The 49,402-nt window shown below is 59.6% G+C and carries 46 protein-coding genes and 1 tRNA gene; 20 read left to right on the top strand and 27 right to left on the bottom strand.

From position 1 onward, the window contains the following. Both VK725_RS18110 and VK725_RS18105 read left to right on the top strand, forming a co-directional pair. Positions 1–1,443 (top strand): YadA family autotransporter adhesin (locus VK725_RS18110; protein ID WP_325319460.1); only part of this gene is annotated, 1,443 nt, incomplete at its 5' end. Between the two features lie 141 nt (positions 1,444–1,584). After that, positions 1,585–3,555 (top strand): S8 family serine peptidase, encoded by a 1,971-nt coding sequence (locus tag VK725_RS18105; RefSeq protein ID WP_325319459.1) that lies wholly within the window; start codon positions 1,585–1,587, stop codon positions 3,553–3,555. Positions 3,556–3,629: 74 nt separating this feature from the next. Here VK725_RS18105 and VK725_RS18100 read toward each other — a convergent pair whose 3' ends face one another. After that, the gene (locus tag VK725_RS18100; RefSeq protein ID WP_325319458.1) at positions 3,630–4,169 is read right to left on the bottom strand and encodes a carboxymuconolactone decarboxylase family protein; all 540 of its coding nucleotides are present in this window, start codon (positions 4,167–4,169) and stop codon (positions 3,630–3,632) included. Positions 4,170–4,331: 162 nt separating this feature from the next. After that, positions 4,332–4,871: a peroxiredoxin gene (locus VK725_RS18095; RefSeq protein WP_325319457.1), complete on the bottom strand. Its 540-nt coding sequence runs from the start codon at positions 4,869–4,871 to the stop codon at positions 4,332–4,334. Between the two features lie 146 nt (positions 4,872–5,017). On the opposite strand from VK725_RS18095, the gene oxyR reads away from it, so the two are divergent. Next, on the top strand, positions 5,018–5,965 hold the full coding sequence (oxyR, locus tag VK725_RS18090) for a DNA-binding transcriptional regulator OxyR (RefSeq protein ID WP_325319456.1): 948 nt from the start codon (positions 5,018–5,020) through the stop codon (positions 5,963–5,965). Positions 5,966–5,999: 34 nt separating this feature from the next. On the opposite strand, the gene msrA is transcribed toward oxyR, so the two are convergent. The 9 genes from msrA to VK725_RS18045 all read right to left on the bottom strand — a co-directional run bounded on the left by msrA (position 6,000) and on the right by VK725_RS18045 (position 13,013). Beyond that, on the bottom strand, positions 6,000–6,656 hold the full coding sequence (msrA, locus tag VK725_RS18085) for a peptide-methionine (S)-S-oxide reductase MsrA (RefSeq protein ID WP_325319455.1): 657 nt from the start codon (positions 6,654–6,656) through the stop codon (positions 6,000–6,002). A 33-nt stretch (positions 6,657–6,689) separates the two neighbouring features. Continuing rightward, on the bottom strand, positions 6,690–7,208 hold the full coding sequence (locus VK725_RS18080; protein ID WP_325319454.1) for an adenine phosphoribosyltransferase: 519 nt from the start codon (positions 7,206–7,208) through the stop codon (positions 6,690–6,692). Positions 7,209–7,237: 29 nt separating this feature from the next. Next, positions 7,238–8,161 (bottom strand): DMT family transporter, encoded by a 924-nt coding sequence (locus VK725_RS18075; RefSeq protein ID WP_325319453.1) that lies wholly within the window; start codon positions 8,159–8,161, stop codon positions 7,238–7,240. Positions 8,162–8,168: 7 nt separating this feature from the next. Continuing rightward, positions 8,169–8,447 (bottom strand): DUF2007 domain-containing protein, encoded by a 279-nt coding sequence (locus VK725_RS18070; protein ID WP_325319452.1) that lies wholly within the window; start codon positions 8,445–8,447, stop codon positions 8,169–8,171. Positions 8,448–8,487: 40 nt separating this feature from the next. Then, positions 8,488–9,453: a Nudix family hydrolase gene (locus VK725_RS18065; protein ID WP_325319451.1), complete on the bottom strand. Its 966-nt coding sequence runs from the start codon at positions 9,451–9,453 to the stop codon at positions 8,488–8,490. An 11-nt stretch (positions 9,454–9,464) separates the two neighbouring features. Next, positions 9,465–9,953 carry a dihydrofolate reductase gene (locus VK725_RS18060; protein WP_325319450.1) on the bottom strand — a complete coding sequence of 163 codons (489 nt, stop codon included), beginning with the start codon at positions 9,951–9,953 and terminating at the stop codon, positions 9,465–9,467. A gap of 187 nt (positions 9,954–10,140) precedes the next feature. Beyond that, positions 10,141–10,935: a thymidylate synthase gene (locus tag VK725_RS18055; RefSeq protein ID WP_325319449.1), complete on the bottom strand. Its 795-nt coding sequence runs from the start codon at positions 10,933–10,935 to the stop codon at positions 10,141–10,143. Positions 10,936–10,945: 10 nt separating this feature from the next. Continuing rightward, the gene (lgt, locus tag VK725_RS18050) at positions 10,946–11,848 is read right to left on the bottom strand and encodes a prolipoprotein diacylglyceryl transferase (protein WP_325319448.1); all 903 of its coding nucleotides are present in this window, start codon (positions 11,846–11,848) and stop codon (positions 10,946–10,948) included. A 127-nt stretch (positions 11,849–11,975) separates the two neighbouring features. Then, entirely contained in the window at positions 11,976–13,013 is a 1,038-nt protein-coding gene (locus VK725_RS18045) for a transglycosylase SLT domain-containing protein (protein WP_325319447.1), read from the bottom strand. A 103-nt stretch (positions 13,014–13,116) separates the two neighbouring features. Between VK725_RS18045 and VK725_RS18040 the strand changes: the two genes are divergently transcribed. Continuing rightward, entirely contained in the window at positions 13,117–13,416 is a 300-nt protein-coding gene (locus VK725_RS18040) for a hypothetical protein (RefSeq protein WP_325319446.1), read from the top strand. On the opposite strand, the gene VK725_RS18035 is transcribed toward VK725_RS18040, so the two are convergent. The 7 genes from VK725_RS18035 to grxD form a co-directional block, all read right to left on the bottom strand. Further along, positions 13,379–13,455 (bottom strand) — tRNA-Asn (locus tag VK725_RS18035). The two genes, VK725_RS18040 and VK725_RS18035, sit on opposite strands and share 38 nt — an antisense overlap. Positions 13,456–13,525: 70 nt before the next feature. Further along, positions 13,526–14,926: a nucleotide 5'-monophosphate nucleosidase PpnN gene (ppnN, locus tag VK725_RS18030; protein ID WP_325319445.1), complete on the bottom strand. Its 1,401-nt coding sequence runs from the start codon at positions 14,924–14,926 to the stop codon at positions 13,526–13,528. 223 nt (positions 14,927–15,149) lie between these two features. Next, on the bottom strand, positions 15,150–17,627 hold the full coding sequence (locus tag VK725_RS18025) for a TonB-dependent receptor (RefSeq protein ID WP_325319444.1): 2,478 nt from the start codon (positions 17,625–17,627) through the stop codon (positions 15,150–15,152). 449 nt (positions 17,628–18,076) lie between these two features. Beyond that, the gene (locus VK725_RS18020; RefSeq protein WP_325319443.1) at positions 18,077–19,789 is read right to left on the bottom strand and encodes a lysophospholipid acyltransferase family protein; all 1,713 of its coding nucleotides are present in this window, start codon (positions 19,787–19,789) and stop codon (positions 18,077–18,079) included. A 198-nt stretch (positions 19,790–19,987) separates the two neighbouring features. Next, a complete protein-coding gene (locus VK725_RS18015) occupies positions 19,988–20,587 on the bottom strand; it encodes a YhgN family NAAT transporter (protein WP_325319442.1) in 600 nt (199 codons plus the stop codon). A 55-nt stretch (positions 20,588–20,642) separates the two neighbouring features. Continuing rightward, on the bottom strand, positions 20,643–21,410 hold the full coding sequence (locus VK725_RS18010; RefSeq protein ID WP_325319441.1) for an SDR family NAD(P)-dependent oxidoreductase: 768 nt from the start codon (positions 21,408–21,410) through the stop codon (positions 20,643–20,645). After that, complete coding sequence (grxD, locus tag VK725_RS18005; protein ID WP_325319440.1) at positions 21,407–21,733, bottom strand: Grx4 family monothiol glutaredoxin; 327 nt, start codon at positions 21,731–21,733, stop codon at positions 21,407–21,409. Before grxD ends, VK725_RS18010 begins: the two co-directional genes overlap by 4 nt. 119 nt (positions 21,734–21,852) lie before the next feature. On the opposite strand from grxD, the gene VK725_RS18000 reads away from it, so the two are divergent. Continuing rightward, complete coding sequence (locus VK725_RS18000; RefSeq protein ID WP_325319439.1) at positions 21,853–22,434, top strand: superoxide dismutase; 582 nt, start codon at positions 21,853–21,855, stop codon at positions 22,432–22,434. A 153-nt stretch (positions 22,435–22,587) separates the two neighbouring features. On the opposite strand, the gene VK725_RS17995 is transcribed toward VK725_RS18000, so the two are convergent. Both VK725_RS17995 and purE read right to left on the bottom strand, forming a co-directional pair. After that, positions 22,588–23,742, bottom strand: coding sequence for a 5-(carboxyamino)imidazole ribonucleotide synthase (locus tag VK725_RS17995; RefSeq protein ID WP_325319438.1), 1,155 nt, complete (start codon positions 23,740–23,742; stop codon positions 22,588–22,590). After that, a complete protein-coding gene (purE, locus tag VK725_RS17990; RefSeq protein WP_325319437.1) occupies positions 23,739–24,242 on the bottom strand; it encodes a 5-(carboxyamino)imidazole ribonucleotide mutase in 504 nt (167 codons plus the stop codon). Before purE ends, VK725_RS17995 begins: the two co-directional genes overlap by 4 nt. 67 nt (positions 24,243–24,309) lie before the next feature. Here purE and VK725_RS17985 point away from each other — a divergent pair, with 67 nt between their 5' ends. The 4 genes from VK725_RS17985 (at position 24,310) to VK725_RS17970 (ending at position 28,334) form a co-directional block, all read left to right on the top strand. Further along, positions 24,310–24,582 (top strand): hypothetical protein, encoded by a 273-nt coding sequence (locus tag VK725_RS17985; RefSeq protein WP_325319436.1) that lies wholly within the window; start codon positions 24,310–24,312, stop codon positions 24,580–24,582. 147 nt (positions 24,583–24,729) lie between these two features. After that, a complete protein-coding gene (locus tag VK725_RS17980; protein ID WP_325319435.1) occupies positions 24,730–27,027 on the top strand; it encodes a DUF1631 domain-containing protein in 2,298 nt (765 codons plus the stop codon). Further along, a complete protein-coding gene (nadC, locus tag VK725_RS17975) occupies positions 27,024–27,881 on the top strand; it encodes a carboxylating nicotinate-nucleotide diphosphorylase (RefSeq protein ID WP_325319434.1) in 858 nt (285 codons plus the stop codon). Before VK725_RS17980 ends, nadC begins: the two co-directional genes overlap by 4 nt. Positions 27,882–27,917: 36 nt before the next feature. Next, positions 27,918–28,334: a DUF3301 domain-containing protein gene (locus VK725_RS17970; protein WP_325319433.1), complete on the top strand. Its 417-nt coding sequence runs from the start codon at positions 27,918–27,920 to the stop codon at positions 28,332–28,334. A gap of 52 nt (positions 28,335–28,386) precedes the next feature. Here VK725_RS17970 and VK725_RS17965 read toward each other — a convergent pair whose 3' ends face one another. From VK725_RS17965 to petA, 5 genes are all read right to left on the bottom strand, one after another. After that, positions 28,387–28,821 carry a ClpXP protease specificity-enhancing factor gene (locus VK725_RS17965; RefSeq protein ID WP_325319432.1) on the bottom strand — a complete coding sequence of 145 codons (435 nt, stop codon included), beginning with the start codon at positions 28,819–28,821 and terminating at the stop codon, positions 28,387–28,389. A gap of 169 nt (positions 28,822–28,990) precedes the next feature. Further along, positions 28,991–29,617, bottom strand: a complete 627-nt coding sequence (locus tag VK725_RS17960) for a glutathione S-transferase N-terminal domain-containing protein (protein ID WP_325319431.1) — start codon at positions 29,615–29,617, stop codon at positions 28,991–28,993. 65 nt (positions 29,618–29,682) lie between these two features. Continuing rightward, positions 29,683–30,426 carry a cytochrome c1 gene (locus VK725_RS17955; protein WP_325319430.1) on the bottom strand — a complete coding sequence of 248 codons (744 nt, stop codon included), beginning with the start codon at positions 30,424–30,426 and terminating at the stop codon, positions 29,683–29,685. Next, the gene (locus VK725_RS17950; RefSeq protein ID WP_325319429.1) at positions 30,419–31,723 is read right to left on the bottom strand and encodes a cytochrome bc complex cytochrome b subunit; all 1,305 of its coding nucleotides are present in this window, start codon (positions 31,721–31,723) and stop codon (positions 30,419–30,421) included. Before VK725_RS17950 ends, VK725_RS17955 begins: the two co-directional genes overlap by 8 nt. Next, complete coding sequence (gene petA, locus VK725_RS17945; RefSeq protein WP_325319428.1) at positions 31,723–32,328, bottom strand: ubiquinol-cytochrome c reductase iron-sulfur subunit; 606 nt, start codon at positions 32,326–32,328, stop codon at positions 31,723–31,725. Before petA ends, VK725_RS17950 begins: the two co-directional genes overlap by 1 nt. Positions 32,329–32,561: 233 nt before the next feature. On the opposite strand from petA, the gene VK725_RS17940 reads away from it, so the two are divergent. Beyond that, positions 32,562–33,791, top strand: coding sequence for a trypsin-like peptidase domain-containing protein (locus VK725_RS17940; RefSeq protein WP_325319427.1), 1,230 nt, complete (start codon positions 32,562–32,564; stop codon positions 33,789–33,791). A 6-nt stretch (positions 33,792–33,797) separates the two neighbouring features. On the opposite strand, the gene VK725_RS17935 is transcribed toward VK725_RS17940, so the two are convergent. Further along, positions 33,798–34,862, bottom strand: a complete 1,065-nt coding sequence (locus VK725_RS17935) for a lytic transglycosylase domain-containing protein (RefSeq protein ID WP_325319426.1) — start codon at positions 34,860–34,862, stop codon at positions 33,798–33,800. Between the two features lie 243 nt (positions 34,863–35,105). On the opposite strand from VK725_RS17935, the gene miaB reads away from it, so the two are divergent. The 10 genes from miaB (at position 35,106) to VK725_RS17885 (ending at position 47,367) form a co-directional block, all read left to right on the top strand. Beyond that, complete coding sequence (gene miaB / locus VK725_RS17930) at positions 35,106–36,449, top strand: tRNA (N6-isopentenyl adenosine(37)-C2)-methylthiotransferase MiaB (RefSeq protein WP_325319425.1); 1,344 nt, start codon at positions 35,106–35,108, stop codon at positions 36,447–36,449. Between the two features lie 7 nt (positions 36,450–36,456). Beyond that, positions 36,457–36,981 carry a GNAT family N-acetyltransferase gene (locus tag VK725_RS17925; protein ID WP_325319424.1) on the top strand — a complete coding sequence of 175 codons (525 nt, stop codon included), beginning with the start codon at positions 36,457–36,459 and terminating at the stop codon, positions 36,979–36,981. Positions 36,982–37,048: 67 nt separating this feature from the next. After that, on the top strand, positions 37,049–38,062 hold the full coding sequence (locus VK725_RS17920) for a PhoH family protein (RefSeq protein ID WP_325319423.1): 1,014 nt from the start codon (positions 37,049–37,051) through the stop codon (positions 38,060–38,062). Further along, positions 38,049–38,546, top strand: a complete 498-nt coding sequence (gene ybeY, locus VK725_RS17915) for an rRNA maturation RNase YbeY (RefSeq protein WP_325319422.1) — start codon at positions 38,049–38,051, stop codon at positions 38,544–38,546. The genes VK725_RS17920 and ybeY overlap by 14 nt, the downstream gene beginning before the upstream one ends. A 611-nt stretch (positions 38,547–39,157) precedes the next feature. Further along, the gene (locus VK725_RS17910) at positions 39,158–40,303 is read left to right on the top strand and encodes an HlyD family efflux transporter periplasmic adaptor subunit (RefSeq protein ID WP_325319421.1); all 1,146 of its coding nucleotides are present in this window, start codon (positions 39,158–39,160) and stop codon (positions 40,301–40,303) included. 23 nt (positions 40,304–40,326) lie between these two features. After that, the gene (locus tag VK725_RS17905) at positions 40,327–41,610 is read left to right on the top strand and encodes a hypothetical protein (RefSeq protein ID WP_325319420.1); all 1,284 of its coding nucleotides are present in this window, start codon (positions 40,327–40,329) and stop codon (positions 41,608–41,610) included. Beyond that, positions 41,607–43,580, top strand: a complete 1,974-nt coding sequence (locus VK725_RS17900) for a glycosyltransferase (RefSeq protein WP_325319419.1) — start codon at positions 41,607–41,609, stop codon at positions 43,578–43,580. The genes VK725_RS17905 and VK725_RS17900 overlap by 4 nt, the downstream gene beginning before the upstream one ends. 14 nt (positions 43,581–43,594) lie before the next feature. Next, positions 43,595–45,109 carry an efflux transporter outer membrane subunit gene (locus VK725_RS17895; RefSeq protein WP_325319418.1) on the top strand — a complete coding sequence of 505 codons (1,515 nt, stop codon included), beginning with the start codon at positions 43,595–43,597 and terminating at the stop codon, positions 45,107–45,109. A 128-nt stretch (positions 45,110–45,237) separates the two neighbouring features. After that, positions 45,238–46,077 carry an HlyC/CorC family transporter gene (locus VK725_RS17890; RefSeq protein ID WP_325319417.1) on the top strand — a complete coding sequence of 280 codons (840 nt, stop codon included), beginning with the start codon at positions 45,238–45,240 and terminating at the stop codon, positions 46,075–46,077. Between the two features lie 78 nt (positions 46,078–46,155). Continuing rightward, a complete protein-coding gene (locus tag VK725_RS17885) occupies positions 46,156–47,367 on the top strand; it encodes a DUF4105 domain-containing protein (protein WP_325319416.1) in 1,212 nt (403 codons plus the stop codon). Between the two features lie 28 nt (positions 47,368–47,395). On the opposite strand, the gene VK725_RS17880 is transcribed toward VK725_RS17885, so the two are convergent. Continuing rightward, positions 47,396–49,402, bottom strand: a 2,007-nt coding sequence (locus VK725_RS17880; protein ID WP_325319415.1) for an acyltransferase family protein, incomplete at its 5' end; no start/stop codon positions are given.

Raw genomic sequence — 49,402 nt, 5'->3', positions numbered from 1 at the left:
AACGACGATGGCAGTGACGACGCCAACCCGAGTGGCACGCAGTCGGTTGCCAGCGGCGCCAGCGCCAAAGCAACCGCCGATGGCGCGGTGGCGATGGGCGGATTGAGCACGGCCGTTGGCGTGCAGAGCACTGCGCTTGGCTTTAGCGCCACCGCCACTGGCAATGCCAGCATGGCGCTGGGTGCGTATAGCAAAAGCACAGGCTACAACAGCGTTGCGCTTGGCAATGGCAGCTTTGCCGACCGCGCCAACTCGGTCTCCGTCGGTGACGTGGGTAGCGAACGCCAGATCACCAACGTCGCTGCCGGCACTCAAAACACTGACGCCGTCAACGTTGCTCAGCTCAAGCAGGTGGGGCTAATGGATGCCGGTGGCAACACCATGTCGGCTGTCACCTATGACACAGCCAGCAACCAGGGCTCGGTGACGCTAGGCGGTGCGAACGGCACCACGCTCACCAATATTGCCGCAGGCTTGAAGAGCAGCGACGCGGTGAACGTGCAGCAGTATCAGTCGCTGGCTGACACCATTGGCGGCGGCATGGGCATGAATGCCAGCGGCATGATGAGTGCACCGATGTTCATGATCCAGAACCAGGCCTACTCCAGTGTGGGGACTGCATTCGGAGCATTGGACGGTGCGGTTAGCGCGTTGAATGGTCGCGTCGGCAGCCTGGAAACCCAGGTGAGCTCGCTTAGCACGAGCGCCCCAGCAGCAGGTGCGGCACCAGGGACGACACTGGCTGCAAGCACGACTGACACCAACACCACGTTAGGTGAAAACGCTCAAGTCGGCGGCAGCGCATCCAACGCCACGACAGTGGGTGCCGGCAGCAACGTCTCTGCTGATGCGGGTACCGCTGTCGGTCAAGGCAGCCAAGTCACTGCGTCGAATGCTGTTGCCGTCGGTGCAGGATCGGTCGCCGATCAGGCCAATAGCGTATCGGTGGGCACTGCAGGCAACGAACGCACAATCACCAATGTGGCTACTGGCATCAATGCCACCGATGCGGCCAACGTCGGGCAGTTGACGACCGCAACGCAAACTGCCGTTGACGCTGCAAACGCATACACCGATGCGAGTAGCGCAGAAACGCTGACCAACGCCAATGCGTACACCGACCAGAAGACAGCGGGCTTGGTCACCAGCGACAACTTCAATGCGTTCCGCGATCAAGTGAACAACCAGTTCCACGCCGTCAACACCCGCTTGAACCGCGTGGGTGCCATGGGCACCGCTATGGCTGGCATGGCCGGCGCGATCGCCGCGGCACCGGGCACCGACAATCGCGTCAGTGCGGCGGCCGGTACGTATGCCGGTCAGGCAGCCCTGGCAGTCGGTCTTGCTCACCGTATCTCGGATAACGGCGCCGTGCTGATCGGTGGCTCGATCTCCGGTGGTGGTGAGTCGAGCGGCACGGTTGGCGTCAGCTTCGGCTGGTAATCACTCGCGCCTCTTCTCATGAGGAGGCGTTTTGTACATCGCCATGCCGTTCCCGGCATGGCGAGAACCGGACGATTGCAGATCGTCCGCCATTCCACCCGAGGCGTGGAAAGCCTCGGGCCTCACTTCAAGGACTCATGTATGAAGTCACTTCACTCTTTTCGAATGGGCGCACTCGCTGCTGCTCTGGTGTTGGCCGTTCCGGTCCTTCACGCTGCGAACCTATCCACGTCGTCTCCCCGCTTTATTGGTATGAGCCAGACGGGTGAGCAGAGTTTCGATCGCTTCATCATCACCTACAAAAGCGGCTCGGCCGAGCGCAGCAATAAAGACGCCGTGCTGCAAAACGTGAATGCGGCCGTCGGCCGCGCAGGCCTGAACCGTGCGACGAAGTTGTCAACCGGTGCCACCGTGGCACCGCTGTCGGTCTCCTACAAGCGCAAGCTCGCAGTGGGCTCGGAGTTGGTGCACACATCGCGCAAACTCAGCCAGAGCGAAGCTGATGCACTGGTGGCGCAACTCGCAGCCGACCCGGCCGTAGCATCCGTGCATCCCGACTACAAGCGCTATGCGGTGAAGGACTTCACTGCGCCGACGTCTTGGCAGGCAACAATGCTAGCTGCTGCGCAACCGCAAACATTCACGCCCAACGATCCCTACTACCAGCAATACCAGTGGAATTTCTTCAACACCACCGGTGGCGCCGACGTCAATAACGCATGGGACATCGCCGACGGTACCGGCGTTACGGTTGCCGTCATCGATACCGGCATTACGCAGCATCCGGATCTGGATTACTCGCTCGCCACCGACAATATCGGATACGACTTCATCACCGATTCGCTCGTCTCCGGCCGTGCTACAGATGATCGCGTGCCGGGCGGCTGGGACCTTGGCGACTGGGATAATACGCAACCCTATCTGCAGGAATGCTACGGTTCGAACAACCCCAACGACGGCGAGCCAAGCAGCTGGCACGGTACGGTGGTGTCGGGAGAAGTGGCCGAACTCACCAACAATGGTGTCGGCATGGCTGGCATCGCCTACAACGCCAAGGTGTTGCCGGTGCGAGTGCTGGGCCATTGTGGTGGCTACGATTCCGACATTTCCGATGCGATCGAATGGGCATCCGGCGGTCACATCGATGGCGTGCCCGATCTGGCGCAACCCGCGCAAGTCATCAACATGAGTCTGGGCGGCCAGGGGACGTGCGATGCCAGCGTGCCTGAATACACGGCTATCCAAGATGCGATTAGTCGCGGCACCACAGTGGTGGTGGCTGCAGGTAACAGCACGGCAGATGCTTCCAACTTCACGCCGGCAAGTTGCCCGGGCGTCATCTCAGTGGCTTCCAACGGCATCACGGGCAAGCGCGCGTTCTATTCCAACTACGGCAAGGGCGTGACGATTTCAGCGCCGGGCGGTGGCATATACGCCAACGATGCGTCGTCGGGTGCGGAGGTCAACAACGGCTTCGTCTGGCAGGCTATCAATCTGGGCACGACGACGCCCACTTATCCTGCCGATCCGGTCGAGGCTTATGGCGGCATGGCGGGCACGTCGCAAGCGGCACCGCACGTCGCTGGCACGGTGGCTCTCGTCGTGGGCGCCTTGAAGGCGGCCGGTATGCCGGCACTGTCCCCTGCTGATATGACCAATGTGCTCGTGAAATCGGCTCGCGCATTTCCCGTCACCGAGGATCAGCCGATCGGGGCCGGCATTGTCGATGCGTACGCCGCGGTCAATCTGGCTTTGAACAGTGACACCACACCGCCGAACCCGGGCGACAATGCCACTCCGCTAACCAAGGGCGCGCTGCTGTCCGGCCAGAACTCCACAAGCACCGGCAACCTGTACTCGATCGTTGTGCCGGCAGGTGCCACGACTTTGAACATCCGCACGTTGGGCGGTTCTGGCAACGTAGGCTTGTATGTGAAGGCTGGTAGCGCTCCGTCCGCAAATGGCGGCAATGCCGACTTCAGCTCGATCAAGCCTGGCACCAGTGAAGCCGTGGTCATTCCGCAACCGCAAGCGACCACGTACTACATCCTTGTCACAGCACCACAAGGTAGCTTCAGCAACATCTCGGTGCTGGCCGACTACAACCTCTAATCGATGTATGTATGTGGCATAAAAAAACCCCGGCACATGTGCCGGGGTTTTTGCTTAGCGTGCCGTTATATGTTTCAGCCTGCAACGTCAGCCTGTTCGACTGCAACGGCTACGGCGTGAATCACAGCAGCAATGCGTGCCGCGCTCTGGATCGGCTGCGCCGACAACCCGTGCTTGCGCAGCGTCTTCTCGTGCGACTCCAGACATTTGCCGCAACCGTTCACGGCAGACACGGCGAGCGATGCAAGTTCGAAATCGATTTTGTCGCCACCCGGATTCGTCATCGCATTCATGCGCAGACCAGCGCGCAGCGTGCCGTATTCAGGTTCTTCGACAAGATGCAAGAAGCGATAGTAGATGTTGTTCATGCCCATGATCGCCGCAGCGACGCGAGCACCGTTGAGTTCTTCCGCACTGGCGTGCTTGGCAGCCTCTTCCGCAATGGCCGCCGTCAGCGGCTTGTAGCGCGAGGCAATTGCTGAAGCGAGCGCAATCACGAAAATCTGCTTGCTCGTCAGTCCCGGCGCACCACCTTCGCTCAATACGGAGTCGAGATTCAGGCGCAGGTCCTTCGCGTAATCGGGCAATTGGGCTTTCAGGTCAGCAAGGCTCATGGGGCATCTCTTCGAATGTTGGGCACGCGAGCACGGAGTCCATACGTGGACTCATGCATCAGCAGAAGGAAAAAAATGGCGGCGAAGCGGACTTCGCCGCCAGGTGACTCCGCGCGCTCCGATGGGGGAGGGGATGAGCGGCGCGGAGTGCAATAACTGGAATCAGGCGACCTTGAGGGTGTCTTCGCCTTGGCTCCAGTTGCAGGGGCACAGTTCGTCGGTCTGCAGTGCGTCCAGAACGCGCAGCACTTCAGCCGGGTTGCGGCCGACGGAGCCGTCGGTCACGTAAACGAAACGGATGATGCCTTCCGGATCGACGAGGAACGTGGCGCGCTGAGCGACACCGTCTTCGGTCAGGATGCCGAGCGCCGTAGTCAGGTCCTTCTTGATGTCGGCAAGCATCGGGAACTTCAGGTCGCGCAGATCCTTGTGATCCTTGCGCCATGCCAGATGGACGAATTCGGAGTCCGTGCTGGCAGCCAGCACCTGGCAATCGCGGTCGGCAAACTGCTCGTTCACGTCGCTGAAGCCCTTGATTTCGGTGGGGCAAACGAAGGTGAAATCCTTCGGATAGAAGAACACGCACAACCACTTGCCCTTGTAGGTGGTGTTGTCGATGTTCTGGAAAGCCTTGTCGAGGCTCTCGATCGAAACGGTGGCCGGAACGTTGAACTGCGGGAACTTGTCGCCGATGGTCAGCATGTAGTTGATCCTATTTTGAAGGCTTTCGGGAAGGTCACGCCGCTGTCCGCGGCGCTAACCCGAACAAAGATAGAGTCTCTGCTTGCATTGTTCAAATCGATTATTATCATAATGTTCATAGATGGTGCCTATAATTGGAGTTGTCCATGAACCTGCGCGACCTCCACTACCTGGTAGCCCTGGCTGAGCACCGGCACTTTGGCCGAGCCGCCGAGGCGTGCTTCGTCAGCCAGCCCACGCTGTCCACGCAGATCAAGAAGCTTGAGGACGAACTAGGTGTCGCACTCGTCGAGCGAACGCCGCGAAAAGTGCTCCTGACGGACGTGGGTAGCGATATCGCCAATCGCGCACGCGATGTACTGAACGAGATCGAGCAGATCAAGGGCGTTGCGCGGCGCACGATCGATCCGGAATCAGGCACGGTGCGTCTGGGCATCTTTCCCACGCTCGGGCCTTATTTGTTGCCGCACGTCGTACCCATGGTACGCGAGCGCTTTCCGCGACTTGAGCTTTTATTGGTCGAGGAAAAAACAGAAACGGTGCTGCATCGCCTGCGCGAAGGAAAACTCGATGCAGGCATTCTCGCGTTGCCGATTCACGACGACAATCTGCACACCGAATTCCTATTCGAAGAGCCATTCCTGCTAGCGGTTCCGCAATCGCATCCGCTGGCTAAGCACCCTGCCCTGAAGCTCAACGATCTTTCCGATCAGAGCCTGCTGTTGCTGGAAGATGGCCATTGCCTGCGCGATCAGGCGCTGGAGGTTTGCCACATGGCCGGTGCGGGCGAGAAGAGTGGCTTCCGGGCGACGAGTCTGGAAACATTGCGCCAGATGGTGGCCTCAAATGTGGGTATTACGTTGCTACCGACACTGGCTGTGAAGCCGCCTGTCGCCCAGGCACCCAATCTGCAACTCGTGGAATTCAGCGGTCATGCGCCCAGCCGCCGCATTGCGATGGTATGGCGTAAGAGTTCAGCCATGAGCGGCTTTCTCAAGCAACTTGCAAGCGTGTTCAGGGATCTCCCGAGCGACTTGCTCGATCCGCATAGCGCAGCCATTGCTTCAACGCCCAAACGCCGCAAACTCGCCTGAACGCGTCGGCCGCCGACGTCGAACAAGCACATTCTTAGGCGTTTGCCGAAAGTCCAATCGGGCACGTCACGCCTGTTCCGCCAAGACCGCAATAACCTTCCGGATTCTTGGACAGGTATTGCTGATGATCGTCTTCGGCAAAGTAGAACGGTCCAGCCATCGCAATTTCCGTGGTGATGTTGCCGTAGCCCTTGCGCGCCAGCTCGGCCTGAAAACGCTTCGCTGAAGCTTGCGCCGCGTCCAGTTGAGCTATGTTGGACGTATAGATGGCCGAACGATATTGCGTGCCCGCATCGTTGCCCTGACGCATGCCTTGCGTGGGATCATGATTTTCCCAGAATGTTTTCAGCAACGTGTCGAACGACACACGTGCCGGGTCATACACCACGCGTACCACTTCCGCGTGCCCAGTCATACCCGAACACACTTCGCGATACGTGGGATTGGGCGTGTAACCTCCGGCGTAGCCCGCCGCCGTTGTCAGCACGCCGGGAATGTTCCAGAACTTCTTTTCAGCGCCCCAAAAACAGCCCATGCCAAACAACACGCTCTCGCTGTTTGGAAAAGCTTCGGGATGCAACGAACGTGCGTGAACATGATGCTCATCGGCGGGAGCGATCGGGTGCTCGCGTCCTGGCAAGGCGTCGTCTCGATGAGGTAAGCGCTGTTTCCAGGCACCCATACCAAGCATGGTCGAACCTCCACTCTGAAGGAATACAGTGAATCAATAGTGCAGCACAGTACGCAACGGTACGCCTTCTGGCCAAAGGGCGCGTCCTTGTAACGCTAATAATTCGATAACAACAGATGCGCCAACCAAGTCGGCACCGAGTTGTTCCAATAGGTTACGTGCCGCACCTAAAGTGCCACCTGTCGCAAGAACGTCATCGACGAGAAGGACGCGTTCACCCTTGCGAACGGTGCCTTCACGCGCTTCAAGACGATCGGTGCCGTATTCGAGCTTGTAATCAGCGTGCATCACCGGGGGTGGTAATTTGCCGGGTTTACGCAACGGTATAAAACCGGCTTTCAATTTTTGCGCGAGCGCAGCGGCAAAAATAAATCCGCGCGATTCGACACCGCACACCGCTTGCACGTTGCTTTCCAACCACGGTTCGGCCATCGCATCGATGCAACGCGCAAACGCAGCGCCATCGGCAAGCAAGGGCGTGATGTCGCGAAACACAATGCCGGGTTTCGGAAAATCCGGTACCGCGCGAATCAGATCTTCAAACGATGTCATGCACGCACTCCGTTATGTCGTAAATGCCGTCAGGCGCGTCGACGAGGACGCATCGCACCAAACAGGATACCCACTAGTGCAATCGTCCATCCGATCCACTCGCCTGGTGCGGTGGGACGACCCAGCAATATCACATCCAGTACAAACGCCAACGCAGGTTGCAGCAAAAGCAGCAAGCCCACCAGCGTGGCGGGTAATCGTGGCATGGCGCGCACCATCAACAACCAAGCCAGCACTTGTCCAAAGAAACCCAGCGCCAGCAAAACACTCCATGTATGCACGTCATGAATCGCGAAGGTATCGCCTTCGCCCCAGCCCCACGCCCCCAGCATCAATGCGCTGAGCAAACTCATCAAACCGAGAAATTGCGCGGGCGATAAACGCGTGTGTGTTTTCAACGCTTGCCGAAAACTCAACAGATAAATGGTGTACGCCACGCCACTTCCCAACCCCAACCAAATGCCCAGACGGTGCTGTGCATCAAAGACCGACCAGTGCGCCCCGACCAGCATCCACAAGCCCACCATCGCTAGCAGCATGCCGGGCGCAAACCAGCGACCCGGGCGTTCGCGATAAAACGCCAATCCCACGAGAGCCATCAGGAACACCTGAAAGTTGGTGAGCAACGTCGCAACGCCAGGCCCCACCCAGAGAATGCTGCGATGCCATTGGATGAGGTCCGCTGAAAAACCAAGCGCCGGGAGCAACGCCCACGCAAGATCGCGCCATGCAAAGGACTGCCACGTACCACGCGCAATCACCCAGATCAGCAGCATCCCGCCGCCCAAAAGCATGCGGTAAAAACCGGACACCGTCGGTGCCGTATGCGCGTAAACCACGAACAGGCTGGTGCTGGAAAGCAGCGATGCGCCGATCGCCATCTGGATGATGGCTGCACGCATGGACACTTCGCTGCCGACGCCGGCCGGCGCCGTGGTGGACGAATCGGACATCGCCGCCTCAGCCGGTTGCGGGCAGCAGGTCGCCGGTATCGTCGTCCAACTCGTGGATCGCCAACCTCGCTTGTGTCAGCGCACCGTCGATCTCGCGCACGATCGGCTCAGCGATATCGATGCTCGAATCGGGCACCAATACGGCGACGTAATCCATGGCTGGCAGCTGCCCCACGCCGCCGGTGAGGTATTCACCTGCAATAAACGCGGGCACTTCGGCGTTCTCCAGCGCATCTTTCACCAGATGGGCGTCGATGAGATTTTGGGCTCGATAGACGATGCGCATGGCTTCACGCTACTGCTGTGGATGGGATTGAGCAAGCGCGTCACCAGAAGGCGCGAATACCCGCCACGCCCTGGGCGCCGTTTTCACGCGACTTATCGAGCACCGTGGGCGTCACGCCGCCCAGTGCATAGACCGGCAGCGCGGCGCCTTTGGCCAGTCGCTGGAATTGTGGCCAACCGAGCGCCGGCTCGCCAGGGTGGCTGGCGGTCGCCTCTACTGGCGATAGCGTCGCAAAGTCGGCACCGACACTTACAGCGTGGCTCAGTTGCGAAGCATTGTGACAGCTCGTGCCGACCACCTGAGCCCAGGGCAACGGACGGGCATCCAGCTCCATCAGCTGTGCGGATGTGAGATGCACGCCGATACCCGATCCGAGATCGAGTGAGCCATCGATATCGCCGTTGAGCAACAGCCATGCACCGTGCTCGACGACGTGCGGCTGCAGGCGCGCGGCAAATGTGCGGACCTGCATCGCGGACCATTTGGGTAATCGAAGCTGGATAAGACGCCTACCGTTTTCGGCGGCCGCCTTTACACGCGCCAGCCACTCATCAGCGTGCTCAGGCAACACATCGGGCGGCGTAATCGCGTACGTCGCCGGCAATCGCAAAGCCTGCAAAATGGGACGATCGGCTGGAGCAAGCGTTGCGACATCGACACGCGACGGCCACTCCCACTGCAACGCCTGCCCTTCCAGCGAAACCGGCGTGCCCTGCCAGCGGGTGAATTGCCACGCATCGAGCAAGAGATCGCGATCGCCATAACGCCAAGGCACGCCAATCAAGGGCGTGCCATCGACAGGATCGATATGAATACCCAGCTCTTCGTGCAATTCACGCACTAATGCATGCTGTGGCGATTCACCCGGTTCAAGCTTGCCGCCGGGAAACTCCCAGAGCCCGGCGAGATGTTTGCCTTCGGGACGTTGCGCAAGTAGCACCCTGCCCTGCGCATCGCGCAGCACGCCAGCCATGACATGTAGCAATGCGCCTGCGCTGTCGCTCACGGAAGTAAGGATCAGCTATTGCGGACGTACTCGACCATATCGAAGTCGTAGCTGTGCTCGCTATCCTTCTTATGGTGCGTGCGCTTCACTTCGATCCAGTCGCTGAAGTGGATGCCGGGGAAGAAGGTATCGGCGCCGTCCACTGCTGCAGAGACCCAGGTGAGGTAGAGGCGGGTCGCCATTGGCAGGGCATCGTGAAATACCTTGCCACCGCCGATTACCATCAGCCCTGTACCGTTGGAACGCGCCTGGGCTTCTTCGATGGAGCGCACTGTCACCTGGCCCGGGAACGGGGCGGCGTGCCGGCGCGAAAGCACGAGGTTTTCGCGCTCAGGCAGCGAGCGGCCAATCGAGACGGCCGTGTTGTAGCCCATCAGCACATGCTTGCCGAGCGTCAGCTGCTTGAACCAGCGCAGGTCGTCCGGGAGATGCCAGGGCAATTGGCCCTTGCGACCGATGGCGAAGTTCTCATCAAGGGCGGCAATTAGTGAAATGGCCATGGAAGCTCCGGGCGTAGCAGGTTGGTCGAACGGCACGTGCGGCCGGTCGTACTCCCGGCAACGCTGACCGGCCATTATAGCGTTTTGATGGGACAAACATGGTAGCCCTTAAGGGAGCAATGCCGGACAGCCATGAATGTGACAGGCCTTGCCGCGGCTCGGACGGCATCCCAGATTCGGCATTTGATTACACCGCCACCGGCGCCTTGATCGCGGCGTGCGGGTGGTAATCCTCGATCGCGATATCTTCAAAGCGGAAATCGAAGATCGACGACACATCGGGATTGAGTCGCAACCGCGGCAAGGGCCGTGGCTCGCGCGTCAATTGCAAACGCGCCTGCTCCCGATGATTGTTGTAAAGATGCGCATCGCCCAGTGTGTGCACGAAATCTCCCACACCAAGACCGCAGACCTGCGCAATCATGTGTGTAAGCAATGCATAGCTGGCGATGTTGAACGGCACGCCAAGAAAAATATCGCCGGAACGCTGATACAGCTGGCAACTCAACTTTCCATCGGCCACGTAAAACTGAAACAGCGCATGACATGGCATCAACGCCATCTTCGGCAATTCGCCGACGTTCCATGCGCTGACAATCAAGCGGCGCGAATTGGGATTGCGTTTGATTTCTTCGACGACCCAGCGGATCTGATCCACGATGTGCCCGTCGGCCGTCGGCCACGCACGCCATTGTTTTCCGTAGACGGGACCCAGATCGCCGTGCTCGTCGGCCCACTCGTCCCAAATGGAAACACCGTTTTCTTTCAGATAGGCGATGTTGGTATCGCCGCGCAGGAACCAGATGAGTTCATGCACGATGGATTTCAAATGCAGTTTCTTCGTCGTGACGAGCGGAAAACCGTCGTTGAGATCGAAGCGCAATTGCCAACCGAACACACTCCGCGTGCCGGTGCCGGTGCGATCGTTTTTTTCCGTGCCGTGTTCCAGCACGTGGCGAAGCAGGTCGAGGTAAGCGTGCATGCGAAGGAGTTTACGCTTTCTTCGGTTGCTCGGGCGCGGGTGCCGCCAACGGCAGGGTTGGCGCGCGGCGAGACAGCCAGATGAGCCACAGGCCGATGAGGATCAGCGGGAGCGACTGGATCTGTCCCATCGTTAGCCAGCCCCAGGCGAGATAGCCCAGCTGCGCGTCGGGCACGCGTACGAACTCCACGAGAAAGCGGAAGCAGCCGTACAGCAACCCGAACAATCCCGAGATGAGATAACGCGGACGTGGCTTCAACGACACCAGCCACAACACGGTGAACATCACCACGCCTTCGAGCAGCATTTCGTAAAGCTGTGACGGATGCCGCGGCAAGCCGCCGTATTGCTGCATCAGTGATGCGAGATGTGGATCGGTCGCCGCAAGTGCCGCATCTTCATCGTGCGCAGTAGGAAAAATCATTGCCCACGGCACGGAGCCGGGCTTGCCCCAAAGCTCGCCGTTAATGAAGTTGCCGAAGCGTCCCAGGCACAGGCCCACCGGCACGATGGGCGCGACGAAATCGACAGTGTCGAAGAACTTCAGCTTGTGGCGCCGCGACCACCACAACCCCGCGACCAGGACACCGATCAGACCGCCGTGAAAACTCATACCGCCATCCCACACGCGGAACAGCGCGGCCGGCTCGGTCCAGATCCAGCGGGGGCCGCCAGCGTAATAGAACAGCATGTACCAGATGCGGCCGCCCAGGATCACGCCCATCATCGCGTAGAAGGCCAGATCGCCCAGCGCGTCGCGGCTGACCGGCAGGCGGCCTTGCTTGCGCCGGTATTCAGCCAATCCCCATGCCCCAAGAAAGCTAAACAGGTACATCAAGCCGTACCAGTGAATCTGGATCGGCCCCAGATGCAGCGCGACGGGGTTGAATTGCACGACGTAGGGTTGGGACATGGTGTAGCCGTCGACGGTCAAAGGAGCAGTTTAGCGGGCCGGGAGAATCGAAGGCAGGGTCATATCCCCACAAGTACGTATCGCGCAGGGTCCGACGATCGAAAGGAACGACGAGGATCGGCGGCGATCAGCCGCCGGTGTGCATGCCGAATGACGAAGCCTGTACGCGGGCCAACGCCACGGCGCTTGCAGGCGAGCGCCCCAGCACCGTCTTCAACTCGTGATAGACGCTGAGCACGGTTTGCCCGTAACCACGCGCAAGCTGCACATCATGGCTGTGATAATAACCGATACGAAGCACGGGATCGGATGTCTGGGTCATCGCCTTGTGCAGCAGGCTGGTGCCGATCTCAATGTTGCGTTCGGGATTGAGCAACGCAACCGGATTGGGCTCGATGTCGCGATGCATCGGGTAATACACCTGCATGATGCCCACATCTTGCACCGGCACCGCCATCTGATAGGCAAGTTCGATGGCGTGTTCGGATTCCGCACGCGAGCCGTTATGAAGATGGCCATTGATACGCACCACCCACGGGCTGGGCGCAACCGAGCCATCGGGTTGCACGCCCTTCGTTTCCACAAGAGCTACCGCATAAATCAATGCCGGATCGATGTGGTAACGCGCACCCGCTTTCGCCCACAAACTGTTCGATGAGGTGATATCGAGATTGAACCCTTCGATATTGCTCTCATGTGGCGGCGCGACAACCACAATGGTTTGTTCGTCCGCAAAATTTACTGCGGGTTTCGATTTCGGCGGATGGACTTCGACGACTTCCAGCAACACCGGACCCGTGACAACGACAGGCGACTTTACCGGAGCGGACGGAACAACCGTTTGCGCAGGCTGCGGCGCCGCTGTTGCAGCAACAATCGGGGCAACCTCGCCGCGCTGAATCGAATGCACAACATGCGAAGCAAACATGGCCATCGCTGCACCCGCCGCGAAACCGGCAGTGCCAGTGAGAGGCTTGCGATAGATCTGAGCCTGTTGTTTGATCGCCAGCAGCATGGGCGATCCGTCAACGTCGATCGACAGCTGCGGCAACGCCATCGAACCCACGAATGCGCCGGCGTCCGCCAGCGAGAACGAACCAGCGTAGTAGGCATTATTTCTTTCGGTGATCCGCCTTTTTGATGCCCAGTTTTGTGGATCAGTCATCAAAATTTTCCCGCCGCCCTGCGTCGGCAGGGCACCGGTACGGCGACCGTGAAAGGTAGCCGGGGCACAAAGCAGGACCCGTTGCGTCACCTGTCGCCGCGTCATGACAGCCGCCACCCGTCAGCCGGCCACGCCCGTGCAGGCGGGAAATTCGGTGTCAAATAACTGGCGGTTAGCGATTGCAGGCACAACACAGGTCGTCATCCGTTCGGCGCCGATCAAGCAGGGCGGGATAGACAAGCACAAATCGAGCCGCCGAGCCATGCCTTTGGACTTGATCCGACCACCCTTCGGGCACAAAAAAACCCGCTCTCGCGGGTTATTGCGGTTTTCAAAGGCTTTGGTTGCCCTGAAGAACCTGAATATGGCGCCCGAAGTTGGACTCGAACCAACGACCCCCTGATTAACAGTCAAGTGCTCTAACCAGCTGAGCTATTCGGGCGGGGAGCTGCATAGTTTGAGGAATGAGGCCCGAGACTGTCAAGCCGCGGACCCTCTTTTCCTGCAGTGATTCAGACTGTCAGCACACGATAGCAAGGCACGTAAGCACTTCCGCCCGGGAGCTTCATGCGGTGCTGTTGCACGAATGCCTGCAGCAGATGATCGAGCGCCTTCATGATTTCCGGATCGCCGTCGATCTCGAACGGACCGTCTTTTTCGATGGCGCGAATGCCCTCTTCCTTCACATTGCCGGCGACGATGCCGGAAAAAGCACGACGCAAATCGGCAGCGAGTTCGTGACGCGGACGATCGCGACGGATCGCCAGCGAACGCATCGCATCATGCGTGGGCAGGAACGGTTGCTGGAAAGCGAGCGGAATGTTCAAGGACCAGTTGAAGAAAAACGCGTCCTTGTTGTCCAGACGATGATTGCGCACCTTATCGATGCCACGAACCATCGCATGCGCCACGGCAATCGGATCATCGACGATGATCTTGTAGTGTTGCGCAACTTCGTCGCCCAATGAGAGCTTGAGGAATTTATCGATCTGCTCGAAGTACGGCGCCGAATGCTTGGGACCCGTGAAAATCAGTGGGAACGGAATGCCTGCGTTGTCCGGATGCAGCAGAATGCCCAGCAGATACAAAATTTCTTCTGCCGTACCTACGCCACCGGGAAATACGATGATGCCATGCCCCATGCGCACGAAAGCTTCCAGGCGCTTTTCGATATCCGGCATGATCACCAGTTGATTGACGATCGGATTCGGTGATTCAGCTGCGATGATGCCAGGCTCGGTAATGCCGATATAGCGATTATTTTTGCGACGCTGTTTGGCGTGCGCGATGGTCGCGCCTTTCATCGGTCCTTTCATCGCACCCGGGCCACAGCCGGTGCAGATGTCCAGACTGCGCAGACCGAGTTGATAGCCCACCGACTTGGTGTATTCGTATTCATCGCGCGAGATGGAGTGACCGCCCCAGCACACTGCGAGATTGGGATCGATCTGCGGCCTGAGAATGCGCGCGTTGCGAAGAATCTCGAAGACGGCGTGTGTGAGACCTACACTGTCGTCGAGATCAAAATTGCCTTGTTCGAGTTGGGTGGACACATAAACGATGTCGCGCACCACGGCGACGAGCAGCTCGTTGATACCGCGAATGATGTGGCCATCGACGAAGGCGCGCGCCGGGGCGTGCTGCAATTCGATCTTGATGCCACGATCTTGCTGCAGCACCTGAATATCGAAATTCGGGTATTGCTCGAACATGCCACGCGGGTCGTCGCTGATATCGCCCGACGTCAGCACAGCAAGCGCGCAACGCCGCAACAACCCGTGCAGGCCCGAACCGCTGACGTCGCGCAGTCGTGCAACCTCGTTGCGCGACAGGATGTCGAGCCCACCGGCTGGCGATATGCGTGCGTTGACCGTGGCTGGCTTGCCGGACTTGTCGATCTGCGTATCGTTCATGCCTTCCTTCTCCTAACCACTTCGTCATGTCGCGCGAACAAGCGCAACCTGCGTGCGGCCGCCTAGCATCTCGCTTCGTGGGAATGCGGTCAATGCGGGGCGATGGCCATGCCCTCATAAAAAAACTCCCCACAGCACGCTGCGGGGAGTTTTTAGACAGCATCAGATGGTACGTGGGTTCCACACGCACCGCATTAACAGTGCGCGTCGAGTCCCGACCTGATTAACGGAACGACACACCGAACGTCAGCATGTACGAACGCGGCTGCAACAGGCCGTAATACGCCGTGCTGTTGTACAGGTTCAATTCCTTGCCAACCGCCGAGCTGGACAGAACCGGCGCAGAGCTCACATAGCTAAACGCATGATGGTCCAAGAGGTTGCCGACGTTGAGCTTCAGGTACGGCTTGGTGAGGAAGCTGTTCCAATCGTCGAAGCGATAGCCGGCGCTGAAGTTGAACGTGGTGAAACCGCCAACTGTTTCGGTGTTCATGTAGTCACCGTACAGCGAGCTGGTGGCACGCGCGTTCAAGCTAGCCCAGTAACGCGAATTGTCGTAGCTCAGGCTAAGGTTGCCGATGTTGCGCGGCGTATCCGGCATGGTCTTGCCATCTGTCGGATAGATGCCGGGACCCTTACCGTTGTTGCTGTCGTACGGGCCGCCATCGAGATCGCCGCGGATCTTCGCCTGGGTATACGTGTATGAGCTGTAGACCGTGAAGTTCTGAGCGAACTTCCAGCTGATTTCACCGTTGAAACCCTGCATGTCCATATGCGGGATCGTGGTGTAGATCTCAGCGTTGTTGACCGGGTTGTAGCCCACTTCCTGCTTGTTGAAGTAGTTGCTGTGATACAGGTCGGCACTGGCCGAGACGGCATCACCGTAGAAGCGCCAGCCCAGGTCCGTGTTCCACGACATTTCCGGTGCGCCGTTGTTCACGCCAGCGAGCGCATCGAGAATGGCAGCGGTGTTCGACGGCACGCGGAAGGTCTTACCGCTGCCAAGGTAGAACTGGTTGCGTTCGTCGAGCTGGAACTTGATGCCGGCCATCGGCAGGAACTTGTGCCAGTTGTTGTTGAAGTTGGCAAAGGTCTGCGTGGTGGCACCCGGATAGTCGTAGCTGAAGCCCGTACGCGTGGCGTAGAGATAGCTCACGCCGCCGACGAAGGTCCAGTAATCGTTCGGCGTCCAGTTATCCGTGACGAAGCCTTTCTTCAGCTCGGTCGTGGTGTATTCGTCGTAGAACTTCTGCACGGCGCCGCCGGTCGGGTAGGTCAGCAACGAGGTGTTGCCCCACACATCGCCAGGGATGCCCGTGTTGGGATCGACGAGGCCGTAGCTTTCAGCCTGGCTCTTGCGCGAACGCTCGTACCAGAAGCCGTACTCGAGGCTGTTGTTCATGCCGAAGTCTTCATTGAACTTCACAAGCACGCCCGGACGATACGTCAGCGCGGCGGAGTACGCATAGACCGTACCGCCCGAGAAGGTCTTCGAAGAACTGTTCGTGACCGTGCCGTTGCCGTTGAGGTCGACGTTGGCGTACAGATACTTGTTGATCGGCGAATCGCTTTCCTGCGCCAGACCGCCGCCGCCGCCACCGCCATCGCCCCACCAGTAGTACGGAATCACCGACAAGTGGATGCTGTCGCTCACCTTGAACTCGCCGTCCATGCTGTACATGTAGCTGGAGTACGGATTGGTGTGCAGCGCGTAGAAGTTCTCATCCGCCGTCGCAGCCGCCTTCAGCTTCGCACCAGACAGGTTCGACAACGGAGTCCACGTGGTGTTGTAGTTGTAGAAGTAGCCATCCTCCAGCGCCTGCGCCTTGGAGAGCGAGTCATATTCCAGATTGCTCTGACGGCTGTACTGCAGCGATGCGCTGATGGAGTTGTTGTCGTCGATGGTCCACACCGACTTGCCGTCCACCTTGGCCACGCGCAGGTCGCCTGCACCGCGCCACATGTTGGCCGTGTTATTGGAGAACGACACCCACGAACGCACCGGACCCAGATCGCCCGTGTTCAAACGAACGAACTCGCGGCGGTAGTCGTCATTGCCGAAGCTCTGCGTGAAATCCACGCCACCCTGATGCGGCGGATCGATCGTCGCCCAGCCGATGTGACCACCGCTGGCGCCCGAGTCGGGCATGTCGATATCCGGAATACCCTGCAGCACGGTGATATCGCCCAGGTTTTCCGAGTCGCCGTATTCGGTGGCGTACACGGAGTAGCTGCCGGTATCGGTAATCGGTGCACCGTTGACGGTCATGCCGATGTCCGAGGAGTCATAACCGCGCATGCTGTAATGACCGTTGGCCAGACCGGTGACGTCGTCGGTCGCGGCGTTCACGCCCGGAATGGAGCCAATCAGCTGCGTGAAGTTGGCGCCCGGGCTAGCCTTTTGGATGGCTTCGCGCGTAATGGTCGACACGGCTTTGGGAGCCGTCTGCACCGACATCAAACCGCCGCCAAGCGAAAGCGACTGGCCTTGCACGGTCACGGTGGACAACTGCTGCACGTCGCGACGCGTGTCGTTGGATGTGGTGGTATTGGAAGTGCTGGAAGGATTAACGCGCTGCTGGGAGGCAGGGGTGCTGCTCTGAGTGTTCTGCGGCTGGTCGTTGGCGGTCTGCGCCAGCGCAATGCCCATCGACATATAACAGGCAACCGCAATCGCTGCGGATAAATGTGTTCGTTTCATTGAGAGCCCCGTACGATTGTTGATTTTGAGATTTCTGTAGCACCGCTTGTGACTACTTGAACTTCTCTTACGACATACAACCTGGCCGGACCGCCCGGCCTTCCGTTACTAGCAATCCTTCAACACAAAAAAGTCTCGGGCTCATGACAGATGAGCCACACAAACTTTTTTGGAACCCTAGGTTTTTGACTTACTCAGGGACGACGCAAGACCGCATCAGACCCCGTTTCATAAGCTCTTGAATGGAAAACTCGTGTCAGCAGTTGAGTCGAACGCTATACCTGCGAATAACTGATGCAGATAGGGAGAAAGCAGCCACGTATCCTTAGCGATACCTTAGCACAATCCCACATAAGCTTTACATTATTTTTACAGTAATATCTCAATCGCAGGGTCACTCGCCCAGACTGTCTAGGCAGGTAAATACGGCGACGCGGTGCTTTCGCCGACTACTCGGCTTTGCCCAGATAGCGGGCGCGTTTTGCGGGCTTCAGCCGCGCAAGGTCGAGCATCACCAAACCGTCGACGCAACCCGAGAAGCCCGGGTCCTCGCCGAAATCCAGGAATTGGACGCCATCGGGTTCGACCAGATCGACGTACTGGCGATAGAGCACGGGCAGGCTCACGCCCAGGGCATCCAGGTGGTTGCGGAGTTTCCCCAATCCGCTGGCGGCATCCAGCCCCTCAAGCTCGCGGCGTACGCCATCCAGAACATCCTGGGACACGCGAAACGGCTGACGGGCGGCCGCAAGGCCGGGTGCACCGAAGTAGTGCTGATGAGCCGCGGCAATCCACTCGCGCGCCTGCAGCGGCAAGTTCACCGACATGCTGACCGGGCCGAACAGGTAACGCACGTCGGGATGGCGCTGCAGATACAAACCAATGCCTTGCCATAGCTGATCCAGCGCACGCGAGCGCCAGTAAGCCGGTGCAATAAAGCTGCGTCCCAGTTCAAGACCTTGCGCCAATCGCGATTCAAGGGCCGGCGAATACTGGAAGAGGCTGGAGGTGTAGAGCCCCGACATGCCACGTTCGGCGATCACATGACCGCAATGGCCAATACGATACGAACCGACAATGCGCAGCGCTTTTGGATCCCACAGCACAAGATGATCGTAATGCGCGTCGAAGGAATCCACATCGCGGCGTGTATTGGTGCCCTCGCCCACTTTGCGGAACGTCAGTTCGCGCAGACGACCGATCTCGCGCATGGCCGCGCTATCTGGCGATCCATGCAACACGATCAGTTGTTTGCCATCGGCAAGATCGGCCAGCTTTTCGCTTTGCGCCAGCTCCATCGCCACCCGTTCGACAGGCTCCGGATGCGCGAGAGCAATCTGACCGCCAAAGATCAGACCACGGCGGCGACCAAGGCGATACACATGGCGACGCATCAGATCCGCGGCGCGCTGGGTGGAGCCTTCGCCACGTTTTTCCAATTCTTCCGCGCTGACTAGCGCGCCTATGCTGAAACCAATCCGGCTTACGTTGGTAGCGACCGCCTCGCGCGGCAGCATCGCCGTGCTCAGCGGCTTGGCGAGCATCGACAGACCATAGAACACCGCGGAGTTGCGTGCGGCCACGTGAATCGGCAACACCGGCGCTTTGCTGCGCATGGCCAGTCGGGCAAAACCGTCCGACCAGCGACCATCGCGCACGCCAGCAGGTCCCATGCGCGAGACTTCGCCCGCCGGAAAAACGATGAGTGCTTCGCCGCGATCCAGTGCGCGATACACATTGCGCAAACGCGATGCCGCGCCACTACCAAACACATCCACCGGCAACAGCACCGGTTTCAACTGCGGAATCGATGCCAGCAAGTCGTTACCCAGGATGCGTACATCCTGGCGCACGGAACCGATCAGGTTGACCAGCGCCATGGCATCGAGCATGCCCAGTGGATGATTGGCGACGATAAGCACGGCGCCTTCAACGGGAATATGTTCCCGCTCGCGCTGGACAACGTGATAGCTGCAACCAAGAACTTCCAGCGACTTCTCGGCGAAGGCGAGGCCGTAGGCATTGCCGATGCGATCAAGCGTGCGATTGAATCCGGTCTCGTCCGCCAGGCGACCGAGCATCCCCGCCACCGGACGGCGGATCATCGGGTGCTGCGCAAGCCATGGCAGACGCTCGGTAAGGGCCTGTTCAACGCGAAGCATGACCGCCTCCCTTGGTTTTCGCTCATGTTGACGATCGAGTGTGACAACTGCGCGAATTTACGCTGTCAAACCTGTCTTATTCGCAAGAATACACGAGTGACACGGGGTGGATTCTTAAGAGCGTGTTTAACGCGAGCGATTCAAACGCAACGGCGTCTCAGCGCCAAGCATTCGAGGTGGTCACATTTTGAGCAGTACTTAGATGGCCAGATGCAGGTAAGCCGCGACGCCGCCCAAAAACATCTGCACAGACAGGGCGATAAGCAGCATGCCCATCACCCGCTCAAGGGCGGTGAGCACACTTTCGCCAAGCCAGCGAAACAGATACGTGGAGCTGAGCAAAATCAGTGCGGTGGCAAGCCATGCGCATAGCAATGCGATCGCCCAGTCCGCGGTGCGACCGGGTTCGCTGTTGGTTAACAGCAACAACGCTGCCATCGCAGAGGGGCCTGCGACACCCGGAATGGCCATCGGCACGATGAAAGGTTCGCCCTCGCCGGCCTTGCCGAAAATGCCGCCACCGTCGGCAGGCGGAAACACCATGCGGATGCCGATCAGAAAGAGGACGATGCCGCCGGCAATGCCGATCGATTCTTCTTTTAGCTGCAGCAGCTTGAGGATGAGCTGACCGCCCATCAGGAAGACCAGCAGCACGGCGAGTGCGATGAGCAATTCGCGCACCATCACCGCGCGACGGCGCTTGGGTGGCACACCCTTGAGCAGCGTCAGGAAGATCGGGATGTTGCCAAGCGGGTCCATGATCAGAAACAGCAGGATCGCCGCCGACAGGGTCGTCATCTGCGTTTCCATTCCATCCCCTATTCGTACGGCGGCACACTGCCGTCGGATGCGATCATGCCACGCGCAAGTCGAGCACGGTGCCGCGTGCGGCGGCGGCTTCGTTACTCAATAGATAGACGGCAGCATCGGCGGTGGCATCGGGCAACGGCTGCTGCATGGTGTCTTCGCCGAAATAGGCCAAGCGACGCAACGTGGTACGCATCGGCGCGGGCAGCAATGCATGCACACGGAACGCACCGGCCTCGTGTTCTTCGTGAAGGATTGACACGAAACGCTCCAGCGCCGCCTTCGATACACCGTAGGCACCCCAGTGCGCACGTTGCAGAAGTTCCGGATTATCGAGCACGAACACAGCGGCACTGTCGGGCGACTGCGTCAGAAGCGGCAGACATGCCTGCGTCAATGCAAAGGGAGCCGACACGTTGACATGCAATGCGCGTAACCATGCATCCGGTTTGTGCATGGCGATGGGTGTGAGTCCCACGAAGCTTGTTGCGGTGTGCACGATGCCATCGAGCCGGCCCGCATCACGCTGCAGACCTTCTGCCAACGCTTCGTAATCACGCGGCGTTGCCGATTCCATATCCAGCGGATGCAGCACCGGCTCGGACAAACCCTCGCTCACCATGGCGTCGTAGAGTTGCTCGAGTTGACGCTTGCGCTTGCCCGTCAACACGACCGTGGCACCTGCGCGCGATGCTGCGCGTGCGACGGCGCTGCCCAAGCCACCGTATGCGCCAGTGACCAGAATGACGCGATCTTCAAGTGTGCCAGGGGAGGCTTTCCACGCCTGCGGCAAACGGCTCGACGCCAAATTCATGCGTGACTCTCACCAGCAACGTCGCTCACCATGCGTACCAGTTCGCCGGAGGCCTTCAGGTCCTCCACAATGTCGCAGCCACCGATCAATTCGCCCTGGATAAATAATTGTGGAAAAGTCGGCCAATTTGCGTAATGAGGAAGTGCAGCGCGGATTTCCGGATCGGCCAGCACATTCACCGTTTCGAACGTCGCATGCGATTCCCGCAACGCCTGCGCTGCGCGGGCCGAAAACCCGCACATCGGGAACTGTGGCGTGCCCTTCATGAAGAGCACGATGGGATGCGCGGCGAGTACCGCCTTGATTCGTTCGTTGACGTCCATAACTTCTGATTCATCACTACAATGCAGCCAGATAGGTAGTGTACCAGCCGTTATGGCGGCCCATGTGGCCGCATGACCCATCCCCCTGACCTTCCTTAGCCAACGCCCAGGAGTTACTTATGGCGATCGAACTTCCCCCGCTGCCCTACGAAAAGAACGCGCTTGAGCCGAACATCTCGGCCGAGACGCTGGAGTTCCATTACGGCAAGCACCATCAGGCCTACGTCACCAACCTCAACAACCTGATCAAGGGCACCGAGTTCGAGAACTCCGCGCTGGAAGACATCATCAAGAAGTCCTCTGGCGGTGTGTTCAACAACTCCGCGCAGGTCTGGAACCACACCTTCTACTGGCACTCCATGCGCTCGCCGAAGGACGGCAATGCCCCCAGCGGCAAGCTGGCCGATGCCATCACCAAGGCGTTCGGTTCCTTCGACAAGTTCAAGGAAGAATTCACCAAGTCGGCCACTGGCAACTTCGGTTCGGGCTGGACTTGGCTGGTGCAGCGTCCGGACGGTTCGCTGGGCATCGTCAATACGTCGAACGCGGCCACGCCGATCACCGGCAGCGACAAGCCGCTGTTCACCATCGACGTATGGGAACACGCCTATTACATCGATTACCGCAACGCACGTCCGAAGTACGTGGAGTCGTTCTGGAATCTGGTGAACTGGGACTTCGCGGCGAAGAATCTCGCCTGATGCAGTCTTTTAACCCCTCTCCCTGTGGGAGAGGGGTTGGGGTGAGGGTACGCACAACGCGCACCATTGATATCTTACGCAAGGTTGCAGAGATCGCTCCGGTCGCACCCTCATCCGCCCATCGGGCACCTTCTCCCGACGGGAGAAGGGAAATCAGCTCAGCACATGCAGCGTTGGCGCTGCCTGCTCTTCGCGATGTAAAGCGCGAGCGACATCACCGACTCGTGCGACCAATGCTGAAACATTGTTTGCGCAGACCGTTGCATGACCTACTTTTCGACCCGGGCGCGACTGCTTGCCGTAATCGTGCCAATGCGCGTCGACGGTGCGGAACACGGGATTGGGATCCGGCAGCTCGCCAATCCAGTTGAACATAGCCGAAAAACCACGCGCAGATGTATCGCCCAGCGGCAAACCAAGCACAGCGCGCACGTGGTTCTCGAACTGACTTGCAATAGCGCCTTCGATCGTCCAGTGACCCGAATTGTGCACGCGCGGCGCCATTTCGTTGCCGAGCAGATCCCCGTCCTTGACGAAAAGTTCCAGCGCGAAGACGCCAACGTAACCAAGGCGTTCCGCCAGAATGTGCGCCAGTTCTTCGGCGCGTTTTTGTAGTGCACCGACGTTCTGCGCAGGTGCAAGACTCAGACTCAACACACCATCGGTGTGCCAGTTCTGCGTCAGCGGCCACATGCGGAAATCACCATCGCGCGTGCGCACTGCGAGCACCGACAACTCACGCTCGAATGGCACGAACGCTTCGAGAATCAAACCGTGCGCATTCGCCTGAGCACCAAGCGCTGCCCATGCCGCATCGGCATCGGACAATTGTTTGATGCGGAACTGTCCCTTGCCGTCGTAGCCAAGGCGACGCGTTTTAAGAATCGCCGGCGCACCGATGTTGGCCAATGCGCGATCAAGATCGACGCGTGTATCCACGGCTTCGAAGGCAGGCGTATTCAAACCGCATTCGCGGAACAAGGTTTTCTCGGCAAGACGATCCTGCGCAACGGCCAGCGCACGCGGATCGGGAAATACCGCAACGCGTTCGGCGAGCCAGTGCGCCGTTTCGGCAGGAACGTTTTCGAAATCGAACGTCACCACATCGACTTCGGCGGCAAACTTTTCCAGTGCGGCGTAATCGGTCCAGTCGGCCACGCGCAACGGCGCCACCTGACCGGCACACGCATCCGGCGCGCTATCGACCACCAGCGTATTCACGCCAAGCGGAGCGGCGGCGAGAGCGAGCATTCTGGCCAGCTGTCCACCACCCAAAATGCCCAATACGGGCTGGCGACGTGCGGTCACTGGCGGGGGTCCGGGTTATCCAGAACGGTCTGGGTCTGACGGGCGCGGTAGGCTTCGACAGCTTTAGCGAGCGCAGGGTCGTTCAGCGCCAGCACGCAAGCGGCCAGCAGTCCGGCATTTACCGCACCGGCGCGGCCGATGGCCAGAGTGCCGACCGGAATACCGGCTGGCATCTGCGCGATCGACAGCAACGAGTCCATACCGTTAAGCGCCTTGGACTGAACCGGCACTCCCAGCACCGGCAACCGCGTCTTGGCAGCGAGCATGCCTGGCAGGTGCGCCGCACCACCGGCACCGGCGATGATCACCTGGATGCCACGGCCGACGGCCTCTTCGGCGTAACGGAACAGCAGGTCGGGAGTGCGGTGCGCAGAGACGACGCGTACCTCATGCGGCACGCCCAATTCTTCAAGCACTTCAGCCGCATGCGTCATGGTTTCCCAATCCGAACGCGACCCCATCACCACACCAACCCGCGGTGCTGCAGCTGTTCCCGTCATGGCCCGGTCGTCCAAAAGGGGATATTGTACGTGCTTCCCTGCACTGCAACGATACCTAAGCACCCTTATGGACAAGCGCCTGCTCGACATCCTGTGCGATCCGGTCAGCAAGACCCCGGTCCGCCCACTCAGCGGAAGCGAGATCAACGCGTTGAACAAGGCGATCGACGAAGGACAGGTACAGACGGTCAATGGCGCCGCGGTCCAGAACCGGCTGGCAGAAGGCCTGATCACCACGGATCGAAAAGTGGTCTATCGGGTCGAGGATGGCATTCCTGTCATGCTCCCCGAGGAAGGTATCGGCACGACCCAGCTGACGGACTTCCCTTCGGCGGCGTAAAAATCTGCCGTTCAGGTATTTACTGGACCTCGAAACACAAATCTATGACGCCCGCCATGGCAGGGAACCCCGTTTTCCCCTATTGTGGGTGGACAGAGCAACCGGCCGTCGTCATCAGTCATTTAAGGTAACCACAGGGGTGTGGCGATGAAAGAAGCCAGCGAGCAGTCAAACATCGTCAATTTGAGTCAGCGCCTGGATCCCTCCAGTGGTCGCGGCGGCGATCTGCTGAACGCTGTTCGTAGCATCGCCACCCGCCGCCTGCAGCAGTACATCGGCAACATGTTCGAACACGTCGACGACGCGCTGTTCGATCTCGCCGAAAAAGCCGAAAACAACGCCGCTCAGATGCACTACTTCGACGGCATGCGTGAAGTGCGCAAGCGTCGCCCGGTGATGGAGCGCAGCTACCTGGCCCAGGTCTCGCGCGATCTGAATGATTTCGTCAGCGGCCAGCGCACGACCACGCAGAATAGTCCGCCGCCATCGCTGGGCAACGCCGAGTTGTCCCTGGTGGCCGATAACGAATTGGAAGAATCGCTTGCGATCACCAGCCTGATCGGCAAGAACGAACAACGCCTCACGCGCGAGCTCTTCGCCGTCAATCAGCGCCTGTCGGTGATATGCGGCGGCGTAAAAATCGAGGACTCGACCAATCCCGTGGGTCCGGCTGTTCTGGCCCAGGCTTTCCGTCAGTCGATGCGCGAACTCAACGCCGACATGCGCGTGAAACTGATCATCTACAAGCTGTTCGACCGCTATGTCATGGCGTCGTTGGACGAGCTCTATCAGGAAGTCAATGCTGAGCTGATGCGCGCCGGCGTGTTGCCGCAGTTGCGCCACGAAGTGGTGCGCACCGGCAGCGCAGCTGCCGGTGGCGCGGCCGCGTCAGCCGGTGCAACGGGCACCGAAGTTCCGGCCACGCTGGCCGCCGACGACAGCGAAGCATCGGCCGAACTGCTACAGACCTTGCGCACCCTGTTCGGCGCGCGCCGTGCACATCCCACGGTACCGCTCTCGGGCATGACCGCCGGCCCGCTGCCGACCCCCAACGAATTGATCGGCGCACTCAGCGTGCTGCAAAGTCAGGCCGCCAGCGTGCCGGTCGCAACGATGATCGCCAGCGGCGCGGCCAGCATGGAAATGGCCGACCAGGTGCTGCATCTGAAAGAGCAGTTGATGTCGCAGCTGGGGTCGCTTCGTGGTCAGCGCCCAGGCCAAATTGCAACGATCGACGAAGACACCATCGATCTGGTCGGCATGCTCTTCGAGTTCATCCTCGAAGACCGCAACCTGCCTGCGCAGATGCAGGTGCTGCTGGCGCGTCTGCAGATTCCGTATCTCAAGGCGGCCATTCTCGACCGCAAGCTTTTCGCGCATCGTCAGCATCCGGCACGCCGCCTGCTCGATGGTCTGGCCGATGCCGCAAAGAGCTGGTCGGAGGAATCGGATCGCGACGGCCGTCTGCACGACACGGTCAAGAGCATCGTCGATCGCCTGCTGCAGGAATTCGACGACGACCTGACGATCTTCGATCGTTTGTCCGCCGAATTGCAGCAATTCCAGGAATCCAACCGCCGTCGCGCGGAACTGGCCGAACAGCGCGTTGCCGAATCCACACGCGGTCGCGAAAAACTGGAACAGGCACGTCGTCGTGCCGCACGCGAAATTCTCAACCGCATTGGCGATCACTCGCTGCCACCGCTAATTCACGGCGTGCTGTCGCGCGCGTGGGCGAATTACCTGGTGCTCACCATCCTGCGTAAGGGTGAGGAGTCGCAGGATTTCCGCGAGGCCTTGCGCTTCGTCGATGCATTTATCGCCAGCACCAAGCCGGTACGCACACCGGATGCCAAGCGCGATCTTCGCCAGCTGCTACCGGGTATCGAACGCGCGCTGCGCAAGGGTCTGTCGAATGTCGCGTTCCAGGACGCCGATATCGAACGCCTGCTCGCTCAGTTGCACACCTTCTATCGCCAGCAGCTCGGCGACGCAGCCCCCGCGACGGAACAACCGCAGGCCCTGGACGCTGCCCCTGCGCCTCTACCGATTCCGGAAAGCATCCAGCCGATCGCCCAAACCATGGCCGATCTCGAAGACGAGACCGCCAACGCCGAACCGGAAGCTGCCGAGATTGCGCCGGAAGTTCGCGAAGAGCTGGAACACGTCAAGGCACTGAAGGCTGGCGTCTGGCTGGAATTCAACACGCAGGACGAACATTTCGAGCGCGCCAAGCTGTCGTGGATCAGCCCGATGAGCGGCCGCTACCTGTTCGTGAATCGCCGCGGCCTGAAGGTGGCGGATTATTCACCTTATGAACTGGCCACCGTGATGGCGGATGGCCGCGCACGCATTCTCGCGTCCAATGCTTTGTTCGACCGTGCGATGGATGCCATCGTCGACCGGCTTAGTCATGAGGACGGTAAAACCACAGACACCGAATGACCCCAGCCTTTCGTTTTACTCCGCCCGACACCGCTTCAATCGCATCCGATGTGGAACGCGCTTTTGCCGAGGATCTCGGTAGAGGCGATGCCACGGCCAGTCTTCTGCCCGCCGATGCGATCGCTTCTGCGCAACTTACCTGCCGCGAGGACACCGTCATCGCCGGTATTCCGTGGTTCGACGCGTGCATGCACAAGCTCGATCCGGCTGCGCGCATCGATTGGCATGTTAGCGACGGCGATCGCGCAACGCCCGGCTCGATCATTTGCGATATTCGCGGCAACGCGCGCGCAGTCGTGAGCGCCGAACGCTCCGCGTTGAACTTCCTGCAGATGCTGTCCGGCACGGCGACGACAACCGCCGCGTATGTCGCAGCAGTCGCCGGTACGAATGTGCGCGTTCTCGATACACGCAAAACCGTGCCGGGTTTGCGCCTCGCGCAAAAATACGCGGTGCGTTGCGGCGGCGGTCACAACCATCGCATCGGTTTGTACGACGCGATTCTGGTGAAAGAGAACCACATCATCGCGGCGGGAAGTATCGCGGCCGCCGCATTGGCTGCACGACAACTTCATCCCACCCTGCTGCTGGAAGTGGAGGTGGAAAACCTCGACGAACTGCAACAGGCGCTCGACGCAGGCGTGGACCGCATCATGCTGGACAACTTCACGTTGCCAGTGATGCGCGAGGCCGTTATCCAGACTGCAGGACGCGTTGCGCTGGAGATTTCCGGCAATGTCGACCTGACCACCATCGGCGATTACGCCCGCACCGGCGTGGACTTCATCTCGGTCGGCGCACTGACCAAGAACGTGCGCGCTGTCGATCTGTCGCTTCGCCTCACCATCAAGTGACTTGCGGGCACACGAAGTCGCCCACACACTGCTGGAATGGGCGACCTCGCGACACTGCTGCTACTGCTTATCCTCTCTGCCATCGTAGGTACATGGCTCAGGTTGAGCCGTGCCCGCGACAAGGCCATCCAGGAAGCGCGCGCGCGCTGCCAGCGGTACGGCCTGCAGCTATTGGATGAAACGGTTGGCCTGAGCGGTTTGCGGATCCGCCACATGCATGGGCGCCGCGTCATCGAGCGGCGCTATAGCTTCGAGGTAAGCATCGACGGCAACGACCGTGAAGCCGGGCATCTGTGGATGATCGGCAATGTTCTCACCGCGCTCATTCTGCCGACGATCGAGCTGTACACACCTGACGATGATGCGCACGAGGCATCGCACGCCACGCTCGTCGAAAGCGGAAAGGTTTTACCGTTCCGCCCGCGTCCTAGCGACAAGGATGTACGCCACTGATTTGCGCCGATGTTGCCGCCGCTCGCCCACTCGAGAGAGCGGCCGCTTCAGGTCACTTCACCACGCGCAGATGCGATCCGCTGCGCTTGGGTTTGTCACCGCCAGTTCCACCACCATCGCTGGGCGGTTCGGGAGCCGGTGGCGAAGGCGGGTTATCCGTCGGTGGCTCGCCACCTTCTTCTTCGGCAGGAAACATCATGCCCTGCCCGTTTTCCTGCGCGTACAAGGCGAGCACCGCAGGAATCGGAATCTGGATGGTGTGGCTTACGCCCGAAAAGCGGGCCTGAAAACTGATCCACTCGTTGCCCAGGTCAAGGTTGGCAACGGCGCGCATCGCCAGATTGAGCACGACTTGCCCATTCTTGATCACGTGTGCCGGTACGCGAACACCGCTTCGGGTTGCGTCCACCAGCATGTAAGGCGTCAGGTTGTTATCGCTGATCCAGTCGTAAATCGCCCGCAACAGGTACGGACGGTTGGAGGTCATGCCATGGGATTCTTGCGATGTCACCGAGAGGCGCTCTGATCAATGATGCGTAGATGTTGCCGGTCGTGCTTGCTGGCAGACCGAAGGTATGCGGACAGACAGCGTCGGCCCCTGCGTATTGGATTTGAAATGTGGGGGTAATGTCCAGAAGGCGGTCTGCGCATAGTGCTCAGAGGGCCCTCAGTGCCTTTTCTTCTTGGGTCAAACTGCGAGCATAACCCTGACTGTGGAACAGGCGTTCGCCGTAATCCATGATCGGCTTGCCTTCGCGCCCCAGGTCCACACCAAGCGCAGGCAACCGCCATATCACCGGGGCGACCAGGCAATCGGCAAGACTCATTTCGGGATTGAGGAAAAACTTCGACGCCTTGAACAACGGGAGTGCCGCCAGCAAATGTTCGCGCAGATGCTTGCGCGCTGTCTCGGCCGGGCGTCCGCCTGCCTTGATGTGCTCGACTTCAGGCAGCCAGTCGCGCTCGATCCGCACACCCGCCAACCTGAGCCGGGCACGCGATAGCGGATCGATGGGCATCAGCGGTGGATGCGGGTAACGCTCGTCCAAGTATTCGCAAACGACCGAGGTATCGTAGAGCGTAAGGTCGCGGTCGACCAGGGTGGGCAACGTGCTATAGGGGTTCAGATCGATCAGGTCTTGCGGGGGTTTGGCCGGGTCGACCTGGACCAGGTCGTAGGCGACTCCTTTCGCAGCCAGCACCAGCCGGACGCGATGGCACTGGATGTCATCGGCCGCAGAGTACAGGGCGAGTACTGTCCGGGAACGAGCGTTCTGGACCATGCACTTGTCTCCCCTTTCGGATGGCCGCAAGGATGGCGTTTGCCACCCTGCGGCCACAAGTCCCTTTAGTGGACGTCCTTCCAATATTCTTTCTTTAGCAAATAAGCCAGGAAGGTGAAAGCCAGCAGGAACAGGACGACCCAGATGCCGTAGTGGCGCCGCTCAAGGGCGGCCGGCTCGGAGACGTATTCGAGGAAGTTGGTCAGGTCGCGGGTTGCCTGCTGGTATTGCTCGGGCGTAAGGCGACCGGGGTGCGACAGGGTCAGCTTCTCGATCTGGGCGTCGTCACCGGGCTTGCCGACCTTCATTACGGCGGTCTGCTCGCCTTGCAACTCCCACAAGGGGAACGGCATGGCGGCGTTGGGCAGGATGGTGTTGTTCCAGCCGATCGGGCTCTTGGGGTCCAGATAGAACGAGTTGAGATAGGCGAAGACCCAGTCCGCCCCCTTCGCGCTCACTTCCAGCGATAGATCCGGCGGTGCCTTGCCGAAGAACTTCTGCGCGTCGTCCGGCGGCATATGCGAGATCACCGTGTCGCCGAACTTGGCGTCGGTGAAGTTGAGGTTGTTCATCACGTCGGCCTGGGTCAGACCTAGATCGTCCGCGATGCGCTCATAGCGCTCGTACTTGAGCGAGTGGCAACCCACGCAGTAGTTGAAGAACAGATGCGCGCCGCGCTGCAGGGAAGCCGTGTCGCGAATGTTGGTCGCGGCCGACGGCAGCTCCGGACCTTCATCGGCCATCACCGCCGATGTGCCAAGCAGCAGGCCAAGTGCCAGCGCAATGGTGGAGATGTAGCGCTTAATCATGCGTTGTCACCCGTTCCGGAACCGGCTTGGTCTTTTCCCAGCCAAGATGCGTGTACAACCACAGGAATACGAAGAACCCGAAGTAGATCAGCGTCATCAAGCGACCGAATGCGTTGTCCCATGCAGTCATGTCGATGTCGGCGCCGAACAGTTTCGGAAACAGCACGTCGGTGTAGTCGGTACCGATCATCACCAGACCAAGGAAGGCCAGCACGAACAACGTCAGCGCCACCTTGTAGCCGGTGCCGCGATAACGTATCGACCTCACCTTGCCCACATCGATCCAAGGCAGCGCGAACAGCAGGGCGATTGAGCCGAACATGCCGAGCACACCCCACACCGCAGTACCAAGCGCGGACGGAATCATGCGCACGATCGCGTAGAACGCGGTGAAATACCACACCGGTTTGATCTGCGCCGGCGTCACGAGATTGTTCGCGGCGATGGAGTTGTCATGCTCCAGGAACCAGCCACCGAGCGTCGGCTGGAAGAAGATGATGAACGCGGCGATGGCGAGGAACAAACCTACGCCCACCAGATCTTTCACCGTGTAATACGGATGGAACGGAATACCGTCGGCCGGCTTGGTCGCATCCCAACGATTACCCTTCGGCCCGTGCTTGATATCCACGCCATCGGGGTTGTTGGAACCCACTTCGTGCAGCGCGGCCAGATGCAGCACCACCAGCAGAAGCAGCACCAGCGGCAGCGCGATCACATGCAAGGCAAAGAAGCGGTTGAGCGTGGCGTCGGCGGGCAGAAAGTCGCCCATGATCCACTCCACCAGATCCTTGCCGATCACCGGAATCGTGCCGAACAGCGAGACGATCACCTTCGCACCCCAGAACGACATGTTGCCCCACGGCAACACATAGCCCATGAAGGCTTCGGCCATCAGCACGAGGAAGATCAGCATGCCGAGCAACCACACCAGCTCGCGCGGTTTCTTGTACGAGCCGTACATGATGCCGCGGAACATGTGCATATAAATCACCACGAAGAACAGCGATGCACCCGTGGTGTGCATGTAGCGAATCAGCCAGCCCCACTCCACATCACGCATGATGTACTGCACCGAGTCGAAGGCTCCTGCCGCGCTCGGGTCGTAGTTCATAGTGAGGAAGATGCCGGTGACGATCTGATTGACCAGCACCAGCAACGCGAGCGAACCGAAGTAGTACCAAAGATTGAAATTCTTCGGCGCGTAATACTCGGTCATGTGCTTGCGGTACGTCGGCGCCAGATTCGGCGCGCGATCGTTGACCCAATCGGCAATGCTTGCGAAGACGTTTGCCATTACGCAGCCCCCTGAGCATCTACGCCGATCTGGATCGTCGAGTCATCGAGATACTGATAGGGCGGAATGACCATGTTCTTCGGCGCAGGTACGCCCTGATAGACGCGACCGGCCATGTCGTAGCGCGAGTGGTGACAGGGGCAGTAGTAACCGCCCTGCCAGTTCGGATCGAACGGCTCGGGCTTCATCTCACCCACGAAATCGGGTACGCAGCCAAGGTGCGTGCAGATGCCGACCATCACCAGCCATTCGGGCTTGATCGAACGCGTACCGTTTTGCGCGTACTTCGGTTGCTGATCGACAGACGAACCGGTCGAGGTCGGATCGACCAGACGAGGGTCCTGCTTTGGCAATGCAGCGAGCTGTGTCGGCGTGCGATTGACGATGAAGACCGGGAGACTGCGCCAGGCCACGATCAATTGCTGACCCGGTTCGACCTTCTTCAACGACTGGGTAACGGGAGCACCAGCAGCCTTCGCTCTTGCACTTGGTTCCCACGACTTGATGAAGGGCACTACTGCCGCCACCACGCCCACTCCCCCAACCACAGCTGTGGTCGCAGTGAGAAAACGGCGGCGGCCTTGATCGACGACTTCGTTCGCCATCAGGCTCTCCGGTACTTGCATGCTATAGACACTGCAGAAACCAGACACTGCCGTCGCGGCGAAAAAGATTGCGCTTCGCCGACCGCCCCAGGATCGTGCCCCTGCAAAAATCGCGTTACCTACAAAAATCGCGTTAGTGTAGCCTCAGGTCTTGAACCCTACAATAAAACCGCACAGGCGGTCACGTCGCTCCGCCACACTCCACAAACCGGTTCAACGGATTGCATTACGACATGAAGCATGCCGCCGGCATCGTCGCCTTTGTTGCCCGATTTGTGGTGCTTGGGCTGGCTATTGCCTTCGTAATCAGTTTGTTCTGGCCTGGAATCGGCGACCGCTTGCGCGCGCGCTTTGGGTTGCAGCATAACGCCACCGAGACGGCCATCAGCGCACCTGCGACAACAGAGACATCGCCCTCCACCGCCGCGCCGTTTTCCTACGCCGATGCGGTCGCCAAGGCGGCGCCCTCGGTGGTCAACATTTACGCAAACAAGGTTGTTACCGAGCAGCCGGTGCGCATGTTCACCGACCCGCAGATGCAACAGCTGTTTGGGGGTATGCCGGCGGGGCCGCCCGTCAATCGCCGCGAGCAGAACCTCGGCTCAGGCGTGATCGTGAGTGCGAACGGTTACATATTGACCAACAATCACGTGATCGCAAACGCCGACGACATCCAAATCCTTCTCTATGACGATCGCGTGGCCAAGGCCAAGCTGGTCGGCGCCGACGAAGAGACGGATCTGGCCGTGCTCAAGATCATCGATGCGGTCAACCTCCCCGTCATCAACATGGCAGACCCGAAGAAGCTTCGCGTCGGCGACGTGGTGCTTGCCATCGGCAATCCGCTCAACCTCAACCAGACCGTAACGATGGGCATCATCAGCGCCATCGGGCGACAGCTCAGCAACAGCAGTCCGGAGGAATTCCTGCAGACGGACGCGGCCATCAATCTGGGCAATTCCGGCGGCGCGCTCGTCAACAGCAATGGCGACCTGGTCGGCATCAACACCTTGCTGATCGGCCAGGCGGCGAATGCCGAAGGCATCGGCTTTGCCATTCCCGTCGATACGGCGACAGATGTTCTGCACCAACTGATCGCCAACGGGCATGTGATCCGCGGATGGCTGGGCGCCGATTACGGCTTCGTGCCAGTGTCGGCCGACAGCGGATTGCCCGCCGCCGCCACGCGCGGTGCGCAGGTCACCGAGGTGATTGCGGGCGGTCCCGCTGCGGCGGCGGGGCTACAGCCCCGCGATATCCTGCTGCAGCTTGGCAACAACGACATCCGCGATCCGGCAGATCTGAGCCGCCAGGAGGCTGCGCTCAAACCTGGCAGGAAGGTTGAGCTATCGGGCTTGCGCAACGGCGTGCCGTTCCATCTGATGCTGACTGTCACGCAGCGTCCGTCGCAGACCCCAACCGTCGCATCGTCATCAAGTAGCGCAGGCGTGCAAAGCAATTAAGCGTCGTTACATGCTCGCCGGTAACGGCGGGTGCAGCGCTTTGTCATAACGCTGAAGCAGCTCCCCTACACGCTCGACATAAACCTGAGTTTCCGCGAACGGCGGTACGCCGTTGTAGTGCTGCACGGCCGCAGGTCCCGCGTTGTAGGCAGCGGCAGTCAGTCGCCGGTCGCCATTGAAGTACTTCAGCAACAGGCTGAGATAACGCGCGCCGCCGCGAATGTTCTGTTCGGGATCGAATGCATCCGCCACGCCCATGTCGTTCGCGGTAAGGGGCATCAACTGCATCAATCCCTGCGCACCTTTCAACGACATCGCGTGCGGATTGAACGCACTTTCCGCATGGATGATCGCGCGAATGAATGCTTCATCCACGCCCGATTCGAGACTCGCCTGATGAATGATGCTGGCGTAGTCGGAGGTGTTGAGATGCACCGTGTCCCAGTGAATCGGCGAATGCAGATCGCACGCCATGCATGTCGCGATATAGCTGAAAAGCCGCGTGACATTCTTCGACGGCGCACCACTAGGCGCAATGTTGGTGTATTCCACGCTACCGTCGCGGTGTACGACGCGATACACGGCTCCGCGCAGAACACGATTTTCCGATGAGTCCACGGGAGCGTTTGAAGCAAGCGACCCTGGCAGCGCATCGGCCGATTGGCTATACGTCCATTGCCCCGGCTTACCGGTAAAGATGGTTGGATTCGGGTTTTGCTGCGCGTGCGGCATCGCATGTGCCGTGGTGTCCGCACTGCCTTCAACGCGATCCAGCGACGCCACGATGGGCGCGATCGCTGTCGCCGTCGTGTCCGCCCAACCCGTCACCCATGCAAGCGACGTCACGCCGTGCGATGCGACCTGATGTGAAGTCGATGGATGCGATGGCGTGGCCTCATACGACATCAATTGCTTGCAGTCGTGATACCCCACCTTCGTGCCCGAGAACACCGCCTCGCCGTTGCTACCCGTGCAGCGATACACCGCGCCAGCGTGCGCAGGTGTCGGCCGGAACAGGATCAATAGCAGCGCACAGCTCAGCGTGACCTTCAACAAAGTCATCACGAGCATGGGGAGGCTACATGCCTGGGGGCCGGCGCCTCCCCCTTGGCGTACGGCTACGGGCATGGGCGGAGTGTGCCCCGACGCAGGGCCGACGCCAAGTACAAAATGTGTATTTCGTGCGCCAGGACATAGCCGCAAGTGCTTGATCCGCCAAGACCGGCTCAGTGGCGGGTGGGCGCGCGGGCTAGTAAACTGCGCGGTTCGGCGCACCAGCGCTCCGCGCCCTCCGAATCCACGGTACCCAACGCCATGAGCGGCAAGCTTTTCATCAAGACCCACGGCTGTCAGATGAACGAGTACGACTCGGCCAAAATGGCCGACGTGCTGAAGGCATCGCACGGCCTGGAATTGACCCAGGATGAGTCCGAAGCGGACGTGATCCTGGTCAATACCTGCTCGATCCGCGAAAAAGCGCAGGAGAAGGTCTTCAGCCAGCTCGGCCGCTGGAAGGAATACAAGCAGGGCGACCGGCAGGTGCTGATCGGCGTGGGCGGCTGCGTGGCCTCGCAGGAAGGCGAGGCGATCATCAAGCGCGCCCCCTACGTAGACCTGGTCTTCGGCCCGCAAACCCTGCATCGCCTGCCCGAGCTGATCGAGGCCAAGCGCGCCACCGGCAAACCGCAGGTCGACATCAGCTTCCCCGAAATCGAAAAGTTCGACCGCCTGCCCGAGCCGCGCGCCGAAGGTCCGACCGCCTTCGTCTCGATCATGGAAGGCTGCTCCAAGTACTGCTCTTACTGCGTGGTGCCTTACACCCGCGGCGAGGAAATCAGCCGCCCATTCGACGACGTGATCGTCGAAGTCGCGCAACTCGCCGATCAGGGCGTGCGCGAAGTGATCCTGCTTGGCCAAAACGTCAACGCTTATCGCGGCCCCACGCACGACGGCGGCACCGCCGACCTCGCCGTGCTGATCCACGCGATTGCACAGCTCGAAGGCATCGGCCGTATCCGCTTCACCACCTCGCACCCGCTGGAGTTTTCCGACTCGTTGATCGAGGCGTATGCCAACGTGCCCAAGCTCGCCAACTTCCTGCATCTACCGGTGCAGGCGGGCTCCGATCGCATTCTTACAGCAATGAAGCGCGGTTACACAGCACTGGAGTTCAAGCAGAAGATCCGCAAGCTGCGTGCTGTGCGCCCGGATATCTGTATTTCGTCCGATTTCATCGTCGGCTTCCCGGGCGAAACGGATGACGATTTCGCCAAGACGATGAAGCTGATCGACGACATCGGTTTCGATCAGAGCTTCTCTTTCATTTTCTCTTCGCGTCCCGGCACACCTGCCGCGAACCTCGCGGACGACACGCCCGCTGCCCTGAAACACGAACGCCTCGCGCAACTGCAAGCCGTGCTCAACACCAACGCGAAGAAGATCAACGAAGCGATGGTCGGCACCGTGCAGCGCGTACTGGTTGAAAAGCCAAGCAAGAAGAACCCGAACGAACTCACGGGGCGCACCGAAAACATGCGTTACGTGAACTTCCCTGGCCCCGCCCGTCTGATCGGTCAATTCGTGGATGTAGTGATCACCGAAGCGATGAGCAATTCGCTGCGTGGACGGATTGGCAGCGCGGACAGTCAGGCCGCCTGAATCTCGCATGGGCGCAGACGCCGCAAGCTCGGACACACGCATCCGGTTGATGCCGTACCAGCCCGAGCATTTCGATGCAGCGACAGCGTTGATCGTCTCCATCCAACGGGACGAATTCGGTTTCGATATCGACTTGGCACGGCAGCCCGATCTTTCGGTCATCCCCGAGTTCTATCAGTCCGGCACCGGCAATTTCTGGGTGGCGCTGCATGACGACACGGTGATTGGCACCATCGCACTGAAGGATATCGGCGAGCGCAGCGTCGCCTTGCGCAAAATGTTTGTAGCAACAGAGTATCGTGGCACCGAGTGGGACGTAGCATTGAAGCTGCTGCACACTGCGGTACATTGGGCACGGCAACACGACGTGCAAAACATCTTTCTGGGTACCACCGAAAAATTCCACGCTGCGCATCGCTTCTACGAAAAGCACGGCTTTTCGCCGATCGAGAAAACAAGCTTGCCAGCACGTTTCCTGTTCATGCCGGTCGACACGCGTTTCTACCGACTCGATTTAGCGACGGTTATGTAACTGGTCACGCCTTCGTCTTAGCGAAAGCCGGGACGACGTATCAACTCACGCAATTCGACATGACTCCATGACCAACGGCCTGAATCAACGCGACTTCGCCCTCGATCCGGAAGACAACGCCCGGCTCGCCAACTTGTGCGGCCCGTTCGACGAACATCTGCGTCAGGTGGAATTGCGCCTGGGCGTGGAAATCGATCACCGCGGCAACCTGTTTCAGGTGATCGGAGAAGAAGGCGCCGCACGCGCTGGCGAGAAAGTGCTGAAGGCACTTTACGCAGCGACCGAAAACGAGTCGCTGACGGGTGCGAAGATCAATCTGCAGCTCGCCGATTCCGGTATCGATGCGATTACCGAAGGTGCCGCCGAGAGCGCACAGGAAGTCGCCATCAAGGTGAAGCGCGGCGTCATCAAAGGGCGCGGTCCGAATCAGGCACGTTACCTGCACGCGATCACCACACATGACATCAGCTTCGGTGTTGGCCCCGCTGGCACCGGCAAAACATATCTTGCTGTAGCCAGTGCGGTCGAAGCACTCGAAGCCAATCGCGTGCAACGTTTGCTGCTGGTTCGTCCTGCGGTGGAAGCTGGCGAAAAACTCGGCTTTCTTCCCGGTGATTTATCGCAAAAAGTGGACCCGTATCTGCGTCCGCTTTACGACGCGCTCTACGAAATGCTCGGATTCGAAAAAGTCGCCAAGCTGATCGAGCGCAATGTGATCGAGATCGCACCGCTCGCTTACATGCGCGGTCGCACGCTCAACGATTCGTACGTGATTCTCGACGAAGCGCAGAACACCACCGTCGAGCAGATGAAGATGTTCCTCACGCGCATCGGCTTCGGCTCGGTCGCGGTGATCACCGGCGACGTCAGCCAGATCGACCTGCCCCGCCATGTACGCTCGGGTCTGCGCCACGCCGTCGAAGTGTTACGTGGCGTGGAAGGCATCAGCTTCACCTTCTTTACCTCGCGCGATGTCGTGCGTCATCCTCTGGTCGCTAAAATCGTGCGTGCGTACGAGGCCTTTGAGGAATCGACCAATGCCGATCAAGCAACGGGAAAACCGGGAAATGACGCCAGGTAAGAAGACCGCTTTACGTTCGCACGTTGTTCACGTCAATTACGGCGTGGCACGCACGGGCTTGCCGTCGACACTGAGCTTTCGCCGCTGGGCAGATGCCGCGCTCACGGGCGCCAAGCGACGCAAGCCGGCGGAGCTGGCGATCCGTATCGTCGGCACACGCGAAGGCCGGCGCCTCAATCGCGACTATCGCGACAAAGATTACGCCACCAACGTCCTGTCGTTTCCGGTGGAGCTACCGCCAGGCGTGACGCTTCCGTTGATCGGCGACCTGGCGATCTGCGCGCCGGTAGTCACTCGCGAAGCGGTCGAACAAGGCAAGCGTGCACGCGACCACTGGGCGCATATGACCGTGCACGGCATCCTGCATCTGCTGGGCTACGATCACATCGACGATACGGAAGCTGAAGCGATGGAAACGCTCGAAAGACGTATTCTCGCCAAACTCGGCATCGCCGATCCTTACGCGGTCGAACACGACGTGTAGGCGTTCAACGTCACGTCGCTATTCATGGTGACGTGCAGCGCAATGAAAACGTATGCGTTTCATCGCTTCATCTCGCATGACCGTGGCATGTCATCCTCCATAGATGACTATCAATCACTTAGCACCACAACGTGCTGCAATGCGCCAGTTACATGCGATATGTCTGTCGACCCATTGTCGAAGATATGTATGCATCAAATGAAGCACATTCATTTTTTGAACTCAAATCTAACTGATTAGCGCACTTACGTTGTTGAAGACAGCGTCGGTTCATGGCGTTCCAACTATTTCTTTACGTGTTCGACGCTGACGCAGCGCATCAATCAGGACCCGTCATAACGACGGCTCGCGGCATGTAAGCCTTCTGCGCGTCGGACATAAGCAAATCTGTTGCGCCATCTCGATATGAGATGTGCTTTTTCTTCCGCCCCGCTTCGGCGTACGGGTGTAGGCGTCTGCGCGACGTCAATCCACAGAGGCGATGTGTTTTGAAAAATCAGCTACTCCCCACTGACCCGCTACCACAAACTCAACCGATACCCGCTCGCGAAATAAGTCCAACCAAAAAATCTCCGCTAGCGTTCGTGCCGCGTCTTGCCGGCTACGCCCTGATGGCATTCATCGGGTGGCTGTTGCTCACCACGTTGTTTGAGCCGTGGGTATCCACCAGCGCGACGCGTGCCGTTCTCAATGCGCCGGCCGTTTTGATCACCACGCCGATCAGCGGCACCGTCACCGCCCAGTATGCGCAGAACGGACAAGCCATCCAGCCGGGACAACCTGTTGCGACCGTAAAGAACACTACGGTGGCCCGCGATGCATTGACCACCCTGCTCACCCAGCGGCTCGAACTGCAAGGCCATCTAGACGATCTGCGCAGCCACTTGCAAGCCGATCAACGCATGCTCGACTACACCAACGGACAGTACAAAAAATATCAACAAGCCAGCGTCAGTCAGTTGCAAAGCACGTATGAGTCTATCCAGGCACAACAAGACGCCACCTCGGCGAAATTGGAAGAACTCGATGCCAAATACGCGCGAGCCATGGCACTTGAACGCGACGGTGCGATCAGCGCAGCCGCGGTAGAACAAGCGCGCTCCGAAGCCGATGCTGCACGCAGCGAAGCCGATGCGATGGATCAGAACGCAGATAGCGTAGGTGCCGGCATCGATGCGGCAAAGCGGGGGATCTACGTTTCCGCCGGTCAGGACAGCAACGGTCAATTGCCGCAACTGTCGCAGCGCCGCGCCGATCTGCAAAACAGCATCAAGGACGAGGAAGCGCAAGCCGATGCACTGGGCACGCAGCTCGCCAACCTCAACCAGCTGATCGATCACGAACAAGGTCGCGTACAAACGCTCTCGGACTATGTCGTCAAAGCCTATTCGGCAGGAACGGCGCAAGAAGTGGTCGCACCGGTCGGCACGCAAGTTAGCGCCGGATCCACGCTCGTGCGTGCGACGGACTGCAACAAGACCGACGTCGTTGCGGTGTTTCCCGCACGCATGGCATCTCGCCTGAACATCGGCACAGAGTTGCGCGTGCGCGTCAATGACGGCGCGCGAGCGCGCGACGCACACATCACGCAGTTGCTGCCCAAGGCCACCGAATCCATGCAGAATGGCTTCAGCGCACCGTTCCCGTATGCCGAAGACGGTTCCGTCTACGCGCTCGCGCAGTGGGACAACGACCGTAGCAATGCCGCACCGCCCACCTGCATGCCTGGCCGCAGCGTAACGGCGAGTTTGATGTGACGTATCGACGAAGAGAGACCGACATGTCCAGACGATGGCACTTCGCGACGAGCATTGGCCTGATCTTCATGACGATGGCATCGACCCCGGTGCACGCCACCTCAGCGGCACAACAGCAGTTGGCCGACGGCACGTGCGCGGCATTGCGTTCGGCAGCGACGGCCATACCCGGTAGTGGCCCGATGTTGCTGCCGAGTTATCCGAGCCTGAAGCAAGGCGATGAGTCGACCCGCGCACTCCAGAACGTGGCGTTTGTCTATGACAACGCACTGGCCGGCATTGCCCTCACCGCGTGCGGAGAGCCCGCACAGGCAAAACGCATCGCCGACGCGTTCGTGCTCGCTGCTGCGCACGATCCCACGTTCAAGGATGGGCGACTGCGCAATGCCTATCGTGGCGGCGTCATCGATGGCAACAAAGTCGAACTGCCGGGCTATTGGCAAAGCAAGGGCAATTACTGGAGCCAGGATCCGTACCAAGTCGGCACCGCCACAGGCAACGTCGCGTGGGCCGCGTTACTGCTGCTCACCGTTTATGACAACACACATGATCGGCGCTATCTGGATGCCGCCGTCGCGCAGTTGCATTGGATTCAAGCCCACGTATCAGGCACAGCCCCGTTTGCCTACGAAGGGGGCCTGTTCGGCTACGACAACGCTCAGCGCGCACAACACTGGAAAGCAACCGAGCACAACATCGATATCTATGCGGCCGCTACCTGGGCCAACCGCGACAGTGCCGATGCCACGCTTGCGCAACAGGCGAACGTTGCATCCAGCTTCGTCAAGGCCATGTGGGACGACGAACAACATCGTTTCCTCGTAGGCACGCTCGACGATGGCAAGACACTTTCGCGCGACAAATCCGGACTGGATGCGCAGGTGTGGCCGTTGCTCGCTTTCCATCCGCATCCCGCCGAATGGAATCAGGTCTGGATGTGGGTCGATGCGCAGCATCGCAGCGGCGACGGCTACGGCTATCGGCGTCAACCCGATGGCATGTGGACCGAAGGCAGCGCGCAGGTTGCCGCTGCGATGCAGGCAAGCAACAAGCCCGTACCCGATGCGTTATGGCAAGTGATCGCCGCGCAGCGTAGCGGCGACGGCATGCTTTACGCGACGCCGCAGCCACGCATCAGCACCGATTTTGCGATCGGACCCACATCGACCTATGCCGATTTCTTCTACTACCACCAGCCGCACCTGGGTGCGACCGCGTGGGCAGCCATCGCCGCGAAGAGTTGGAACCCCTTCACTGGCGGCCCGATCGCCAACACGGGCAACACACTTGCGGAGAGCAGCCCATGATCTCCTCCGCCGACACGATGAACGTGTTGCAATTGCTCGGTCTGACCGTGCTGTTCGGTTTCGGTATGTCACGCTTGACGAATCCGCATCACGCATGGGCTCGACTGATATTCGGCGCATTTTCCGGCATGTTATTGCTGCGCTATGCGCTATGGCGCAGCACCGAAACGCTGCCCGACCCCACGCATGGCTTCGCCAGTGTGTGGTCGTACGTGTTCTATGCGTTCGAGATGATCTCCATTGTGTACACGCTCGCGACCATTGTGGTGATGGTGCGCCGGCGCGATTCGCGTCCTTACGCCGATGCGGGCGAAGCACGACTGCGCAAGGCTGGCAACAACGTTCCGGCAGTCGATGTATTTATCGCGACCTATAACGAAGACCTGCAGATTCTCGAAAAAACCATCGTCTCGGCGAAAGCCATCGACTATCCGCATGTCAATGTCTGGGTGCTGGACGACACGCGGCGCGATTGGCTGCGCGACTACTGCGCAAGGATGGGCGTGCACTACGCTCGCCGACCGGACAATCGCCACGCGAAGGCGGGCAACATGAACAACGGCCTGCGATTGTCTGCGCAAGTGACCAATGCGCCATACATCCTGGTACTGGATGCCGACTTTGCGCCGCAGAAAAACATTCTCTACCGCGTGCTGGGCCTGTTCAGCGAAAAGAACGTGGCGCTGGTGCAAACGCCACAGTTCTACTACAACGCCGATCCGATTCAGCACAACCTCGGCACGACCGATAGCTGGGTGGACGAACAACGGGTGTTCTTCGATGTCTTCCAGCCGTCACGCGACGCGTGGGATTCGGCGTTCTGCGTGGGCACTTCGTTTGTGGTGTCGCGCGAGGCGATCACTGCGGCCGGCGGTTTTCCTACCGACAGCGTTTGCGAAGACATCCACACGACGTACGTGCTGCGCAAAGGCGGTTACATCACGCGCTGGCTCAACGAGCGACTCTCAGTGGGCCTTTCCGCCGAGGGCCTGATCGAATACATCAACCAACGCGGCCGCTGGTGCCTTGGCACCATGCAAGTTGCCTTGCTGAAGAACGGCCCGCTACGCGGCGAGGGTTACAACCTGATCGACCGCCTGCACTATCTGCACGGCATGCTGCACTGGATCGGCAAGCCGTTCCTGCTGCTGATGCTGATTGCGCCAGTGCTGTACTGGTACTTCGGTATCGCCGCGTTCTACACCACGCCCGAGGAGTTCATGTTCTACGGTGTGCCGGCACTGGTCGGATTCTGGTTCTACGGCCCGTGGATCACCGAACGCAAGACGCTACCGATCTTTACCGAGGTGACGCAGCTGGTGGCCGCCTATGCAGTGACCAGGACCATTATTTCCGCATGCTTTCGTCCGTTTGGACGTCCATTCAAGGTCACCGCCAAAGGCCTGGATCGCAGCAAGGTAGTCGTGCACTGGAAACTCGCCGGTTTCTTCATCGGCTTGATGCTCTTCCTGATCGCAGGTGCGGTGAATACCGTGATGACCGCACAGATGAGCGGCGGCATCATTTTCAATCTGGCGTGGACGCTGATTGCGCTGTTGCTGGATCTGGCCGCCATTGCCGCCTGCGTGGACTTGCCGCGGCCTCGACAGGAAGAGCGCTTTCCGTTCACCCGCGCGACGCATTGGCGACAAGGCCACCATGTGCGCCACAGCGAATTTATCGACATCTCACTCGGCGGCGCCGCGTTGCGTGGCGGACCGGCGATGCCGGCGGTCGGCGAAGCGTTGGAAGTGTCGGTACCGGAAGTTGGCTGGGTCCCTGCGCGAGTCAGCCGTTTGGGGAAATGCCGCCTTTGCGTGCAGTTCGAGCCGGATGAAGCAACGCGGCATCGCCTGATCAAACTGATCTTCTGCCAGGCACCGCACAACATTGCCGTGAAAGCCCACCCGCTGCGCGCGTTCGCGCAACTGATGCGCATGGCCGGCGTATCCCTCTTTCCTTCGCGATGATTCGGGAGACTGTTATGAAGTCACTGCTCTTTTCCGCCGCTGTTGCCAGCTGCGCGCTGGTCGGCTGCTCAATGGAGCCGACGTATCAGCGCCCGGCGATGCCTGTGCCCAACAGTTATCCGTCGAGCGCGGACACAACATCGGGTACCGCATCGATCAATGCGGCCGAAATGGACTGGCATGCGTTCTTCAAGGATCCGGTGCTGCAACGCTTGATCGAGATTGCGTTGACCGACAACCGCGACCTGCGCGTCGTCGCCGCCAAGATGGCCGAAGCACGGGCCGACTATGGCGAAACGCGCGCCAGCCTGTTCCCTGAAATCGACCTGCAAGGCTACGCCGGACGCCAGCGCCTGCCTGCGATGACGCAAGAGCCTGCTGCGGGCTTACTCGGTCCGATCGAGAACAACCGCAACAGCGCGGCGACGTTCAATACGTATCAGGTGCAGGCGGGCATGACGAGCTACGAGCTGGACTTCTTCGGCCATCAACGCGCCATCGCTCACGAATCCGGCAAATTGGCCCAGGCCAGCGAAGCCGATTACGAAGCCGCGCGTATCGCGCTGATTGGCGAAGTGGCCAATGCCTATCTGGCGCTCAACGCGGACCGCGCGCTGCTGCAATTGGCGCAAGCAACCGAAGCCGATCAGAACGGCCACGCAAACGTGATGCAAAAGGCCTATCGCGACGGTGGCGTGTCGGAATTCGATATGCGTCGTTCCCAAACGCAGGTCGACGCCGCGCAAGTGGACGTGCAGGACATGCAGATACGCATCGCCAAGGACATGGATGCATTGGCGGTGCTGATCGGCCAACCCGTGCTACCCGACTACGCGACGCCGCGTCCATGGCAAGCGCCATTGTTGACCGATGTACCGGCCGGCCTACCCTCCTCGCTGCTGGATCGCCGCCCCGACATCGTTGCGGCGGAAGATCGACTGCGCGCTGCCAACGCCGATATTGGACGCGCACGCGCGGCGTTCTTCCCCAATATCGCGCTGACCGCCGTGCTGGGCACCCTGAGCGGGGGCTTGTCCAACCTATTTCGCGCCAGCTCGGCGGCCTGGAGCACCGGTGTCTCCGGCAGCGTGCCGCTGTTGGACTGGGGCAAGAACGAGAACGAACTCAGCGCCAGCAAAGCCCGCGATAGTGGAGCGGTCGCCGCTTACGAAGGAACCATCCAGGAAGCCTTCCGCGAAGTGGCCGACAACCTGGCCGTGCGTGACCATATCGTGCCGGAACTACAGGCCCAGCAAGAACTTGTGGACCAGTCGCAGCGCGTCTACACCATCTCCCAGGAGCGCTTCAAGGACGGCATGGACGACTATCTAGCCACCCAGGACGCCCAACGCTCGCTCTATAACGCCCAGGAGAAACTGGTCAGCCTGGAGCTGGATCAGGCGGTCAACCAGGTCAATTTGTACAAGGCGCTGGGCGGCGGCTGGCGTGAAGTCTCGGCCTCGAACGGCAGGGGCAATGCCCCATCCGGAGCCGTTTCGCTGCGGCAGGCTGCCATCGCCGCCCGATAAAGTATGTCGGGCCGCAGGCGTAAATCGGGGATGGGCTTCCCATTCCCAGAAGGCCTTGTTCCGGAACCGTCACGATTTTTCCGCTAAACTGAACCTTCCGCCCTCTACGGGCTGCACCCGCACGCGTAATGAACGAGGACCCTGGCAGTACCAGCGGCCCGGCCCACCGAAAATGGTGGGATCGACTGGGCCATTTGTTTTCCGGCGAGCCACGCAACCGCAAAGAACTGATCGACGAGTTGCGAACCGCCCAGGCCAACGGCCTGCTTAGCGCCGATACCCTTCCCATGCTGGAAGGCGCACTGCGAGTCACCGAGCTCAACGTCGACGACGTGATGGTGCCTCGCGTACAGATCGTCATGATCGACGTTGACGCACCCCTCGACGAGATTCTCGCCGCCGTGGTGGAATCCGGGCACTCCCGCTTCCCTGTGCACGGCGAAGACAAGGACGACATCCTCGGCATCCTGCTCGCCAAGGATCTGCTGAAGTACTTCGGCAACGGCCATGACTTCGACATCCGCTCGATGCTGCGTCCAGCGGTGCTGATTCCCGAATCGATGCGCCTGAACGTGCTGTTGGCCGAATTCCGCCGCAGCCGTAACCACATGGCGCTGGTGGTTGACGAATACGGCGGTGTCGCCGGTCTTGTCACCATCGAAGACGTGCTGGAAGAAATCGTCGGCGAGATCGATGACGAGCACGACGACGAGGAAGAGCCCGATCTGATGCACGCCCAATCCGACGGCGAGTGGATTGTGGATGCCCTCACCCCAATTGCGGATTTCAACGAAGAAATCGGTGCCTCGTTCTCCGATGAAGAGTTCGACACCATCGGCGGCATGGCCACTTCCGAATTCGGTCATCTGCCGGAAGTGGGCGAACAGATCGCCATCGGCAACTTCGAATTCCACGTCACCCAATCCGACGACCGCCGCGTACAGCAGTTCCGCGTGGTTCGCCGCTAAGCAAGATCGCGCCTGCCCGTCATCGGCAGGCGCGCCCTTCCCCGATAAGCTACGTACTTTCCTCCAACGGTTTCGCCCATGACGCTCGCCGGTCGCCTGCTGCTGTTCCTTACCCTGATTCTATGCAGCGTGAGCGTGCCCGCGTTGGCGGAAGTGGAGAACGCGCCCGGCGCGAATCTCGAAGTCTCGCTGATCACGTACGGCCCGGGCGACATCTACTGGGAACGTTTCGGCCATGACGCCATCGAACTACGCGATACCGTCAGCGGCGAAGAAGTCGACTTCAACTACGGCATGTTCAACTTCGACGAGAAAAACTTCTTTCTCAACTTCGCGCGCGGCCGCATGCATTACCTGATGGACGCCGAACCCACGACGGACGAAGAAGACTATTACAGGCAAGTCGGCCGTTCGATCACGCGCCAGCGTCTTGCACTGACGCCCGATCAAGCTGCCGCGCTGCGCGATTTCCTCTTCTGGAATCTTCGCCCCGAGAATGTCGGCTACAACTACGACTACTACGCCGACAACTGCACCACGCGCGTGCGCGATGCGCTCGATCGCGCACTGGGTGGCATCATCAAAACGCGTCTGACCGCGATCCCCGGCGGCATGACCTATCGCCAGCAAACCGTGCGCCTGATGAGCGCGCAGCCGTGGCTAATGCTTATCATGGATCTCGGTCTCGGGCCTTACGCCGATCAGCCGCTTTCCGCATGGAAAGAAAGCTTTCTTCCGGAAACGCTACAAAACAATATCCGCGCGATTGCCATTGACGACGGACACGGCGGCACACATCCGCTGGTGCAAAGCGAAGATGTGCTCTCCCCCAATCGCCTGGATGTCCCACCGAATACAGCGCCCGACTTGCGCATGCCACTGGGCATCGCAGGATTGATATTCGCTGCGTTGATCGTCATCGCCTGGCGTAGCGCAAAGCTCGCCTTTGCGTTGCTTGGCAGTCTTTTCCTGATCTTTGCGGGCCTATCCGGCCTGCTGATGCTGATTCTCTGGAGCCTCACCGAGCATCACTCGGCGTGGGCCAATGCAAACCTTCTGCTGTTCAATCCGCTGGCATTCGTTCTTATCGGATCGCTATGGTGCGCACGCCGACGTCTCCAGCCTTCGCGCCTCGCGAACGGCGTGCTGATGGCGCAACTTGCCGCACTGCTCGTCGCGTTGCTGCTTCACCTGCTACCTGGCGTCGTACAGCAAAACCAACCGTGGATTTTGTTTGCGCTGCCCTGCTGGCTCGCCTTGGCGTGGACATCAAGAAAAACTTCGCACTAACACCGAACGTAAAAAGAAGATCCGTTAACTATCTGGATGCTTTGGCGTGCCCATCCGATTCAGGCTCTCGTTCCAGTTGAAGCCTGCCACCAAGCGCTAGCGCAAGAGAAGCAGCAAAGGTTGCCGTCATGTGCTGTGAATCGCGAAAGACGATCATCCCATTTCTTTCGGCATTACAAATACTGCCTGGACATATCGCATCGCTCATATCCACGACATGGACATTTCCGAACGGCTTTGCTGCCTCTCGTATGGACATATAAATAGCGTCCGCCTGACTATCCTTCGACGGGAAACTGCAATCGCCATTGTTTTGCGGCAACCACTTGGGGCGCCCCGCGTATTCGGCCAGGCAATCGGGGCCATCCAAGGGCAAATGGGGGGTGGCACGCAACACATATACGTTTGTCGCAACCGCACCTAGAGATTGCATCACACGCTGAGAGCCACTCACCCACTGCTCAGGCGCTAGCGCGTTGTTAGGGAACGAACTCAGCACAACGACGTCCGGCTTTATCTTTGCAAGGTACGCCAACACAGCATTTCGCCACGTCGTGCATTCACTATAGATTCGGCCAATCCGCGCGTAGAAGATCGACTGATCAACCATCGGACACGATGATTTGGTCAGCACGAGCAAACGCCAATCAGCACCGCCGAATACCTTCACCACCGCCGGAAACCACTGACCTGCGATGCTGTCGCCCAAAAGCACGGCAGTGTGCGGTGCATTCGGCGTACCGAATGCACACACTTTTACGCGAGCACTGGAGTACCAATCATCGCAGCCCTGAGCATAAATGACCGGAGAGTCTTCATGCGACATGGCAATGCGCTTCTGCTCAGGATCATTTATCCGATCACCCGCATGCCTATACCACTGCGACGACCCAATAATACAAAGCGCAACTAGCGCTGCTGCGCCATAGACCGTTACCCGCTTATGAACAAGCCACCAACCTTGATGTCGTATCGGCGACTCGACAAATCGATACGAAAGAACGGCCATCAATAACGAGAAAGCTACAAACCCCAATCGGTATATCGGCGCATTTGAACCAAACAACGCATTGCCCAACAAAAGCGCCGGCCAATGCCATAGATACCACGAATAAGAAATACGCCCGATGGCCTGCATGGGGTGCCACGACAGGCACCTCTGAACCGACGTCATTGCGTCATTGCTCCCAGACGCAATGACCAACGCCGCACCCAGCGTGGGGAGGAGCGCGTAGAACCCAGGGTAAGGCCTGTTCGCGTCGAGCAGTGTGCACGTTGCAAAAAGCAATATCAGCCCGAGCCAACCCGCCGCACTACGCATATCGTCGTTATGCATGACACGCGACAGCCAACCGGCGTCGTTCTGGGATTGGACCCATACGAGTGCTCCAAGCGCAAACTGCCATGCGCGTAGAGGCATCATGTAGAACGCAAATTGCGGCAGTGCGTATGTGGCCCAAATGCTGGCAACCAGACTAACTACCAAAACTAATATCATGCATACGCGCAATCGCGCGCCGCTTCGTGCTTTGTCTGCGTGCCTCAATAGCACATAGATAAGCGCTGGCCAGATCAAGTAAAACTGCTCTTCCACACCCAAAGACCAGGTATGCAAGAAAATGTTGGTTTCTGTGCCTGGAGAAAAGTAGTCCAGCTTCTGAACTGCAAAGTGAACGTTGCTAAACCATACAGCAGCACTAGCGCCCGCCGCCGCCTGCGGCAACTGTGCAAGTGGAGCGAGTATTAACCATGCTAGCGCACCGCTTCCCAGAAGCATCAAAGTTAAAGCAGGAAGCAAACGGCGCATGCGCCGGATGTAGAAGTCGGCGAACTGCAGAGTACCGGTGCGCGTAATTTCCTTTACCAGCAACCCTGTGATAAGGAACCCGGAAAGTACAAAGAAAATATCGACACCAACAAACCCACCACTTAACCCCGGCACACCAGCATGGACGGCAATCACAAAAAGGACTGCGATGGCTCGAAGCCCCTCGATATCACCTCGATACCCTAGTCGGTACTCGCACCTCTCCCC

This window comes from Dyella sp., assembly GCF_035486915.1.
In the GTDB taxonomy this organism is placed as follows: domain Bacteria; phylum Pseudomonadota; class Gammaproteobacteria; order Xanthomonadales; family Rhodanobacteraceae; genus Dyella_B.
Note: the sequence above shows the minus strand (reverse complement) of the source record. Positions and strands in the feature narration are given on the sequence as shown.

What these genes read in the sequence shown, in the direction of transcription:
- VK725_RS18105 (WP_325319459.1), top strand. Translation starts at nt 1,585, where the DNA reads ATGAAGTCACTTCACTCTTTTCGAATGGGCGCACTCGCTGCTGCTCTG.
- VK725_RS18100 (WP_325319458.1), bottom strand. Translation starts at nt 4,169, where the DNA reads ATGAGCCTTGCTGACCTGAAAGCCCAATTGCCCGATTACGCGAAGGAC.
- VK725_RS18095 (WP_325319457.1), bottom strand. Translation starts at nt 4,871, where the DNA reads ATGCTGACCATCGGCGACAAGTTCCCGCAGTTCAACGTTCCGGCCACC.
- oxyR (WP_325319456.1), top strand. Translation starts at nt 5,018, where the DNA reads ATGAACCTGCGCGACCTCCACTACCTGGTAGCCCTGGCTGAGCACCGG.
- msrA (WP_325319455.1), bottom strand. Translation starts at nt 6,656, where the DNA reads ATGCTTGGTATGGGTGCCTGGAAACAGCGCTTACCTCATCGAGACGAC.
- VK725_RS18080 (WP_325319454.1), bottom strand. Translation starts at nt 7,208, where the DNA reads ATGACATCGTTTGAAGATCTGATTCGCGCGGTACCGGATTTTCCGAAA.
- VK725_RS18075 (WP_325319453.1), bottom strand. Translation starts at nt 8,161, where the DNA reads ATGTCCGATTCGTCCACCACGGCGCCGGCCGGCGTCGGCAGCGAAGTG.
- VK725_RS18070 (WP_325319452.1), bottom strand. Translation starts at nt 8,447, where the DNA reads ATGCGCATCGTCTATCGAGCCCAAAATCTCATCGACGCCCATCTGGTG.
- VK725_RS18060 (WP_325319450.1), bottom strand. Translation starts at nt 9,953, where the DNA reads ATGGCCATTTCACTAATTGCCGCCCTTGATGAGAACTTCGCCATCGGT.
- VK725_RS18055 (WP_325319449.1), bottom strand. Translation starts at nt 10,935, where the DNA reads ATGCACGCTTACCTCGACCTGCTTCGCCACGTGCTGGAACACGGCACG.
- lgt (WP_325319448.1), bottom strand. Translation starts at nt 11,848, where the DNA reads ATGTCCCAACCCTACGTCGTGCAATTCAACCCCGTCGCGCTGCATCTG.
- VK725_RS18045 (WP_325319447.1), bottom strand. Translation starts at nt 13,013, where the DNA reads ATGACTGATCCACAAAACTGGGCATCAAAAAGGCGGATCACCGAAAGA.
- VK725_RS18040 (WP_325319446.1), top strand. Translation starts at nt 13,117, where the DNA reads ATGACAGCCGCCACCCGTCAGCCGGCCACGCCCGTGCAGGCGGGAAAT.
- ppnN (WP_325319445.1), bottom strand. Translation starts at nt 14,926, where the DNA reads ATGAACGATACGCAGATCGACAAGTCCGGCAAGCCAGCCACGGTCAAC.
- VK725_RS18025 (WP_325319444.1), bottom strand. Translation starts at nt 17,627, where the DNA reads ATGAAACGAACACATTTATCCGCAGCGATTGCGGTTGCCTGTTATATG.
- VK725_RS18020 (WP_325319443.1), bottom strand. Translation starts at nt 19,789, where the DNA reads ATGCTTCGCGTTGAACAGGCCCTTACCGAGCGTCTGCCATGGCTTGCG.
- VK725_RS18015 (WP_325319442.1), bottom strand. Translation starts at nt 20,587, where the DNA reads ATGACGACCCTGTCGGCGGCGATCCTGCTGTTTCTGATCATGGACCCG.
- VK725_RS18010 (WP_325319441.1), bottom strand. Translation starts at nt 21,410, where the DNA reads ATGAATTTGGCGTCGAGCCGTTTGCCGCAGGCGTGGAAAGCCTCCCCT.
- grxD (WP_325319440.1), bottom strand. Translation starts at nt 21,733, where the DNA reads ATGGACGTCAACGAACGAATCAAGGCGGTACTCGCCGCGCATCCCATC.
- VK725_RS18000 (WP_325319439.1), top strand. Translation starts at nt 21,853, where the DNA reads ATGGCGATCGAACTTCCCCCGCTGCCCTACGAAAAGAACGCGCTTGAG.
- purE (WP_325319437.1), bottom strand. Translation starts at nt 24,242, where the DNA reads ATGACGGGAACAGCTGCAGCACCGCGGGTTGGTGTGGTGATGGGGTCG.
- VK725_RS17985 (WP_325319436.1), top strand. Translation starts at nt 24,310, where the DNA reads ATGGACAAGCGCCTGCTCGACATCCTGTGCGATCCGGTCAGCAAGACC.
- VK725_RS17980 (WP_325319435.1), top strand. Translation starts at nt 24,730, where the DNA reads ATGAAAGAAGCCAGCGAGCAGTCAAACATCGTCAATTTGAGTCAGCGC.
- nadC (WP_325319434.1), top strand. Translation starts at nt 27,024, where the DNA reads ATGACCCCAGCCTTTCGTTTTACTCCGCCCGACACCGCTTCAATCGCA.
- VK725_RS17970 (WP_325319433.1), top strand. Translation starts at nt 27,918, where the DNA reads ATGGGCGACCTCGCGACACTGCTGCTACTGCTTATCCTCTCTGCCATC.
- VK725_RS17965 (WP_325319432.1), bottom strand. Translation starts at nt 28,821, where the DNA reads ATGACCTCCAACCGTCCGTACCTGTTGCGGGCGATTTACGACTGGATC.
- VK725_RS17960 (WP_325319431.1), bottom strand. Translation starts at nt 29,617, where the DNA reads ATGGTCCAGAACGCTCGTTCCCGGACAGTACTCGCCCTGTACTCTGCG.
- VK725_RS17955 (WP_325319430.1), bottom strand. Translation starts at nt 30,426, where the DNA reads ATGATTAAGCGCTACATCTCCACCATTGCGCTGGCACTTGGCCTGCTG.
- VK725_RS17950 (WP_325319429.1), bottom strand. Translation starts at nt 31,723, where the DNA reads ATGGCAAACGTCTTCGCAAGCATTGCCGATTGGGTCAACGATCGCGCG.
- petA (WP_325319428.1), bottom strand. Translation starts at nt 32,328, where the DNA reads ATGGCGAACGAAGTCGTCGATCAAGGCCGCCGCCGTTTTCTCACTGCG.
- VK725_RS17940 (WP_325319427.1), top strand. Translation starts at nt 32,562, where the DNA reads ATGAAGCATGCCGCCGGCATCGTCGCCTTTGTTGCCCGATTTGTGGTG.
- VK725_RS17935 (WP_325319426.1), bottom strand. Translation starts at nt 34,862, where the DNA reads ATGCTCGTGATGACTTTGTTGAAGGTCACGCTGAGCTGTGCGCTGCTA.
- miaB (WP_325319425.1), top strand. Translation starts at nt 35,106, where the DNA reads ATGAGCGGCAAGCTTTTCATCAAGACCCACGGCTGTCAGATGAACGAG.
- VK725_RS17925 (WP_325319424.1), top strand. Translation starts at nt 36,457, where the DNA reads ATGGGCGCAGACGCCGCAAGCTCGGACACACGCATCCGGTTGATGCCG.
- VK725_RS17920 (WP_325319423.1), top strand. Translation starts at nt 37,049, where the DNA reads ATGACCAACGGCCTGAATCAACGCGACTTCGCCCTCGATCCGGAAGAC.
- ybeY (WP_325319422.1), top strand. Translation starts at nt 38,049, where the DNA reads ATGACGCCAGGTAAGAAGACCGCTTTACGTTCGCACGTTGTTCACGTC.
- VK725_RS17910 (WP_325319421.1), top strand. Translation starts at nt 39,158, where the DNA reads ATGGCATTCATCGGGTGGCTGTTGCTCACCACGTTGTTTGAGCCGTGG.
- VK725_RS17905 (WP_325319420.1), top strand. Translation starts at nt 40,327, where the DNA reads ATGTCCAGACGATGGCACTTCGCGACGAGCATTGGCCTGATCTTCATG.
- VK725_RS17900 (WP_325319419.1), top strand. Translation starts at nt 41,607, where the DNA reads ATGATCTCCTCCGCCGACACGATGAACGTGTTGCAATTGCTCGGTCTG.
- VK725_RS17895 (WP_325319418.1), top strand. Translation starts at nt 43,595, where the DNA reads ATGAAGTCACTGCTCTTTTCCGCCGCTGTTGCCAGCTGCGCGCTGGTC.
- VK725_RS17890 (WP_325319417.1), top strand. Translation starts at nt 45,238, where the DNA reads ATGAACGAGGACCCTGGCAGTACCAGCGGCCCGGCCCACCGAAAATGG.
- VK725_RS17885 (WP_325319416.1), top strand. Translation starts at nt 46,156, where the DNA reads ATGACGCTCGCCGGTCGCCTGCTGCTGTTCCTTACCCTGATTCTATGC.